Raw genomic sequence first — 57,671 nt, forward strand, 5'->3', positions numbered from 1 at the left:
GTTTTTATGTCGGATGCAATGACCCAAAAACCCGCACGTCAGGCCAGCTGCTTCCCCTATTATATAAAAATAAGTGCAGCAGGATGAGAATTTCTTCTCTGTCTTGCTACACTTATATGGTACTAAATACCCTCCTTACTGGTTGTCCAGTAAAGAGGGTACATATCACACTCAACTCGAGTGTGACGTCTTAATTATTAATGTAATATTTTAGATAACCATTGCCAAAATCCTGTCGACTGCAAAAATAATACAACCATAATGACAGGTGCAATGTATTTAACCATTGCAGAATAAATGGATTTTCTTTTAAAATTTTCTCCATTCAATTCCATCTCATCAATGACTAATTTCGGTTTTACAACCCATCCAATCAACACACAAGATAATAGTGATGTAATTGGCATTAAAACACTATTACTAATATAATCAGCTAAGTCTAATAACTGCCCTACTGCACCATTTGGTAACTTTAATTCAAAATAAAAGATCGTATACCCTAATGTAATAATGACAGTGGCAGCACTATAAATAACAGTTAATACAAGTGTGGTCTTTTTTCTCGAAGAATGAAAAAGTTTCGTGCAGTCTGCAACCAATGTTTCAAGGACAGAAATGCAGGAAGTAAGCGCTGCAAAAGTAACCATAATGAAAAATACAGCTCCAAAAATATTTCCTGCTACTCCCATTGCATTAAATACTTTAGGTAAAGAGACAAAGATTAATGATGGTCCAGAAGCCATTCCCTCCGTTCCTGCAAATACATAAATTGAAGGAATAATCATCAAACCAGCTAAGAAGGCTACAATCGTGTCAAAAATCTCGATCATGTTAATCGAATAATTTAAATCCACGTCTTTTTTTACATAAGAACCGTAAGTGACCATGATCCCCATCGAGACAGACAATGAGAAAAATAATTGACTCATCGCATCTAACGCAATTGATAGAAATTTCCCAAAAGTCATTCCCTTAAAATTGGGAATCATATAAACAGCTAAACCTTGTAAACCTGTTCTTGTTACACCATTTTCTGTATGTTTTAGTGTTAACGAAAAGATTGCAATCGCAAAGATCATGAAAAATAAAATTGGCATGCAAACTTTCGAAAACTTTTCAACACCATTTTGTACTCCCCGGTACACGATAAGTGAAGTAAAAATCATAAAAATAAGACCATACACAATTGGAGCAACCGGCGATGTGATGAATGAAGCGAAATAGCTCGATGAAGCTGCCGCATGTCCTTTTCCCATAAAATAAGTCATTACATATTTGAGAACCCATCCACCGATAACAGCATAATACGTCATAATAATGGCCGGGACTAAAAAAGTAATTTTTCCTAGAAATCCCCATCCAGGTTTAAGCGTTTCATAGGCTTCAATTGGGCTCTTTTGTGTATGTCTCCCGACTGCAATATCACTTGTGAGTAAAGTAAAACCAAAGGTAAGAACTAAAACCAAGTATACAATTAAAAAAACACCACCACCATCCTTAGCTGCCAAATAGGGAAAACGCCAAATGTTTCCTAATCCAACAGCTGAACCTGCTGCAGCCATCACAAAGCCAAGCTGTCCACTAAAGCCATTGCGAGAATGCTTATTTTGCATAGATTACCCCCCTTAAAACTTCTAAAATATTTAAGTATTTTTTAATGATACCATATATATTTATTAGAATAAAGATTTATTTAAACAAAAAAAGATGACAGGCTCTCACCTATCATCTAAAAACACTCTCTTAATTTTCATGCTTTTCCATCACGCTCATGTATGCAGGTCTAATGATCTTGTCTGTACAAATCAATTCTTCCATTCGATGAGCGCTCCAACCAACAATCCTTGCTACAGCAAAAAGAGGCGTGTACAATTCAATTGGAATATTTAACATATTAAAAACAAATCCACTATAAAAGTCGACATTGGCACATACGGGTTTTTTTACTTTACGTTTTTCATTAATAAGCTCTGGCGCTAATTTTTCTATATTTTCGTAAAGTAAAAGATCATTTTCTCTACCCTTTTCTTTTGCCAACTGTTTAACGTATTTCTTAAATATTTTTTCTCTCGGATCAGACAAAGTATAAACTGCGTGGCCCATACCGTAAATCAACCCTTTATGATCCAATACTTCTCCTGATAATATTTTTCTCAAATAATAAGCTATTTCATCTTCATCAGAAAAATCTTTCACATTCTTACGAATGTCGTTCATCATATTCATTACTTTTATGTTGGCTCCGCCATGTTTTGGACCTTTCAAAGATGACATTGCGGCACTAATCGTCGAATAAGTGTCAGAGCCACTTGAAGTAACCACTCGTGTTGTAAATGTCGAATTATTTCCTCCGCCGTGCTCCATATGAAGAATCATAGCGGTGTCTAATGTCTTAGCTTCGACTGTAGAAAAAGATTGGTCTGGTCTAAGCATCATCAGGAAATTTTCAGCGGTTGATAGTTCTGACTTTGGATTATGTACATACATGCTGCCATCTAAATTTGTAAAAACATGGGCATGATAGGCATAAACCGCCAGCATTGGAAATTGGCCAATCAACTGCAAACATTGCCTCAAATTATTTTGAAGAGAAGGATTTTTGGCTTCTGAATCGTAAGATGCCAGAGTCAGAATAGAACGAGACATACTATTCATAATATCTGAACTGGGTGCTTTCATGATGACATCTCGAACAAAATTCGTCGGCAGCTTTCGGTAATGCCGAACTGCAGAAGTAAACGTTTTTTGTTCCTCATCTGATGGCAGCTCTCCCATAAGTAATAGATAGGCAATTTTGCCAAATCCCATCTCATTTTCGCCTAAGCTATTGATTAAAGTTTCAATTCGATAGCCGCGATACCACAACTCTCCCTCACACGGTACACGTTTTCCACTAATAACCTTTGTACCGTTTACCGCAGAGATATTAGTTAATCCAGTTAAGACACCTTTCCCATCCGGATCTCTCAATCCTAAATTGACACCATATTCACTATAAAGGCGAGGCGAGATTTCGTCATTTTCTTTACAAATTGAAATTTGTCTTTCTAGATATTTTGATTGTCCTTGACTCATTATTTCTCCTTTTCCAATTCTGTAGTAATGACTGTATCCAATTGCTTCATTAAGTCAAGTAATTTTATCATATTCTGTTGTCCGTACTTTTCGATAACATGTGAATAAAACTGCTGCGTCATTTGCTGATGCTTTTCAACTAACTTTTTCCCATCATCAGTGATCATGACGTACGTTCCCTGTTCACCGTCACCATCATGTTTCCAAATAATCAGCCCTTTATCTTGAAGTTGTCGAGATAAAGTAGAAACGTAGCGAATTGGACGATGCAGACTTTCAGCTAAATCCGACAAATAGGTTTTACCGCCATAAATCGGATCATTTTTTTCATTTTTTAAAATTAAATTTAATACAATAAACTCGGGAATTGTCATTTCATTGAAGAAATGAGAAATTTCATTGTTATTAATCAACATAAATCGACGATATATTAATTCATTCGATAAATTTAATATATTAAAATTATCACTATGTTTTTGTTCATTATCTGCCATTTTAATACTCCTATCTATGTTAACTATTTTATTCATGCGCTGATACTTTTTTAATAGGTCTGGTCTAAACTTTTCGGTCATTTTTAATGACTGTATATAGCGCCATCTTTTAATTTTTTTATGGTCTCCAGATAACAACACATCGGGAACCTGAAGTCCATCAACTTCCCTAGGGTGCGTATACTGCGGGTATTCCAAAAGCATATGATTAAAAGACTCTTCTTCAAGGCTCGAAGCCTTTAAATTATCTTTCAACTGCCTGAGTATTGAATCTGCCACCACCATTGCTGGCAATTCTCCGCCGGTTAAGATATAATCACCTATTGATAGTTTGAGATCAACATAATTCATTACGCGTTCATCAACACCTTCGTAATGTCCACAGATCATAATAATATCGTTATATGTATGTGCAATTTTACTGGCCATTGACTGATTATAGGTACGTCCGGACGGCGACATTAAAATTGTAAAACTCTTATTTTTCTTAACCGCATTTATTGCCTTCACGATAGGTTCATAACGTAAGATCATTCCGGGTCCACCACCATAAGGTGAGTCATCTATGTTTCGGAAACTTCCTTTTGCAAATTTCTTGATATCAATTATATGTATACTTGCCGTTTGATTTTTCGCCGCTTGTTTAACAATATGAGATGATAAAAACCCTTTAAAATCTTCCGGCATTAAAGTTAATATGTTGATATTTAGCATATTGATTATTTCACTAATGAAGTCATATCCTTATTAAACCATTTTTCTGTCAACTCTGCATACGTTCCATTTTCTATTAAATGCCCTAATGCGTTGTTAATTTTTCTCGTTAACTTCGTATTATCCTTTCGGCAAACTATTGTGTAGTTTTCGCTAGCAATTGGCTGAGATGAGATCTGATATTGATTTGGATATTTTTTGATATAGAAAACTGCTTCCGATTCATCAATCATTAAACGATCAACCGCATTGTTTCCTAATGCTTTAAAAGCATAATTGAGCGTATTGAATTTCTTAATTTTATCGCTATTTAAATGCGCCTTTGCTGTGCCAGCTCCTCCACTATTTACAACAACACCAACCTGTTTATCTTTTAAATCTTTTAATGTTTCATCCGAATTATCAGCCGAACCACTATTGTTTTCGCTTTTTTTTACGAGGACGATATGATTGACAAAGTAACGGTTTGATAGGCTGAAATTATCTTCTCTAGAAGGCGTATCGGTTACAGATGATAGGACACAATCGTACTTTTTTTTATTCATTCGATCAAAAATACTATTCCAAGACGTATTAATCCAATAGGGATTAACTTTTAATTCTTGTGCGATTGCATTTCCTAAATCAATTTCAAATCCAATGACGTTTTGCTTCCCATCGGTAAAAGCCATTGGTTCATGATTTGCGCAAACACCAAATGTAAGCGTCCCATCAGCCAAAGAATCTGAATTTGTTTTTGCTGATTGACTGCACGCGGTCGTTAAAGTAAAAATCATTGCTATGCAACAGATTAGAAAAAAGATTCTCCTTGTTCTTTTCATGGTATACCTCTCTCTTTTGTATTCCATTCAACAAGTAATTGAAAATATTATACACTTTTTGATTAATTAATTAAAGTAATAAAGTCATTTTAAAGAAATAAATAGAAAATCATTCCCGATTAAGGTATAGTATAAATTATCTTTTTATTAAATGTGAGGGAAAAATGAAACAGTTGCAAAGAACAGAATTATTACTCGGTCAAGAAGCTATGGAAACGCTCATGCACTCACATATTGCTGTTTTTGGTCTTGGTGGTGTGGGTGGCTTTGCTGTTGAGGCAATCGCCCGCTGTGGCGTTGGCCATATAGATATTATTGATAAAGATATCGTTGATATTACAAATTTAAATCGCCAAATCATCGCGACAAGATCAACAATTGGACAATCGAAAACAGAAGTCATGAAAAACCGCATCCACGACATCAATCCCAATATCACAGTAAGGACTTTCCCTCTTTTTTTTCTACCAGATACGAAAGATCAATTTGACTTCACACAATATGATTACGTTATTGATGCGGTGGACACTGTCACAGCGAAATTAACACTTATTGAAGAATCATATCGTCATCATGTCCCAATCATTAGTTCAATGGGTGCTGGAAATAAAATTGATCCTACACAATTTAAAGTTGCGGATATCTTTCAAACATCTGTGGATCCACTAGCAAAAGTAATTCGCCGTGAACTTCGCAAACGTCATATTAATCGATTAAAAGTTGTTTATTCCAAAGAAAAACCTCAAAAAATAAAAACCGACAAATTTGAAAAAATTGTCGGTTCTGTCTCTTTTGTGCCTTCTGTTGTGGGATTAATCATGGCTGGAGAAGTGATCAAAGATCTCACTCAGCTTGTTTGAAAATTTCTTTTAAGTATGCACCTGTATACGATTTTGGATTTTGGGCCACTTCTTCCGGTGTCCCCTGAGCTACAATCGTGCCGCCATTTTCTCCGCCTTCTGGGCCTAGATCAATAATATAATCTGCAACTTTGATGACATCGAGATGGTGTTCAATAATCACAACGGTATTTCCTAAATCCACTAGACGATGCATGATTTTTACAAGCTTTGCAACATCGTCAATATGCAATCCTGTTGTCGGTTCATCTAAAATATAAAGGGTTTTTCCAGTATTTTGTCTTGATAACTCAGTTGATAATTTTACTCTTTGTGCTTCTCCCCCAGACAATTGCGTAGAAGGCTGTCCTAATTTGATATAACCCAACCCTACATCGTGAAGTGTTTCCAATTTCCGCTTTATGCGCGGAATATTTTTGAAAAAATCAAGTGCTTCATCAACTGTCATATCTAATACTTCGGCAATATTTTTCCCTTTGTATTTAACATCTAAAGTTTCCCTGTTATATCGTGTCCCTTTACAGACTTCGCATGGCACATACACGTCGGGTAAAAAATGCATCTCTATTTTGATGATCCCATCACCATGGCAGGTTTCACATCTTCCGCCTTTTACATTAAAGCTGAATCGTCCTTTATTATAACCACGGGCCTTCGCCTCATTTGTACTTGCAAACAAATCTCGAATTAAATCAAATAATCCTGTATATGTTGCAGGGTTTGATCTTGGTGTGCGACCAATGGGTGTTTGATCAATCGCAATTATTTTATCAATATTCTGTATACCGGAGATTTGTTTGTGTTTCCCCGGGCGCTTGTAACTTTGATAAAGTTCTCTAGAGATGCCATTATACAAAATGTCGTTGACGAGTGTCGATTTCCCCGATCCCGAGACACCGGTCACTAAAACAAGTTTTCCCAATGGAAACTTAACATCAATTTGTTTTAAATTATGTTCGGCTGCTCCCGTTATTTTAATAAATTTCCCGTTTCCTTCTCTTCTTTTAAAAGGAATCGGAATTTTTTCTTTTCCAGATAAATATTTGCCTGTGATGGATTGTTCTGAACGAATAATGTCATCGACGCTTCCTTCGGCAATAATCTCTCCCCCGTTTACGCCAGCTCTTGGTCCGATATCAACAATCCAATCTGCTTCACGAATGGTTTCTTCATCATGTTCAACGACAATGAGTGAGTTGCCTAAATCGGTTAATTGTCTTAATGAATTTAGTAATTTACGATTATCTCTCTGATGTAATCCAATACTTGGTTCATCGAGCACATACAGAACCCCTGTTAAACCCGTCCCGATCTGTGTCGCAAGCCGAATTCGTTGGCTTTCTCCACCTGAAAGCGTTCCTGCCGAGCGTTCAAGCGTCAAATAATCAAGTCCGACATCTGATAAGAATTGAAGTCGATTTTTAATTTCCGTAATAATTTGACTCGCGATCAGCATTTCATGTTCTGTTAGAGATAGCTGATCTAAAAACTTTAATGCTTCACGAATTGAAAGCTCCGTAAACTCAATGATATTCATATTTGCAATGGTTACAGACAATATTTTAGGATTAAGTCTTTTGCCATGGCAACTTGGACATGGAATATCGGACATATATCGTTCAATAAATCCGCGCATTGTATTTGATTTGGTCTCTCTGAACCGTCTCTCCATGTTGTTGATCAAACCTTCGAAACGCGAAGTGTAAGTTCCTTTGAATTTACCATTATAAGTAACGGTCATTTCATCATCTGAACCGAATAAAATTTCATTCAAACAAGGTTTTGAGATTTTTTTTATGGGCGTATCAAAGTCATAATCATATTTTTCAAGTATGCTTCGCAGCATTGATTGAAGGTGTCTATTATCATGTTTTAGCCCAAAAAATTTAATTGCACCTTCATTAATTGACAAGCTGCGATCTGGTATTAACAAATCCGGATCAACCTCTTTATGAAAACCCAGTCCGTTACAAGTTGGACACATTCCATATGGATTGTTAAAAGAAAAAGAACGAGGCTCTAATTCCTCCATAGAGAAGCCGCAATCAGGACATGATAACTTTTCGCTAAATAAGATGCTTTCTCCATCAATAATTTGACATTTTACCAGACCATCAGACATTTTAAGTGCGATTTCAACAGAATCCGTCAAACGCTCGCGCATATTTTCTCTTTTTTTGAGTCGATCAACGACGACATCGATATGATGCTTGACATTTTTCTTTAATTCAATCTTTTCTGATAAAAGGTGCATTTCATCATCAATCACCACGCGAACGTATCCATCTTTTTTTAAACGAGATAATAATTTTTTCTGTTGTCCTTTTTCACCTCTTACCAAAGGAGATAGAATCATAAATTTTGTTCCATCTGGCAATTCCAAAATACGATCGACAATTTGGTCGATACTTTGAGAAGAAATTTCTTTTCCACAGTAGGGACAATGAGGAATCCCAATTCGGGCATACAATAATCTTAAATAATCATATATTTCCGTAACCGTTCCAACTGTCGATCTTGGATTTCTATTTGTTGTTTTTTGATCAATAGAAACAGCTGGAGAGAGCCCTTCGATTTTTTCAACCCTGGGCTTTCTGCTATTCCCTAAAAACATTCGCGCATATGAAGACAACGATTCAATATATCTGCGCTGCCCTTCGGCGTAAATCGTATCAAAAGCCAGTGTCGACTTGCCTGACCCGGATACACCAGTAAAAACAACCAGTTGATCTCTCGGGATTTTTAGACTAACATCTTTTAAATTATGTTCTTTTGCTCCAATTACTGATATATACTTCATATGACCTTTTGACCTTTAAGTTCTTTTATTAAGTCTCTAATTTTTGCGGCTTTTTCAAAATCAAGCTGAGCAGCTGCTGCTTTCATTTCTTTCTCAAGTTTTTCTAAATCAACAGCTTCCTCATGTTGTTTTGAAGGCTGCTTTTCGTATTTTTCGGGTTCATCTGCGACTTTTGTCACTTCAATAATATCGTGAATATCTTTTTTTACAGTTTGTGGAATAATATGGTGTTCTAAATTGTATTGCTGTTGAATTTTTCTTCTTCGTTTTGTTTCTGTGATCGCATAATCCATCGATTTGGTAATGGTATCTGCATACATGATAACATGACCATCTACGTTTCGAGCTGCTCTACCAATCGTCTGAATCAACGATGTTTCACTTCTTAAATAGCCCTCCTTGTCGGCATCTAGAATTGCAACAAGTCCAACCTCTGGTAAATCTAGCCCCTCACGCAACAGGTTGATGCCTACGAGGACATCAAAACTCCCTAGACGCAGCTCTCTTAATATTTTCATCCTCTCAATTGTATCAATATCAGAATGCAAATAGCGAACCCTGATCCCATTGTCTTTTAAATATTCTGTTAGGTCTTCTGCCATTTTTTTCGTTAACGTCGTGATTAAAACGCGTTCTTTTGTTGAAACGGTTTTTCGTATTTCGCCGATTAAATCATCGATTTGACCTTTAGTCGGTCGAAGTGAAATTTCAGGATCTAACAATCCAGTTGGACGAATCAATTGTTCTACTATCTGCTGACTATGTTCGTCTTCATATTTTCCCGGCGTTGCCGATGTGAAAATAATCTGATGAATCTTCCCCTCAAACTCCTCAAAAGTTAAAGGTCGATTATCATAAGCCGAAGGCAGACGAAAACCGTAATCGACAAGGTTTTTCTTCCGCGCACGATCGCCTGCACTCATACCCCCAATTTGTGGAATGGAAACATGAGATTCATCCGCAAAAATCAAAAAATCGTCAGGAAAATAATCAATTAATGTGTACGGGGGCGCGCCAGGTTTTGAGCCGTTAATATAACGAGTGTAATTTTCAATCCCAGTACAGTAGCCCATTTCCTGAAGCATTTCTAAATCATAATTCGTTCGCTGTAATATTCTTTGCGCTTCAACGAGATAATCATGTTCTTTAAACCAAGTGTATCGTTCGCCAAGTTCCCTTCGTATTCCTTTTATTGCGTTTTCAAGACGATCAGGTGTCGTCGTGTAATGCGAAGCAGGAAAAATGGCGACGTGAGTTAATTCTCCGATTATTTCACCTGTAACTACATTGATTTCCGTAATACGATCAATTTCATCATCAAAAAATTCAATTCTTACTGCTTTATCTGTTGAAGAAGCTGGAAAAATTTCCAGAACATCGCCTCGCACACGAAAATTATTTCTCTCGAAACCAATATTATCGCGAACATATTGAATATCAACCAACTGCCTGATAATTTCGTCTCGATCTTTTTTCATCCCCGGTCTAAGAGAAATCACAAGATTTTCGTAGTCAATTGGGCTTCCTAGACCGTAAATACATGAAACAGACGCAATAATAATAACATCTGTCCGTTCAAACAGTGCAGCTGTAGCTGAATGCCTGAGCTTATCTATTTCATCGTTAATGGAAGCATCTTTTTCGATATAAAGATCTCTTCCAGGAACATAAGCTTCTGGTTGATAATAATCATAATAAGAAACAAAATATTCAACTGCGTTGTTTGGAAAAAAAGTCCTAAATTCATTAGCCAATTGCGCTGCCAATGTTTTATTATGCGCCAACACAAGTGTTGGTTTCTGAACGGCCTCAATAACTTTTGCCATTGTGTATGTTTTTCCTGAGCCGGTTACTCCCAACAACGTTTGATATTTCATTCCATCTTTTATTCCTTTTGAGAGTTTATTAATAGCCTGTTGCTGATCCCCCTTTGGGGTAAAATTCGATACAACTTTAAATGGCTTATTTAGTTTTGTGATTTTTTTCATTTTGAATGTTTACTACTTAATGATCTCTAAAGCCTTCTGAAATTGCTGATCCCTGTCAGTAAGATAATTTTCTGTTAGATTATTTTCATTAATAACAATATCAGGAGTAATACCCTTTTTATTAATACTTCTTCCTTTCGGTGTGTAATATTGAGCTGTCGTAATTTGATATCCAGAACCATCATACATTGGAATAACACTTTGAACAATTCCCTTTCCAAATGTCTGTGTTCCGATAACTGTCGCTTTTTTGTAATCCTGCAATGCGCCAGTCAATATTTCAGACGCACTCGCTGTATGCTGATTGACCAAGATAACCATCGGAAGATCAAGTTGAGCCTTACTCGTGGCACGATAAGTCTCACTGTTTCCATTTCTTCCTTTTGTTGTTACGATTTTTCCTTTATATATCAATTGATCACTGATGTTAACCGCTGTATCGACAATACCTCCGCCATCTTCCCGCAAATCAATGATCAATCCTTGAATCTTCTTTTTTCTAAGTGTAGTCAATTCTGTCTCAAATTCTTCATCTGTATTTTCAGCAAATTCAGAAATATATATATATCCTATTTTCTTTCCGTTTTGTTTAAAAGTTCTTGCTGTTACAGTCGAATTTTTGACTGCGGTACGTTCAACTTTCATTGTCGTGTCTTTTCCATTTCTTTGAATAATTAGCTGAACACTACTCCCTACCTTTCCTCTTACTTTATTTGCAACAGCAGACGAACCCTTCCCTAGATAATTTTTCCCATCGATCGATTTAATGACATCACCAGATTTTAATCCTGCTTTTTCCGCAGGTGTGTTTTTCATAACCGATACAATATAAGCGTTTTTATTATCATCTTCACTTAATACGACACCAATTCCATAATACGATCCAGATATTTCTTGAGTCAATTCACGATATTCCTTTTTGGTGTAATAAATAGAATATTTGTCCTTAATCGCTTTGAACATATTCTTATAGGCAGCTTCTGATAATTTGTCAATATTTACTTTTTTGTAATAATTTTCATCTATTGAGTTTTCAAGTTGCGCAAATTTTTGAGTTGACTTTGCAATTTTAGACGTATTAGCTTTAAATACATAGTATTTATTTAAATGAAAAACGCCAAATGATGTAAGAATAAAGGTCAATATATTCGTTAAAAAGATGATAAAAACAATCACCCAAAGATGCTTTTTTCTCCAATTCATTAATTTTACTCCATTGAAATTGATTCAAATGATATAAATATAAGAAGCCCCCCAATTGCTTATTATTCATGAGTCTGCAAAGACCCAATACAATTGGGGGGGAGATTGTACACAATCAAAATAAATTAAACATCTAAAAACTTTCTTATAGCAACACGGCTCCCGATCGTGCCGATTAATACTCCATACACTAAAAAGAAAATAACAATTTGTCCAATTAATGCAGCTGGAGAAGATAAATTTGCCGTAATTGGCAACAATGCATTACCACTTAGATATCCTAAAATATAAAAATATCCCGTTCGAACAGCTAATGTAGCAGCTAAAGCAGCAATTATACCTAAGAACGCACCCTCCAAAATAAAAGGAGCTCGGATATAACTATCTGTAGCACCGACATATTTCATTATGCCTATTTCTTTTCTTCTAGCAAATACTGTTAATTTAATTGTATTATAAATCAAGAAATAAGAAATGACAGACAATACAATCACAACGAAAATACAAAATAGGTTGATAAAATGGCTAAAATTAGTCAACGCTTTTATATAATCTTTTCCATACTTAATATATTCTATGCCAGCGTTACTATTTTTATTATACTGTGCGATTTGCTTTTTTATTTTTCCAAGATTATTCGCATTTTTCGCCCTGATAATATATGATTCTGGCATAGGATTATTTTTAGCGTTAAATGTTTCTGTCAGATTAGATGAAGAATTCAATTGATTAGAAAAATTCTTTAACGCAGTCTGTTTTGATTCATATTTAACAGACCGAATTAAACTATTTGAGTCTAAATAATCCTTTAAAGCATCCTTTTGTTGTTGCGTACAATTCTGAGCCATAAACACCTGAATTTGCAAATTGCCTTCGACATGTCTGCTAATTTGTCGGATATTCATTGTAATGACTAAGAAGATGCCCAAAATAATTAAAGCTGCAGTCATTGAAATAATAGAGGCCAAACTCATCAATGAGTTACGCCGCAAACTCTGCCCAGCATCGCGAATTGTAGATCTTCGAAGATTAAACATTCACAATCCCACCTTTGCTGCTGTCACCAGTTAATTTACCGTCTTCAAGTGTTAAAACACGTTTATTTAACAATTTGACGATATTCATATCATGTGTTACAACCACTGTCGTTGTGCCATGTCTATTAATTTCAAGCAAAATACGCATAATATCCTTTGATGTTTCCGGGTCCAAATTCCCCGTTGGTTCATCACATATCAATATGCTCGGATTATTGATGATCGCCCGTGCAATAACAACTCGTTGCTGTTCCCCACCAGATAATTCATTTGGGTAATGGTACATTCGATCGGATAAGCCCACCATACTTAAAGCAAGTGGAACCTTTTTTCGGATTTTCTTCTCAGGGCGACCGATAATTTCCATTGCATAGGCGACATTTTCATAGACATTTTTATTTTCCAGCAAACGGAAATCTTGGAAAACAACACCTAACTTTCTCCTTAAATAGGGGATCTGTGCCTTCGACAGCTTTGAAATATCATGTCCTTTAATCCGGACAACTCCCGTTGTTGCATCAATTTCTCTCAATAATAATTTAATAAACGTCGACTTTCCGGCACCACTGCGCCCTACCAAAAAAACAAATTCTCCAGAATCAATGCGCAAATTGATGTCTTTTAGCGCATCTTTTTCGTTTTTTTCATATGTTTTTGTAACATTATCAAATTCTATCATCGTGTACTCTTTCTAATATTAATCTATTTTAAAACTCGCTTTTACAATACGAATGCTTAATTTTTCTAGTTTAGTATAACTCAAGAATTCATAATATACAAATAATTTCAGCGTTCTTTAAAAAAAGAGACACGTCTAATTAACGCGTCTCAGATGTATGTATTAAAGTGCCTGTTTAAAGGTATCGACCAATGTTAACTGTTCCCACGGTAAATTCAAGTCATCTCTACCAAAATGGCCATAAGCAGCAGTTTGTTTATAAATTGGTCTCCGAAGATCTAAATTCTTGATGATTGCGTCTGGTCTTAAGTCGACGTTGTTTTCAATTAATTCGACGATTTTATCATCTGGAACAGTGCCTGTGCCAAAGGTGTCAACAAAAATAGAAACAGGCTTCGCAACCCCAATTGCATAGGCAAGCTGTACTTCACAGCGCTTAGCTAATTTTGCAGCAACGATATTTTTAGCAATCCATCTCGCTGCATACGCTGCGGATCGGTCAACTTTTGTTGGATCTTTACCGGAGAACGCGCCACCGCCATGACGGCCTACGCCACCATAGGTATCAACAATAATTTTTCTTCCTGTTAAACCTGCATCTCCCTGAGGACCACCAATAACAAATCGTCCTGTCGGATTTACAAAAATTTTCGTATCATCATCCATCATATTCGCATCGATAACAGGTTTGATGACGTATTCAATAACATCGTGGCGAATTGTTTTTGAATCAACTTCTGCACTGTGCTGTGTAGAAATAACAACAGTGTCCACTCTAACTGGTTTATTGCCATCGTATTCAACAGTAACTTGCGATTTGCCATCTGGACGTAAGTAATCGAGCTGACCACTTTTTCTTACATTTGCTAATTGTTTTGTTAACTTATGTGCCAGTGAAATTGGCATTGGCATGAGTTCTGGTGTTTCATCGCAAGCGAAACCAAACATCATACCCTGGTCGCCCGCGCCAGTGTTCATGTCGCCACCTTCTTTAGATTCAAGCGATTCATCGACGCCCATCGCGATATCACTAGACTGTTCATCAATTGACGTTAATACAGCACAGGTATCACAGTCAAAGCCATATTTTGCACGATCGTATCCAATTTCTCGAATGGTTTCTCTCGCAATTTTGGGAATATCAATATAGCAATTCGTTGTGATTTCTCCGGTTACCAAAACTAGACCAGTGGCAACTGATGTTTCACAAGCCACACGGCCCATCGGATCTTTTTCCATAATAGCGTCTAAAACTGCGTCTGATATTTGATCACAAATTTTGTCAGGATGTCCTTCTGTTACTGATTCAGAAGTAAATAATCTTTTCATAATATCTCCTTTATTTTATTATATTAAAAAATCCCACTTGAGACGAGTGGGATTCTTTCATCCCATCATTCAGTTTCCTGAAGGTATTAGCACCATACTTTTTGCTGGTTGCCGGGCTTCATCGGGCCTTTCCCTCCACCGCTCTAGATAGGTTGGTTTTCCAATTGCGATGTTCATAATAACGCTCTGTAATTCTTTTGTCAAGATTTCTTTATAAATAATACCCATTTGAGGTAAACGCATTTTCAATATGCCGTACTCTTACATTCTCTCTATTCGTTCCAACAACTTCCACGACATCAAATCGAATTTGAGGATGAGCAACTCTTCGTTTTTGTAAAAATAAAATAGCCGTTCTAATAATGTGTTCCTGTTTTCTATAATTTACTGCTTGTCCTGGCGTACCATGTAGCAAATTCGCCCTATATTTTACTTCTGTAAAAATATACAATTGATCTACTTTTGAAATAATGTCAATCTCACCGGTTTTATCAGAATAATTTCGTGTAACGATTTGATGCTTTTTATAATTTTCCAAATAATAGGCAGCTACATCCTCTGCCCAATGCCCTTTTTTGCGATTATTTTTTTTGTTCATTTATATAAATTTTTTAATAAAAGTTTTTCTATGGATCGAAGTTGCACCAAACTGATGGATAGCATCTATATGTTCCGCTGACCCATATCCCTTATTATTTTCAAATCCATATTGGGGAAACTGTTTTGCGTATGCTTTCATTAATTTATCCCTATAAACTTTCGCAACAATACTTGCAGCGCCAATTGAATAACATCTTCCATCTCCATGTATTATTGCTTTGACAGGAATTGTAGAAGGCAATTGAACTGCATCTATTAATAACAAATCAGGGATTGGCTGGAGCTGTTCGACTGCACGATTCATGGCTAATTTAGTTGCTTCAAGTATATTGATTTGATCGATTACTTTGGGCTCAACCTGTCCAATTCCAATAGCAATCGCTTCTTTTCTTATTTCCAGATCAAATTTCTCTCTTGATTTTTCGGACAGCTTTTTAGAATCATCGATACCTAAAATACACGATTTCCTTGGCATGATAACCGCTGCCGCAACAACTGGTCCAGCCAAAGGACCACGACCAACTTCATCAATCCCTGCAATCAACTGAAAATCTTGAGCGTGCAATTCATTTTCAATTTGCTTTTTCTGACGAATTTTTTCAATACTGGCAATTCGTTTCTGTACTTGCTTTCTTTTTTTTTGTGCGAGCACTTGGACGCCTTTTCTAGGATCATTGTCGAGATGCGATAAAATTTGGGGCAATTCATTATTCGGCAATTGATGGATTAAATGCTCAATTTCTCTAATTGTCAATTTTGAAAGCTGTATTTTATCGAAATTTTGTGTCATGATTTCACTTAATCTCCTGGCATGTCTATTGTTATTTTTCCAAATTTTCCATTTTTTATATCTGTTAAGAGCATATTAGACGCACGGCCATAATCATATTCTCCGCCACGCGCAAGTAATTTCTTTTCTTCACAAATCATATCAAAAATTTCCCAAGGCTTTTTCCCGGAAATATCTCCAAGTCGATAACGATTTCGAAGACGGTCCGGATAATACTGAATCATAAATTTAACAAATTCTCCAGCAAGATTTTCTTTTTCAAAAATCGTATCTTTTATTGCCCCAATCCATGCCAATTCGGTTCCAATACGTTCAGAATCAAATTTTGGCCACAAAATACCTGGTGTATCCAAGAGCATAATTTTTTCTTCAGTTTGAATCCATTGCTGCCCCTTTGTAACACCTGGTTTATTTCCCGTTATGGCTTTCTTTTTATTTGCCAATGTATTGATAATAGCGCTTTTTCCAACATTAGGAATGCCGCAAATCAGGCATTTTTTTGATTGATTTTGTTGCAATATATGGATAAGCTTTGATCGATCACTATGATTATAAGCTGTAAAAGACATGACATACTGAGCTGTAAATTCCTTATTAATTGTACCAATCCATTGCTCAGTTCTATTTGTGTCAGATAAATCAGATTTATTTAATAAAATGATATGAGTTTTTTTTCGCTTCTGGAGTAGCTGGGCAATATCAGGATTACGGCTTGCGATGGGAACTCGTGCGTCCAATATTTCGATAATCGTATCAACTAATTTTAATTTTTCCCGGATTTGTCGGGTCGCTTTCGCCATATGTCCAGGATACCATTGAAGCTGTTTCGATGTTATTTCCATTGTTATTGACCTATTTTACCCCATTCATTGAATGGCCAGAATCTAAAAACCACATGTCCAATCATGTCCTTGCTATCTACAAATCCCAGAGAGGTAAATCGGCTATCTGAACTGTTAGCGCGATTATCGCCCATGACAAAATATTTCCCTTTGGGTACAGTAGTCTTGGGATAATCTCCATATGGCTCTTGACTAATATAAGATTCCCTCAATAGTTTTCCATTACGGTAAACCTTCATGTTCTTTATTTCGATCGTGTCCCCTCCTTTAGCAATGACACGTTTGACATAATCAACGCCAGGAGAAAATCTCAATACGACAATATCACCATAGTCGGGTTCACCTACTCTGTATTCTATTTTATTAATAACAAGACGCTGTCCCTGATGTAATGTTGGCTGCATGGAAGGCCCTTGTACCACTACAAAATCAAAGAAAAATAATTTAATTACCAGTGCAATAGCGACCGCAATCAATATAGAAATAATCCAGTCTTTCAAACTTGCTGATTCTCCCCAGTCTCTTTTCCGTTGTTTTGACATATCCCACTCCTAAAATAGCGCATACAAAACAAGGGCCCGTAAAGGACCCTTGTTATAAAATGCATTAATCTCTGCTCTTAACTCTTGCTGCTTTACCGACGCGATCACGAAGATAATTTAATTTTGCTCTTCTTACCTTTCCGCGACGTACAACATCAATTTGAGCAACCTTTGGTGAATGTACTGGGAAAGTTCTTTCAACGCCAATTCCAGATGACAATTTACGAACGGTGAAAGATTCATTAATTCCGCCGTGTTGTTTTTTCAAAACAACCCCTTCAAACATCTGAATTCTTTCACGTTTTCCTTCAATAACGCGTACATGAACACGAACAGTATCACCAACTTCAAATGGTGTGACTTCTTTTTTCATATTGTCTTCTTGAACTTTTTTTAATAAATCCATAATTCGTCTCCTTGTTTAGAAAATTTGAAGATCATTCGTATATATACCAGAGGATCATCAAGACAGTACTTATCAATTTTAATTGAAATGATCGATAAATGCAAGCTATTTTTCTTTTTTTAGTAAATCAGGCCTTTTTTCTTGGGTGATCTCTAATGATTTTGCTTTTCGCCACTTTTTTATCTGCGCATGGTTTCCTGAAAGCAGCACCTCTGGAACAGACATATCTTCAACTTTCTGGGGTCTAGTGTATTGCGGATATTCGAGTAAATTACTTTCAAAAGACTCCTCTGTTAAACTTCCAGCATTTCCCAATACACCTTGAATATGCCTGATAATGCTGTCAGCCAAAACAAGAGCCGGCAGTTCACCGCCAGTTAAGACATAGTCGCCAATGGAATATTCGTCCGTTACATAACGATCAATAACACGCTGATCAACCCCCTCGTAGTGACCGCATAAAAAGATAATACTTTTACACGCTTTTAATTTTAAGGTTAATTTCTGACATTCTTTCGTATTAAATGTGGTCCCAGATGGTGTTAAAAAAATAATTGGAATTTCTTGATAATGTTCAATACTTTTTATTGCTCTTATGATTGGCGGCGCCTGCATGACCATTCCTGCACCCCCACCATAAGGGTAATCATCTACACGATTGTGTTTATTATTAGCAAAATCACGAATATTAATAGAGTGAATCCGTATAATGTTATCCTCCAGTGCACGTTTCATGATGCTTTCGGAAAAGTATTCATCAATTATAGCTGGAAATAACGTAAGAAAATATAAATTAATCATATGTACTTATAAATCAAAAAAATCTTCAGGGATATCTGCTGCCATCGTTCCTTGATCTAAATCCCATTGATAAAAATAGCATTTTCTAAAAGGAACGTAGATATTTTTCCCGTTTTCAAGCTGGATCTCGAGCGTGTCTATCGCACCTGTATTCGTCAGCACATCCGCGATTTTTCCAATTTTATTGTTGTTTTTGTCGAAAACTTGAATACCAATTAGATCCGCAATATATACTTCATCATGCTCTAACTGATCCTGGCTGCGATCGATTAAAATCTCTGAGTTTATTAATGCTTCCGCATCATTTCTACTCTTAATGCCTTCTAATATTAGCAAAACCATTTTTTTGTGTAACCTGACATTTTGAACATTCTTTTTATGCAGCTTCTTATCCTTGTCTTGAATATAAACTGTTTTAAATGAAAAGAATTGTTCCGCATCGTCAACCATTGGCATAACACGCATTTCTCCGCAAATACCATGTGCCCTTGTAATCTTTCCAACTGTTAATAATCGTTCCATTTTATTTCCCAATATATAAAAAAATGATTCGCTTGCACGAATCATCCTTCGATATTAATTATTAATCTACAATATTCAGCATAACACGTTTGTTTTCTTTACTTCCCATCGCCTTCAAGACAGAGCGAATCGCTTTGGCAATCCTTCCCTGGCGGCCAATAACTCGGCCCATATCATGATCGGCAACGTGAAGTTCGAGAACAATTTCGTTATGCTTTTCGCTTTCAGTCACTTCTACAGCATCGGGATCATCCACGAGTGCCTTAACGATCACCTCAACCAGTTCTTTCATAAAAAGTTGCTCCTGATTAATCGATGATATTTTCTTTTTGTAAAAGCGCCTTGACTGTAGCAGATGGTTTGGCACCATTTGAAATCCATTTTTTTACTGCATCTCCGTTAATTTTAATTACCGGCGGTTCGACAGTTGGATTGTAATAGCCGACTTCTTCGATGAATTTCCCATCTCTTGGTGCTCTGATATCAGCGACAACTAAACGATAAAATGGGCTCTTTTTTTTTCCCATCCGTTTCATTCTGATTTTTACTGCCATTTTTAACTCCTTTCATTTTTGCTATCTTTATGTTCAGTAATAATATATTACATAAACGGCAATTTCATTCTTCCTCTTTTTCTCTTCCCCATGTTACCCATTTGCTTCATCATTTTCCTGCTCTGTTCAAATCCTTTTAACAGACGGTTAACATCAGCAACGCTAGTGCCACTGCCATTTGCAATCCGCTTGCGCCGACTGCCATTGATAATATCTGGCTTTTCTCTTTCTTCTGGTGTCATGGAAAAAATGATTGCTTCAGTTCGTTTCATTTGCTTTTCTGTGGCCGCCATATCTAGACCAGCCAAAGCCTTTTTATTAACACCTGGCATCATTTCGAGCAAGCTCGAAATAGACCCCATCTTTTGAAGTTGATGAAGCTGATCAAGAAAATCATTAAGATCAAAAGAAGCGTTGCGTATCTTTTCTTCCATACGTCTTGCTTCTTCCTCATCGACCATGTTCTGCGCTTTGTCGATCAACGACAATACATCGCCCATTCCTAAAATGCGAGATGCCATTCGATCTGGATAGAACGATTCAATGTCTGATAATTTTTCCCCAGTTCCAATGAAAACAATTGGCTTCTGAGTTGTGTATGCGACAGACAGCGCCGCACCTCCTCTAGTATCACCGTCAAGTTTTGTTAGGACAACACCAGTGATGCCAAGTTTATCGTCAAATGTTTTTGAAACATTTACAGATTCCTGCCCAGTCATGCCATCAACAACCAACAATTTTTCTGTCGGTTGTATGCTTTGATCAATATCAGATAATTCCTGCATCAATGTTTCATCAATTTGCAAACGGCCAGCGGTATCGATAATCACTAAATCATGTCCTTTTTCCGTTGCAATTTCTTTCGCCTTTTTTGCTATTTCAACCGGATTTTGACTTGCATCATCGAAATAAACAGGTATGTTAAGCTCTTTTCCAAGTATTTTTAATTGTTCAATCGCAGCCGGCCTATACACATCAGCCGCAACAAGTAACGGTGATAATGAAGCTTCTTTCCTCAAAAGATTTGCAATTTTTGCAGCGGTAGTTGTTTTTCCCGCTCCTTGAAGACCAATCATCATGAAGATATTCAGCTTATCCTTTGAGATCTCTAGCTTCTGATCTTCTCCGCCAAGCATTTTCACCATTTCTTCATTTACAACCTTAATGTATTGTTGACCTGGTGTTAATGACTTAAGAACTTCTTCGCCTTTCGCTCGTTCACTGACTGATTTTGTGAAGGACTTAACGACTTTAAAGTTGACATCCGCTTCTAGAAGTGCCAATTTGATTTCTCTATTTGCAACCTTAATGTCGGATTCATCGAGCTTCCCTTTTTTTCGCATCCCCGAAAATACATTTTGAAACTTTTCGCTTAACCCTTCAAACATGATTGTTTCCTCTAATACTCATCTTTAAAATCATCAATTTCGCTTGACAATTTCTTTAGCGTCTTCATTGCTGCCGTTGACTTCTTCACATTCCCATCTCTTTGTAGCGCATTTAATTCTTTTTCTATATTAGCAATTAGAATTTTTGTCTTTTCAAACCGCTCTACAAGATGAAGTTTATTTTCGAATTTCTGCAGTTGATTGCGCCCTCTACGAATTGCATCATAGGCACCTTGTCTAGTCATCTGAACTATTTCAGCAATTTCAACAGCTGAATAGTCATCATTATAATAATATGATAATGGCAATTTTAATTTTGACGAAAGCAGTTCCCCGTAAAAATCAAAAAGCAATTGTTCCTGATATTTTTTTTTGATCGATTCTTCTTTTGACATAGACTTCTTTCCTAAGGACTTATATATTTTACAAATCTTTTTGCCGCATGTCAAGTCTTTTTCTTTACAAATTATCATGAATTGATTTCTTCAGTGGCTTGGTACAATACTTCAACAAAATCTTTCGCATTAAATGTAACTAAATCTTCTGCTTTTTCCCCAAGTCCCACATATTCAATCGGAATCTTTAATTCATTTAATATAGGAATTATTACACCGCCTTTAGCCGTTCCATCAAGCTTCGTCATAATGATACCGCTAAGGGGAACCGCATCGTTAAATGTTTTAGCCTGCATTAAAGCATTTTGTCCTGTTGTTGCATCTACAACCAATACATTATGAATGTTATATTCACCCTTTTCTCTTTCACAAATACGATTGAGTTTATTTAATTCGTTCATTAAATTGACTTTGTTATGCAACCGTCCCGCTGTATCGCAGATTAATACATCTGCATTTTTAGCTTGTGCAGAATGAATGGCATCAAAAACAACCGAAGCGGGATCAGCCCCTGGACGGCTGGTGACAATATCAACACCAATCCGGCTTGCCCACGTTTCTAATTGTTCAACAGCAGCTGCACGAAATGTATCTGCTGCAGCAAGCATCACTTTTTTTCCTTCATCTTTATACTTTTGAGCTAACTTTGCTATTGTAGTGGTTTTTCCCACGCCATTCACACCTACGATCAAACTGATCGCCGGAAAGTGAATTGGAGCTTCAGGAATATCGACCATTTGAATCATTATATTTTGAAGTTCCTCAATGACACTTTCAGTTGTTTTTATTTTTTTTGCTTTTATACCATCCTGCAATTCTTCAACAATCATTTCTGCTGTATTAACGCTGATATCTGATAGAATTAAATTTTCTTCCAATTCTTCAAAAAAATCTTCGTCTAATTCTTTGTAATAAAGTAAATGATTGATTTTTTCTGTAAATTTTTTTGTTGTACTGGAAACACGGTCGCGCATTTTTTTAAATACTGAAGCCATTATATTCTCCTTTTTAGGGTATTAAGTATAATCTGATATTTTCACTGAAACAATTTTAGAAATCCCCGTATTTGTCATCGAAATCCCATAAATTGAGTCGCAGATTTTTAACGTATTTTTCCGATGTGTTATTAATATAAATTGTGTTTGATTAAAAATTTTCTTTAAATAAGTCGTAAAACGATAAATGTTTTGATCGTCTAAAGCAGCATCCACTTCATCAACAATACAAAATGGTGATGGATTGAGTTTTAAAAAAGCAAAAAGCAAACATATTGCTGTCATCGCCTTTTCTCCACCTGACATTAAAGATAACTGTTTTAAGTTTTTGCCAGGAGGCTGTGCCTCTAAACCAATACCGCTTTGTAGAATATTTTGCGGATCAATATAAAAAAGATTTGCCTTTCCTCCACCAAACAATTCTCTGAAAACTTGTGAAAAATATGTCTGTAATCTTTTAAACTCACAATCAAATTTCTTAGTCATTTCATGCTGAAGATCTTGGATCAATGTTTCTATTCTTCTTTTCGATTTCAGTAGATCCGCGTACTGATTTTGAACAAACAGATATCTTTGATTGATCTCCTCATATTCTTCAATTGCATTGACATTGACATTGCCAAGCAATTTAATTTTCTGCTCCATCTTTTGTATTGACGACTTGTTAACAAAAATCTCATCCATTTTTTTATTTTTCAGCCAATCATCAATCATAGTTGGATTCATGCTGTAACGACTCATCATTTTATCAATCAGGTTTTGTTTCACTGTTGATATGCGATGCGCTGCAATTTTTAGTTTGTTCAATTCTTCATTTTGCAAAACTTGTTGATGATTGAATGCTCTGATTTTTTTATCAGTATTCTCCATTTGTTCATCAATTTTAGATTCGCTTATTTCGAAGAAACTAGCCTTTTTCTTGCAGTCGTTTTCCTGCTTCTGAAGTAAAAAAATTGATTGTTTGATCGCATTTAGACGTACTTTATCTTTTTGATATGCCAGTTCAAGTTCTTCAGAGCAATTTTTTTTAGCACTCACTTTTTTCATCAACTGATCAATTTGATCCTTTATTATTTCTGATTGTTTCTTTTTTAATTTAATGCCCTCATTATTTTTTGCAATTTCTATATTGTATTTCGAAATAACACGGTCATTTTCTTTTTCCTTTTGATACAACAAGTCAAGTTGATTTTGAATATTCTTTTGATTATCGCTATTATCAATATGTTCGTTTTTTCGTATCAGTTCTATTATATTGTTTTTAGATTTTTTTACCTCACTGTATTGTACATTTAATTGGCAGCATTCCTTTTCTTCTAAATCAATAGTTTTAACTAAATCTGCATTTGATTCCTTTAATATTTTGCATTTATGCTTTTCTTCAAAAATCAGCCGTTTAACGTCTTCGCTTTGAGCCTTTAGTGCTAAATATTGTTCCTGCTGCTGCGTTATCAATTCTTGTACCGCTTCAAGATCCTTCACTTTTTCTGATAGTTGAATGACAATTTCTTTTTCTTGTTTGTCACATGTATTAAGCTCATCTTTTTTATTGTAGAGATAAGCATTTTGTTTTTCTTTTTGTCTCCCACCAACAATTGCACCACCTGCATAAAAGATTTCACCATCCAAAGTCACAATCATATAGTATTTTATAGCGCGACGCATTTGTCTTGCAGCATTAAAATTATCAACTACAATCACACGTCCTAATAAGCTCTGAATAGCCGGTTTAATTTCAATGGAATATTTAATTAAATCAGATGCAATGCCAAGATACCCTTTAAAATTGGCAAATCTATTTTTTTCACTTATAGAAATTTGATTGTTTGCTAAATTGGACAAAGGTAAAAAAGTAACACGACCTGCTTTATTCTTTTTTAGCAACTCGATACAATAGCGGGCTGTTTCAACATCATCAACAATAATATTTTGAGTTTTTCTCCCTAAAGCTGAATCTACTGCATAGATTAAATCATCCGGAACTTCTATCAAATCACCTACGGGTCCTAAAATACTGCGTTTGATTTCCTTAGGCATCGATTCTTTCTGGTTCATGACCCATCTTGTCCCAGGTACATAATCCAAATATTGTCTTTGGACTTTTTTTATATAACTAGCCCGAGTTCTAAGAAGTAATTGATCATTCCGAAGCCGATTTATCTGAGAAGATAGTTTTTTCTCTTTGTCATTTAAACGGTTTAATGATTGCTGTGCTTTTGATAATTTTTTTTGAATATCTACGGCAAATTGCTGATTATGTTCTAGCTTAGTACGCGCGTATTCATAATTTTTTTTATTTTCAAAAATAGTATTTTTTTTATTCTGTATATTCTGTTCTCTATTATTAATTTTTTCTTCAATAACTAATAATTCTGATTCATATTTTGCAATTTTATCTTTATTTTTTTCCCGGTTAGATTGTAAATTTTTATCAAGTCCCTGCGCTTTTGCTAGTTGTTCTTTAATCTTTTCAATAGCTTGTTCATTTTGAATTCCTTGTTTCTGTTGCAGAGACTGTTCACGTCGTAAACGATTATTATCTTTTTGAAGTGATTGAATCTCCACCACCAACCCATTTAATTTTTTTTGATTATCCTCTCTCTGAGACGATAAATCCTTTATACGATCATAGCAGCTGTTAATTTCAAATTTCGTCCTATGAAGTTGCTCTTCAATATGTGCCTTATTTTTTTCACTATTAATATTATTTGTAGATATTTCTTCGAATAATAGGTTGTTTTCTTTTTTAGATTCTAAAATTTTTCTCTTTTGGACGCGTAGACGTTGATATTGCGCATCCGCATCATGTATCGCTATTTTTAGTTTACTTATTTCGCTATTGCATTGATCAAGAGCCTTTTGATTCTCCAATTTTTTAGCTTCAAGTACTTGATAATCCTTTTGAAACGAAATAAAATCGATTTTTCTTAGCTTTTCCTTTAAATCCAGGTAACGCTTCGCTTTTTCTGCTTGTTTCGATAGTGGCGTGCGCTGACGCTCCAATTCAATTATCAAATCCTGAATTCGTTCCATATTGCTCTGGGCAGATTTTAACTCTTTTTGTGCCTCATTCTCGCGAGACTTATAATTAACAATCCCTACCGCTTCTTCAATAATAGACCTTAAAGTATTTGGATCACTGTTAATAATATTTTCTATATTTCCCTGTCCTACTATTGAATAGCCATTTTTTCCAAGACCTGTATCTGCAAACACCGCATGAACTTCCCTTAAACGAACGGATTGGTTATTAATAAGATATGTTGATTCTCCCGTTTTAAATAGTCTTCGCGTAATGGATATTTCATCTGGAAATTCTTTAAAGTATTGATCTGAATTATCCAATAGAATCGTCACTTCTGCATATCCCATCGGATTATGAAAATCCGTACCGGAAAAGATAACATCTTCCATTTGTTTCCCGCGCAAAGATTTACTGCTTTGCTCCCCCAAAACCCACCGAATTGCATCCGTGATATTACTTTTTCCACTTCCATTGGGACCAATGATGGCTGTAATATTCGAATTAAAAGTGAGTTCAACAGCGCGAGCAAAAGATTTAAACCCGACCATTCGTAACGATTTTAAATACATAAATATTCCTTATACCTTTAAGTTTTCATGCGGATCTAATTTATTTTTTCATGCAGTACATTTTTGGCGGCCTGTTGTTCAGCCTCTTTCTTTGTTTTTCCCATTCCTTCACCGCATTTTTCGCCATTAATGAATAAAGAAACATAAAAAATTTTTTCGTGCTCTGGCCCAGTTGTACGATCAAGAACGTATTCAATAACATGATCCCTTTGTTGTTGAATCAGCTCTTGTAAGGCTGTTTTATAATCATTATTTAAATGTCCACTAAGTGCTAGATGAATATTTTCTTTTAGTAAATCATAAACCAGCTTTTTAGTTTGATTGAAATCTGAGTCAAGAAAAATAGCGCCAATTAAGGCTTCAAAAGCATTTTCTAATATTGATCTGCGGTATCTTCCGCCAGATGCAATTTCACCTTTTCCCAGCAACAGAAAATCACCCAAATGAATTTTTGCCGCTGCTCTGGACAATGACTCGGAGCACACAATACTTGCCCGAAGTCGCGTCATTTTTCCCTCAGAAAAATCAAAGTGTTTATATAAGTATTCGGAAATGGATAATTCTAAAACGGCATCTCCAAGATATTCCAAACGTTCGTTGTTTCTGTCGTTTTTTCCATATGAACTGTGTGTCAATGCTTCGATAAGATACTTATTTTCATTGAAATAATAGTTTATTTCATTTTCTAATTGTTTTATTTCCATTTTATTAATCAAAATAATCCTTATATTAACGAAAAAGCTCCCAATAAATGGGAGCTCATCAAATTTCATTTATGCGTCAAGAATTTTAATAATGTCACCAACAGTTTTAATGTTTTCTAATTGATCATCTGGAACTTTAACGCCAAACTCATCTTCAAAAGCCATAACCAGCTCAACAATATCCAAAGAATCTGCGTCAAGATCTTCGACTAAATTGCTATCTTCACTGATTTCGTCTTCAGAAACACCTAATTGCTCTGCAATGATATTTTTTACTTGATCAAGTTTGTCACTCATTTTTGACCCTCCATATATTTATTTAGACTGCATTTCTATATTTATTGTATTTTCAATTTTCGATATGATGTCGCCATCCATATAAGCAATTGCTTGTTTAATTGCATTTTTTATCGCATAAGCATTGGAACTTCCATGTGCTTTAATCAGTCCGCCGCGTATGCCAAGAAACGGTGCACCACCAACTTCGTCAGAACTAAATTCTTTCTTAAAAGACTGGAGATCTTTTTTTATGAGTGCTCCGCCAATTTTACCTCTAGTTGAACTTAAGATAGCTTGTTTTAATCCGTTTAATAAAAAGCTTGAAAGTCCTTCTAACTGTTTTAATAATATATTACCGGTAAATCCATCTGTGACAATGACATCTGCATCACCGTTCATTATATCGCGGGATTCAATATTGCCGATAAAATTAATTGACTTTGTTTCCGACAATAGCTGATACGCTTTTTTTACTAAGCTGCTGCCTTTTTCTTCCTCAGTACCTATATTGAGTAATCCAACTTTTGGAAACGCAACATTAAATACATTTTGATAGTAAATCGATCCTAAAATACCAAACTGTTGCAGGTATTCGGCTTTACAATCTGCGTTAGCTCCTGAATCTAATAACAATGTCACATGATCTTTCGTCGGAAGCGGTGTCGCTAAAGCTGGTCTTTTGATTCCCTTTATACGCCCTAACTTGAAAAGACCGCCAGCTAACAAAGCACCTGTCGAACCGGCTGACACAAGTACACTATCTTCTTCGTCACGATTCACTGCATCTAACCCAATCACAATCGAAGAGTCTTGTTTCTCTCTAATTGCCTTCATAGGTTCTTCATTAAAGCCAATGACCGACTTTGACGGTAGAATATCGATAGCTTCTTTTGGATATTTTACCAAAGATAACTCGTTGATAATTGCAGACTCGCTACCGATAAGCGTTAAGTGAACTTGATACTCATTAACTGCATCGGCACAACCCTTTACAATTTCTCGAGGGGCAAAATCGCCGCCCATTGCATCCACAAAGATATGCATATGTTTTCCCTAATAAATCAGAAAAACAGAGGCAAAGCTCTGTTTTAGTCTTCAGCTAACACTTCTGTGTCTTTATATGTTCCACAATTTCTGCAAACACGATGTGGCAACTTAATTTCACCACATTTCGGGCAAACGCTCATGCCTGGAACAGTCAGCTTGTAATGCGTTCTTCTTTTATCGCGTCGCGCTTTAGATGATCTATGCTTCGGTACTGCCATTGTTACACCTCCCAACATCTATAACTATGATTTAGTAATTATACTACAATAGCCCCATTTATAAAAGTTTTTTTAATGCTTCCATTCTAGGATCGATTCCATCATCGTCATCCGAATGATCACTTTGATGGCACTGACATTCTTCAAAATTTAAATTCACACCGCATCCTGGGCAAATTCCTTTACAATCCGGCTTGCATAAAACCCTAAATGGTTCATTAATATAGAGACATTCTTCTATACAAGGGATGATATCAAGTGCCTCTAACGAGGGATTAATTTCGCTCGATTCGTGATATACATAATCACACTGATAGGGTGTAGGTTGTAAGCATCTGGCACATTCAAAAACCATCGTTCCCGTTATGTGCATGTCCACCATCACCTCATGACGATTGACTAGACTGAGATGTCCTGTAACCTGTAACCCCTCATCAGGAATTCGGCCATTCAGTTCATGATTGTCATCAATCAAATCATCTGAATAAACCCGAAAATCCAGAGGATAATGTACGCCACCACGTAATTCTGAAATTTCTATTTTCATTATAAACTCCAAATGGGCAAGACTCATTATAAATGAGAATTGCCCATTCTGTCAAGAAAAATTCTTGAATTAATATTTAATTCGTTCTTATTTCGCTGCTTCTACTAATTCAACCGTATCTCTAGCAATCATTAATTCTTCATTGGTCGGAATAATCATTACTTTCGTCTTAGAATCATCCGTTGAAATAATTGTTTCTTCTCCGCGAACCTTATTCTTTTCAGGATCAAGTTCGATACCTAAAAATTGTAATCCGTCACAAATTGACGCACGAGCAGTATCTGAGTTTTCACCGAGACCCGCTGTGAAAATAATACCGTCTACACCATTCATCGCTGCAGCGTACGAACCAATGGTTGTTTTAACTCTATACTGGAAGACATCTAACGCTAATTGCGCGCGCTTATTTCCTTCTCCCGCAGCCTGTTCGATATCTCTAAAATCTGAGCTGACGCCGGAAATGCCAAGAACGCCAGATTCCTTATTCATCATGTTGTCAACTTCTTCTGTTGTGTAGCCTCTCTGACGAAGGAAAATAAGAATTTCAGGATCAATATCTCCGCATCTTGTCCCCATTGCCAGGCCAGCTAACGGCGTCAAACCCATCGACGTATCAATAGATTCACCATGGCAGACAGCAGCAATACTTGCGCCATTACCCAAATGACATGAAATCAACTTAAGTTCTGAAAGTGGTTTGCCCATTAACTTTGCAGCCTGCAACGTGACAAATCGATGAGATGTCCCATGAAAGCCGTATTTTCTTATGCCATATTTTTCGTAAAGTTCATACGGCAATGGGTAAATAAATGCTTTTGGCGGCATCGTCTGATGGAAAGCTGTATCAAATACAGCAACCATTGGAACGTTGGGAAGCATTTCCTGGCAAGCACGAATCCCAATCAAATTGGCTGGATTGTGAAGTGGTGCTAAAACAGAATTTTCTTCCATTTTTTCAATCACTTCATCCGAAATGAGCACAGAGGATGCAAAGGCTTCGCCGCCGTGAACGGTTCGATGCCCAACAGCGTCAATTTCGTCTAATGATTTGATTACGCCGTGATTTTCATCAACTAATGCCTTAAAAATAATATCGAGAGCATCTTTGTGTGTATCTAATGGACGTTTAAACTGAACCTTATTTTTGCCAATGGGTTCATGCTTAACAACAGAACCTTCAATACCGATTCTTTCTGCAAGACCTTTCGCCAAAACGGTTTCAGTTGTCATGTCTAATAACTGGTATTTTAAAGAGGAACTTCCAGCGTTGATAACAAGTACTTTCATCTTTTTCACTTTCTCCTTCAAAAAAATATGCTATCTCAAACTTCTAATACTATATCATTTTTTTTATCTTTCGTCCTAAATTATTTTGTAATATAATATGAAAATATCAAAAAAATCCGAGAAAGATCGTAATTGGAGGCATTTATTTTTGAAAGCTCTAGGAATTATCGCCGAATACAATCCTTTTCATAACGGGCACCGTTTCCATATCCATACTTCCCAAAAATGTCTTCATCCTGACACCACCATTATTGTTATGAGTGGTCCCTTTGTTCAACGCGGCACCCCCGCTGTCTTAGACAAGTGGAAGCGCTGCAAAATGGCGCTTTCAAATGGTGCCGACCTTGTCTGTGAATTGCCGTTCCCTTGGGCTTCAGCTGGCGCCGAAAAATTTGCTGAAGGTGCAGTTGCTATTTTAGATGTTTTAAATTGTTGTTACCTCTCTTTTGGTTCTGAATCGGGCGATATCGAATCATTATCTACCGTGGCGCGTCTTTTATCTGAGGAAACACCGTCTTTTCAATCGGAGCTGAAAAAACATCTTGAATGTGGAATTAGTTTTGCCAAATCTAGAGAAGATGCTGTTCGTTCACTTTTGGGAAGAGAAATGGCCGACATGATGACGCATCCTAACAATACGCTTGGCATCGAATACCTTAAAGCAATTAATCGCAGTCGTTCCCATCTTCAGCCGATCACCATAAAAAGACAAGGTGCACTGCACGATCAAGCTGCTCTTAATTCTTTTTCATCCTCTGCCATTCGACAATTAATTAAAACAAATAATGTTGATCGTGCGGCTGATTATCTTCCTTACCCTTCGCATGTATTAAAAAATACACTTTTTTCTTCTTTAGAGATAGATTTTGAAAGATTAACTGCTGCTAAGCTCTTAACAGCCTCACGTTCTCAGCTTCTAGACCTGCCGGACGTGACAGAAGGTTTAGAGTTTGCACTTCAAAATTCAGTTCGGGATTCGCAAGCATTCTCTTATCAACAAATCATCGATCGCGTTTCTTCAAAACGAATACCAAAAAGTCGAATCCGACGCATCCTCTTGTATTTAGCTCTCGATATTTCAAGAGAAGTCTTGTATCAATCCTGGAAAGCTGCACCGCCATATGTTCGTATTCTTGGCATGAACGATCGAGGGCGTGCCTATTTGGCTGAAAATAAAAAGAAAATTCATTGTCCTGTCTTAATTAATGTAAAAAGTAATCAAACGCAATTAGATAACTCGGCAAAAAAAATATTAAGACTTGATATGCAGGCTCAAAATATGTGGAATTACTTACATAGAGACAGGGTGCTGTTTCAGGACTATCGCCATTCGCCAATCCTTGTATTTTAGATATTAAAGAAATGAGGTCTATTATGAATCCATCCCTTACTTTTGAACAGAAAAAAAATAATTTAGCTAAGATTGCTTGTTCTTTAGGCGTCAATATCCAGCCTGAACAAAAACTTCTCATCAATACGCCAGTGGAAAGTGCCGATTTTGCACGCCTTGTTGCTAAAAACGCCTTTGAACTCGGTGCGAAAGATGTATCAATTCGCTACAACGACGAACAATTTTCAAGGCTTAGATACGATCAAGCCGATCTTGAAACCTTAACAACAATTCCAGAATGGCAGCATGATCGTTTAATTGATATTGTTAATCAAAATACAGCCGTAATCTCCATCTATGCAGAAGACCCAGATGTCATGAATGGCGTAGATACAAATAAAGTATTAGCTGCAACACGTGCTGCTCAGGCTTCAGGGAAAAGATATCAAGAGGCTATTATGAACGATCGCATCCGCTGGTGCGTCATCTCTGTCCCAACCTCGGGATGGGCACGTAAAATTTTTCCAAACATTCCTGAGGAGCTTGCTGTTTCCAAGTTGTGGGATGCCATTTTTCATACTACCAGAACGGATTTACCCGATCCTGTCAACGCTTGGAAGATGCACAACCAAAGCTTTGAAAAACGTGTCAATTTCCTAAACCAACACCAATTCACCGAATTTATCTATACTTCTCAATCGTCCGGCACTGATCTTCGCGTCGGCATGCCAAAAAATCATATTTGGGCCGGTGGATCAGAAATCGCTCAAGATGGCGTTTCTTTCTTTCCCAACATCCCAACTGAAGAAATTTTCTCTGCACCAGCTAAAAATCGTGTAAATGGAACACTTGTCAGTACACATCCGCTGGTATATAATGGACAGTTGATCGACCATTTCCGATTTACATTTAAAGATGGTCGCGTTACTGATTTTTCAGCAGCACAAGGATACAATGCTCTAAAATCATTACTTGAGTCCTGTCCTGGCAGCAACCAGCTCGGGGAAATTTCTTTTGTGCCTTTTGACTCTCCGATTCAAAATCTCGGTATTCTTTTTTACAATACACTATTCGATGAAAATGCCAGTTGCCATTTTGCTCTCGGCGCTGCATACCCCACTTGTATTAAAGACGGGCAAAATATGGATGAAACAGAATTAAAGAATGCGGAGTTAAATGTCTCAGATACCCACGTGGATTTTATGGTTGGCTCCTCAGATTTAAATATTACCGGAGTCAAAACTGATGGTTCTAAAACGCCCATTTTTGTCAATGGAAACTGGGCTATCTAAACTCTATTCAAAAAACTGGCTACCCCTTTATTGGGCAGCCAGTTTTTAATTTTACGACAAAATAAATTTTTTAAATACTTTTTTTCCTTTTTTTAGGACAAATCCCTTTGCAAGAAATTCTTTTGTAATTTGCATATTCTGATCTGTTACTTTATCGCCGTCAATCGAAATGCCGTTTTGATTAATGAGTCTTCTCGCTTCAGACTTACTTTTGGCAATTTCGGAAATGGTGAGAAGATCAACAACCCCAATTTGATCATTTTGTAATTGATCTTCTGAAATTTCAACTTTCGGCATATCTGAATCACTTCCTGTTCCTGTGAATAGATTTCGAGAAACCTTTTGCGCTTTATTCGCTTCTTCTTCACCGTGAACTAAAGTTGTCAGTTCGTGTGCCAAAATCTCTTTCTTTTCATTGATTCGGGAATCGTCCCATTTTTCCATTTCATCAATTTCATCGAGTGGAATAAACGTCAACATCCGCAAGCACTTCATGACGTCTGCATCGTCAATATTTCGCCAGTATTGATAAAATTCAAATGGGCTGGTCTTATTAGGATCGAGCCAAACAGCGCCTTTCCCTGTTTTGCCCATTTTTTTACCTTCAGAGTTTAATAACAGCGTAATGGTCATAGCATACGCATCATCGCCAGTTTTCTTGCGAATCAGTTCTGTCCCAGCGAGCATATTGCTCCACTGATCATTTCCGCCAAATTGCATATTAACGCCGTATTCCTGATGCAGATAATAAAAATCATAGGCCTGCATAATCATGTAATTAAATTCAAGAAATGACAGTCCACGCGCCATTCGCTGTTTATAGGCTTCTGCTCTCAGCATATTGTTCACAGAAAAATGAACGCCAACATCTCGCAGCAGTTCGATGTAATTTAAGTTTAAAAGCCAGTCTGCATTATTGACTAATTGTGCCTTATCTTCGCCAAATTCGATGAATCTGGACATTTGTTTTTTGAAGCAATCACAATTGTGCTGGATTTCTTCCGGTGTCATCATTTGTCTCAAATCTGTTCGGCCTGAAGGGTCACCAATATACCCTGTCCCGCCGCCGACTAATGCCACTGGTCGGTTGCATGCCTGCTGCAGTCTTTTCATCAAGCAAAGCGCCATAAAATGCCCTACATGCAATGAATCTGCTGTTGGATCAAAACCGATATAAAATTTTGCGCCGCCTTCATTAATTAATTCTCGGATTTGCGGCTCGTCTGTCACTTGCGCAATCAGTCCACGTGCAACTAACTCGTCATAAATTTCCATTTTCTTACCTCCATATCATAAAAAAGCCCCCTATCTGAAAATTTCAGATAGAGGACGAATAACCGTGGTACCACCTCAATTTAAGTCTTATTGACTCCTCGGTGTATTAATATAATACAAGCTGTATCGGGCAAACCCGTTCAATTCTAATTAATCACCATAAATGATCTTTCAAACTAAAAGCTCCAAAATGTACTTCATCTATTTGCTCTTGTGTTTTTGCACCATCCAAACACTCTCTGAAAAGAAACAAATAGACTAATCTTTTTTTCATCGCCTATTTAAATGAGTTTTTTAGTATTATATCGAATCCTTATTAAGAGTTCAAGTCTAAAATTTTACGATAATGCCAACAACTGCTGCGATAGCAATAAAAATAATTGGGTGTAATTTTTTCACTTTCGGAACCCGATTCGTCATCGTAAAAATAACAACGCCAAAGGCAACGGCTTTCCAGTTAATAAAAGTAATAAAATTCCATATAGATAGATATCGATGGGGTTTAAATAATGCTATTTCACCAACTGAACAGCAAGCTGCCGCAATTAATGCAGTTGAAGCAGGACGCAGTCCATAAAAACCGTCTTGAACATACTGGTTATCTTTAAATGTTTTAAGCGCCATCGCAATTAGCGTAATGATGATCACTGACGGCAGAACTTCACTCAATGTCGAAACAATGGCTCCCAACACACCACCTACTCTAAAGCCCACATATGTCGCCATATTGATGCCAAGTGGGCCGGGTGTCGATTCTGATACAGCGACCATATCTGCAAGTTGAGACTGCGTATACCAATGCATTGTTTGACCAATATCGCTTAGAAAAGGCAATGTCGCCATTCCGCCTCCAATCGCAAAAAGGCCTGTTTTAAAAAATTCCCATAAGAGTCTAAAATATAGCACTATTTTTTACCTCCCTTCCGGATACGCAGAGATTGAATTAAAATTCCAGCTGTAGCGGCAATGAGAACAAACACAACTGGCGAAATATTTGAAACAATGGCCAATATCAAAACACATAAAAAAATGCCAAAGGTGGCTTTATCAACAATTGAACTTTTCCCAATTTTGATGACCGCATTTAAAATGAGAACAACAACCGCGATTCTTATGCCCTTAAAAGCATTGACAACCACTTCAGAATTTTCAAAACGGCTGATAATTTTAGCCAGCGTCATGATGATGAGCAGTGATGGCGATATGACCCCTAGTGTTGCGAAAATCCCCCCAATGACGCCGCGTTTCTTATAGCCGATAAATGTAGCCGTATTGACAGCGATAATACCCGGCGTGCATTGTCCGATCGCATAATAATCAGCGATTTCCTGATCTGAAACCCATTTTTTATTTTCGACAATTTCTCTTTGAAGAATTGGCAGCATTGCATAGCCGCCGCCAAACATCATAGCTCCAATTTTAAAAAAAGTAGCATATAACGTCAAAATCGATACACGCTTTTCCATTATTTTTCTCTATTTAATTCCCATAAAAAAACGTCCAATCATTTAATGATCAGACGTGTATATTCCTTTTGGTCACTTAAATTTGTTCAATGACACCTACCGGGCAGCCATCCATTGCTTCTTCGGCACTTTCAGCTAATTCCGATGTTACGTCAATATCTCTAGCTTCAGCAACGCCTTCATCGTTAATAAAAAAGATTTCCGGGCAAGTTGCTTCACAAGCTCCGCAACCAATGCAACCTTCATTGACCGTATATTTCATAACAATCTCCTCCTTTAATATTAAATATGATTTTAGTATAATACATATAGCAAAATAAAAAAAGAAAAACTTGGAGGCTATCCATGGAAAAAAATGATCATTCGTATAATCAAATAAAAATATTTGATGGCATTATCCCAAACGAATTGGAAGAACTCCTCTATTTTTTAGGTTATCATCTACAGACCATTCAGCGTAAACAATATATTTACCATGTCGGTGATCAAACCGATGAATTTGGCATTATCCTTAATGGCGAAGTTCGTATCGAAAATGTCGACTTTTGGGGAAATACATCGGTCATTGCCCATTTATCAAATGGTGCTATTTTTGCCGAAAGTTATGTATTAGCCAAAAAACCATTGTCTGTCGACGTCATTGCCCAGAAAACCAGTGACATTTTATTTATTTCTACACAAAAACTGTTTCAACCTGTTTCTATGGAACAATCGGTCATTTTGGGGGCAAAGAATACTTTGATACAAAACCTACTTCTCGCCTGCAGTCAAAAGAATTTACATTTGTCACATCGAATTTTTCATACCTCTAGTAAAACCATACGCGGTCGTGTCATTTCTTATTTATCTTTTCTTTCAAAAGAAAAGGAAAGCGCACAATTTGACATTCCTTTTAATCGGCAGCAATTGGCAGATTATTTAAATGTTGATCGTTCCGCGCTTTCCCATGAATTATCAAAAATGCAAAAAGATGGCCTTATTACAATGAACAAAAATCATTTTTTGTTAAATGATAAAGTAATGTGATAAATAGCAAGTAACAATTCGCTTAATTCCAATTCTGATTCGACAATAAAATCAGGCGAATATTCACAATTGCTCGGCTGGGCATGATGGCGTCGATTGAACCATATCGACTTCCAATTTGCATTTTTAGCGCCTACCACGTCGATCGGGTAAGCATCGCCGATATACACGCACTCATCAGATTGATTATGTGTTGCATTTTCCACATATTGAAATATTTCGCGATGCGGTTTTGTATAACCAATTTTTCCAGAGATAAAGATATTTTCTCTTGGAAACCACTTTTCCAGACCCAATGTCTTGATTTTAAACCACTGATGCTGTTCCGGGCCGTTAGAAATAATGCCTAAAAACATCCCTTGATTTGAAAGAAAAGTTAATAGGTTTTGCATTTGCCTTGAAAGACAAATTTTTCCTTGATAAATCTCATAATTATCTTGAAAGGTTAAACAATCTGGTTTCGAAAGGTACAGGCCATTATCTTCAAAAGCCTTTCCAATCCGGTACGCATACATCTCTTCTTTATCGATTTCGCCTCTCGAGACCATATCGAAAACCTCGTCGCTCCTAGCACGGCTGTCAATAAAAATATTCTCGACATTTGATTCTTTGTATCGATTGCCAAAAGTATATTTGAAGGCTTGTCTAAACGGCTCGTATTGATCGTACAACGTATCATCAATATCGAAAAAAAATTTCAAAACTTTATTGTTCATCTTCACTTGTTTCGGACTTTGCATATTTATTCAACAGCAGATTGTTATTAGGATCAATGACATTTGTAATTACAGGTTCATATTTGTCTTTTCCAAATCTTCCCCGTCGGTCCATTAGATGAATGATACCATATGCGCAAAACATAAGAATGAGTCCTCCGAAAAAGCCGGAATAAACTTCATTTAAATGGAACATCGGCGCGATAGCATATCCGATAAATATGCCCAGTAAAAAGCCAATTAACGGAAAGCCATAAGCGACGCCACTTGCCTTCATGAAATTAGCAAATTCCATTTCAAGTGCAACTTTATCCCCTACCTTTGCATTGATATCATTTTTTGCGTCGACTGACATGGTCTTCTTTGAAGTGCCCAATTCACACGCTTTGCAATCTCCGCACATTTCATGTCGTGTAATGATGACCCTTGCCGTGTTGTTTTTCTTTATTCTCTTTACTGTTCCGTATTCGATCATCCTAAATGCCTCTATTTAGAAATACAACTCCCAAAAAATTTGGGAGTTGCATTCTTATTTTAAATAATCTTAAACAATATCTTCGTCGACACTGATGCCCAAATCGATCAATTGATCCAAGCCCGCATCAGCGGGTGCTTCTGTCATTAAATCGCTATGATTCTGCGTTTTCGGGAACGCAATGACATCACGAATATTATCAATATCCATTAGCATCATGATTAATCGATCAAAGCCGAACGCTAAACCACCGTGTGGTGGTGTACCGTATTTGAGCGCTTCCATTAAAAATCCAAACTGTGTTTGAACTGTTTCTTCCGAAAGATTGAGCGCCTTAAACATTTTTTCCTGAATGTCGCCATTGTGAATACGAATGGAACCGCCGCCTAGTTCTACCCCGTTGACAACCATATCGTACGCATCTGAACGAACTTTTTCTGGTGCAGTTTCTAACAACGGAATGTCTTCATCAAGTGGTGCTGTAAAGGGATGATGAACTGCTACATAACGCCCTTGTTCTTCATCGTATTCGAGCAGTGGGAAATCAATAACCCATAAGAATTTGAACTGGTTTGATACATCAATTTTAAGGCGACGCGCTAATTCGAGACGCAGTTGGCCCATAGCCGTGCACGCGATCTGGTCCGTATCGGCAACCATGAAAATATAATCGCCTTCTTCTGCGCCCAATCGATCATAAATCGCCTGTTTTTCTTCTTCTGAGATGAATTTCAAAATTGGTGTTTTCATCTGAGATTCATCATCTTTAACATCAATCCAAGCTAAACCCTTGGCTTTGTAAATCTTTGCATATTTTTCTAAATTCTTAAGGGCTTTCTTAGACAGTTTTCCCTGCGCATCTTTTGCAATGATCGCTCTGACAGAGCCGCCTCGTTTAATCGCATCTGAAAAAACATTAAATGATGAATCTTTGAGGATATCAGAAAGATCGTTTAATTCCAAACCGAAACGCATATCTGGCTTATCAGAACCGAATCGATCCATCGCTTCTCGCCATGTCATTCTCAAAAATGGACGTTCTAATTCAATGCCTCGCACTTCTTTAAATATTTTTGCGATCATTTCTTCCATAATTGGCAGGATGTCATCCTTTGTTACAAAGGACATTTCCATGTCGATCTGTGTGAATTCCGGCTGCCGATCCTGACGTAAATCTTCGTCTCTAAAGCATTTTGCCAATTGGTAATAACGATCCATGCCTGAGATCATCAAGATTTGTTTAAATAGCTGCGGACTCTGAGGTAAACCAAAGAATTTTCCCTTTTGAACTCTTGAGGGAACCAAAAAATCTCGCGCCCCTTCAGGAGTTGTCTTCCCTAAAACAGGCGTTTCAATTTCGCAAAAGCCGTGTTCATTCAAATAATTTCTGACAATGGATGCTACTTTGGCACGGGTCATCAGGATTTTCTGATTTTTCGGCTTGCGTAAATCAAGGTAACGATATTTCAGTCTGACATTTTCACCAGACTTATCATCGTCTTTTACATAAATGGGTGGTGTAGCTGAAGTATCTAAAATGGTAATATGGTTAACCATGACTTCAACCTTTCCGGTTTCCATCTTGGGATTAACTGTTTCAGGCGTTCTTTCTTGAACAACCCCTTCAACATTCAATACATATTCGTCTCTGATTTTTTCGGCAATCGGAAATTCAGAACCAACGATTTTTTCATTGAATACAACTTGAACTTTTCCTGAACGGTCACGAAGATCAACGAAAATAACGCCCCCCAAGTCTCGGCGACTATCGGCCCATCCCGCTAATTTAACGGTCTGCCCGACCTTATTTTCATTGACCTCGCCGCATACGGCAGATCTAAAATGCGTTTCCATCATTTGAAAATCTTCCTCCTAATTCTATTTAAAGCCCTGTCACAGGCATAATTCCATGTTTTTTAATTATATGCATTATTAATTATTCCGTCAAGCACACAAAATTTAGCGTTTTGTAGCGTTAGATCTTCTCTAAATACTGTTGATACGCTTTTATCTTTTTGGCAATAATTTCTTCTGAACGCATATTATATGTTCTGATATCTTTAACCGTGTAGACCTTGTTAATTCGATTCTGCTGTGGTTCATACACTTTCCCTGTAGCGCCAGCACCGATACCAATAATCGTTTGTCGCTCTGCCATCATGAGAATATTATAAATCCCTTCGTTGTCACTTAGACAATAACCAATATTTTCTCCATTTCCCTGCGCATATTTTTGACGATAGAGATAATACGGGTGATACCCTGAACGATTCAGACATTTCGAGATTTCGTCATAAAAATCTTTCGAAAAAATCTGTTCGTATTGACACCCCTCTTCTTCTCTCAATCTTGATCCCTTTTTTATTGCGAGGCTGTGAACGGTCAAATTTTCGGGATGAAGCTGAATAACTTGTTGCAAAGAAGATAAGACCATTTCAGGCGATTCTTCATTGAGTCCGACGATCAAATCCATATTAACACAATCAAATCCAACTGTTCTTATCATACGATAAACATTTCGGATATCCTCGGCAGTGTGTAATCTTCCAACTGCACTAAGCGTTGCGTCATTCATACTTTGGGGATTCAGACAGAGGCGATTGACGTGATACCGTTTCAAAAGTTTTAACTTTTCATATGTTGTCGTTTCTGGTCGCCCTGCTTCAAATGTAAATTCCCGAATACCAGATAAGTCGAATTCACTAGTAACCATTTCCAATAATTTTTCAAGCTGCTCCTCTGAAAAGATTGATGGCGTTCCCCCGCCAATATACAGCGTATCGACTACAAGGTGACGCTCACACAGCAATTGTGCAAATGCCTTAATTTCAATCAATAGCGCTTGTAAATAATCAGCACACAATTGCCCTTTCTTATCTGCGACAGTCGAGACAAAAGAGCAATATGAACACTTGGCCGGACAAATCGGGACCCCTATATAAAGCGAGACCTTTTTTGAATCATTTGGATAAATAATCGTCATTTCGTTTTTTGCAATACTAAGCGCAAGTTTTGCCTTTTCTGTCGAAACAAAATATTGGTCCTGAAAATCCTTAAGTGCTTGATCCGCGTTTTGATGATGATTTAGCAGAAACTCGTGTGCAATTTTTACCGGTTTAATGCCAGTTAAACTTCCCCAAGGGAGCGTGTGCCCTGCTAAACATGAAATAAAACGATAAAAAAACCCCTTGAATTCATTTGAATCAACGGGTTTTCCTGACTTCCAATAAGTTTCTTGCATCAATTCTTGTTGATCGCATCGTGCCGTAATCACTATGTTATCTGATTCATGAGTAACTTGAATGACAAGATCTGCGACGCCTTCGAAGGTAACCTTCACATTTGGGAAAAAAGATTTTGTCAATTCACGTGCACCGTTTCTCCACGACGGGATATCTGGCATGATGACTGCAAGTTGATCAATTTCTTCTATTTTCATAAGCTACTGTGCGTATGGATTATTCATTCTTTCAAATTTTATTGAAGTTTTTTCGCCATGTCCTGGATAAACAACAATTTCATCCGGATACGTCATTAAGCGTTTAACGGATTTGATAATATCCGGATAAGAACCGCCTTGAAAATCAGTTCGTCCGACAGAACCGAAAAACAGAGTATCCCCTGTAAACATGTTTTGATCGGCCAAAAAACAGACCCCTCCTGGGGTATGCCCCGGTGTATGGATAACTGTAAACGAAAGCTCTGGAGAAATTTTAATTTGATCTCCTTCGTGCAATAACTCATCTGCGGCCGGAAAAACTGCGGATTGTCCCATGAGTAGAGAAATATTTTTACCTGGCGAAACTAAACAATCCGCATCATCTCTGTGAATGCAGACATCAGCATGGGTTAATGCACTGGCCTGCGGGAGCCCCGCCATATGATCGTAATGTCCATGGGTCAGCAAAATTTTTTTGATTTGGACCTGATTGTCCGCAATATCTTTTTCGATTTGTTTCGTCCATCCGCCTGGGTCAATAATCACACCCTTATGATCTGAATCAGACCAAATCAGATAGCAATTCGCCATCAGCGGACCAACCATATATCTATTTATTTTGATCATAATCTTATAACTTAAAATAATTTCCTACTATCAAGCAAAAGTGTAACCGGTCCGTCATTATCAATTCTCACTTGCATATCTGCCTGAAATTGACCAAACGCAACGCGAGCGATTTCAGTATTTTTAATTTTTTCTTTAAACATCAAATAATTCTGCCGTGCAATTTGGACGTCACCACTTTTTGAAAAACTCGGTCTTCGCCCTTTTCTGCAATCTCCGTAAAGCGTAAATTGTGATACGACCAAAAGTTCACCATGAATATCCAACAACGATAAATTCATTTTATCATTTTCATCTTCAAAAATACGCAAATTCAACGTTTTATTGATGATATATTCCATGTCCGTTTCTTGATCCGACTGTTCGAAGCCAACAAAAAGGCAAATTCCCTTTCCAATTTCACCAATTACCCGATCATCAACTTGAACGGATGCAGAGGATACCCTTTGAATAACTGCTCTCATAGCCAATCCCTATACACGTTTAACTACTAAAACAGAAGAAATTTTTTTAATGTTTTTTATCACTAAATTTAGTTCTCTTCTGGATTTCACTTCGAAAACAGCTTCAAAATAATCGAACTTCCCTCTGTCATTTCTCGCCGTCAACGCTGTCAAAGGGATATTCATTTCGATAAACACTTTATTGATTTCAATAAGCGTGTGGGGATCTTCATCCGCTTGTACACTGATTTCTGCGCTAAAGCTGCCAGAAACACCAAATCGATTCCATTCGACGTCAACTGTCTTCTCAGCATCAATATGAAGGACATTGGGGCAATCCGTTCGATGTACTGTAATGCCATGTGATTGTGTAATGTGTCCAATAATTTGATCGCCCGGAACTGGACTGCAGCATTTTGCCAAATGCACATCTATATCATTTAACCCTGCAACCAATATATTAGAATTATTTTTTTCCTTTTTGGTCGGTTTCTTGATGGCAATTTCAGGCTCTTGATCTTTGAAAACTTCTGGGAAAAGCAATTTCATTTTTGTAAAAACTGTTCCCATCTTAATGCCGTTATATCCAATTGCCGCGTAAAAATCGTCAACAGTTTTATAATTTAGCTGTTTACATAAAGTTTCCAACTCGGTCGTATTGCCCAGTTTTGAATCCTGTAATCCCTGGCGTTTTAATTCATTTTCAAGTGCTAATTTGCCCTTTTCAATGTTTTCTTCTTTTGTTTCACGCTTAAAATATTGTTTAATCTTATTTCTCGCGTGGGCACTTTTGACAAAATTTAACCAGTCGCGGCTGGGGCCGTTGCTGTGCTTTGAAGTCATGACTTCAACGATGTCACCATTGCTGAGTTCATAGTTAAGTGGAACAATTTTGCCGTTAACCTTCGCGCCAACACAATTATTGCCTATATCACTGTGAACACGATAGGCAAAATCAAGCGGGCATGAGCCAACAGGCAGTTCAAACACGTCCCCTCTTGGTGAAAAAACGTAGACTTCTTCATTTAATAGATCGACTTTAATTGTTTCCAATAAATCGCCAGCGTTGTCGAGCTCCTGCTGCCATTCCATGATCTGTCTAAGCCATGCAATTTTTTTCTCATAATGGGCGTCTTTTGAATTTTTACTGCCGCCTTTACCTTCCTTGTATTTCCAATGAGCAGCAATCCCAAATTCGGCAACACGGTGCATTTCTTTTGTTCGGATTTGAATTTCTACAGGATCCCCGTTCGGACCGATAACCGTCGTGTGAATAGACTGGTACATATTGGGCTTTGGCATCGCGATATAGTCTTTAAATCTTCCTGGAATTGGCTTCCATTCTGTATGGACCATCCCCAAAACCCCATAACATTCTTTTACGGTATTAACGATAACGCGAACTGCGACTAAATCGTATATTTCATCGAATTTTCGGTGCTGCGCCTTCATTTTTCGATAAATCGAATAAAAATGCTTGGATCGACCGTAAACCTTACACGGAATATCAACCTCTGCCAATTTATGCTTTAATATGTCGATTACCTGATTGACGTATTCTTCCCGTGCCTGTTTTTTGGCTTTTACACTTTTCACCAAATTATAATAGCCCTCTGGATCGAGATATTTTAAGGATAAATCTTCAAGTTCCGCTTTAATCGCCTGAATCCCAAGACGATTGGCAATCGGCGCATATATATCAAGAGTCTCCCGCGCTTTTTCTCTCTGCTTTTCCTTTGTCATGTACTCTAATGTCCGCATGTTATGTAGACGGTCAACGAGTTTGATCAAAATGACACGGATATCTTTCGACATAGCCATGACCATTTTTCGAATATATTCCGCTTGACTCTCTTCTTTCGACTGATAATCGATTTTCCCAATCTTAGTAACACCTTCAACCAGATCTGCGACTTTAGGATTAAACATGCTCGCAACATCTTCATGTGTCGTATCTGTATCTTCAATAACATCATGGAGCAGTGCTGCACAGATTGTTTCAGTGTCCATTCTGTATTTAGCCAAAATATAAGCGACCGCAACCGGATGAATGATATAATCTTCTCCTGATTTCCGCTTTTGCCCCGCATGTGCCTGATCCGCTAATTTAAAAGCGCGCATAATCATATCCGGATCGGCATCGGGGTCATTTTTTTCAACGATTTTGATAATATTGTCTATCTTTTTTTTGACTGCATCTGTTGCCATGCGCACCTCCTTTTACTGTAGCTCTGTAACGTTCTATTAAATAGGGAATTGGATCAATGACCGAACGTAATAATCTTTTAACGCTTCTCTCCCCTTGAGATCTGTCAACTCGATCATAAACAAAGCGCCACAAACTTCCCCGCCAAGCAATTCAACCAAGTCAATGGCCGCTTTCATTGTGCCGCCTGTTGCGAGTAAATCATCAATAATTAAAACACGGTCGCCTGTTTTAATGGCGTCCTTCTGAATTTCAACGGTATTTTCGCCATATTCCAGCTTATACGATTTCGCCATAACTTCACCTGGCAATTTTCCGGGTTTGCGAATAGGAACCAAACCAACGCCTAATTTATACGCCAGCGCCGATCCGAAAATATAACCTCTTGCTTCCGGAATACAAACCACATTGACGTCCAGCGCCTTTGCAATTTCATAAAACTGATCCGTTACTTCGTGAAAGGCTTCTCCGTCTTTTATTAAACTATTAATGTCTTTGAAACTAATGCCTGGTTTCGGAAAATCAGGATAAATTGCAATTTTACTTTTTAAATCCATTGTAATCCCCACATTTCTACAAAATATTTCTTTTTAATTTTATCACTAACTCTGCTTTTTTTATATCCTTTTTTTGTTGTTCTGCCGGAATCTTTGAATAAATAACGCCCTTCTTTAATTTTGAATGCACAACATCGATTTCATTAAAAATCTCCAATATCGCAAGTAGCTTAAAACAGTTGAGATGTTTATTTTGATCTATTAAAGAATCAAATTTTACGCCGTTCGCAGCATATTTTTTTAGCATTATATATACCCAGACCGTTTCTTCCCGATTTGGTAAGACATCTCGTGAATCGTGGTGCCAAAGCGGCAATTCTTTAATCATTTCATCCGACCCGTTTTTGATTACCTTTAAAAAATGCCAACACTTCTTATGGTCAAATAACTCTGGAATCTGAATATTTTTAATCATTAGTTCAATTTGGTCGTTTCCCATAAAATGATTAATTTTAGGTACAGCCAAGATATCGATTCCCGCTTCATAATCTCTAAGTAGAGAGGATGCTAGTTTTCCCTTTGAAAAAGCAATACATCGTAAATCCCCGTCTTTAAAACTTAAATGGGCCTGTTCCTTCCCCATTGTTTTAACTTCCTCAGGATGAACATGGCTTAAACGAAAGAGCGGGCTTGGATTTTTAACGCCATAGGGCTCACACATTGAAATACAATCCATCAGTTCCCAATCAATGTCATCTTCCGAGAGAGAGCCGTCGTAATAAACTTTTTTAACTAATTTACTTCTCGCATGATTTTCTTTCGCCCATTTTTTTAGAGATAATTCTAATTTGGGAATATTCTCTTTTTTAATTGAAAATCCAGCTGCCATTTCATGCCCACCGTAGGTTTCGAACAATTCAGAACAGTTTGATAGAGCTTCGAAAATATTAATACCTTCTACACTGCGGCAGCTTCCTCTTGCCATTCCATCTTCATCGATTCCCATGACGATAACCGGATGGTACCAAATCTCTTGAATTTTACTGGCAACAATACCAATTACACCAGAATGCCAATTTTGGCCTGATGCGCAAATGAAAACTTCCCGATATCTTTTATCTTTTTTTATCGCTTGGATCGCTTCCTCATAAATCTGCCCTTCGATTTCTTGGCGTTTTTCGTTTTCGTTTTTTAAAAACGTGGCGACTTGCTCGACCTGAGCAATATTATTTTTCGTATATAAATCAACGACACAATCCGCTTCGCCCAACCTACCTGCAGCATTAATTTTAGGTGCTAACACAAAGCCAATATTTCCTGACGTGACTTCTTGAACATTTGAAACTTGAGCCAAGGCCTGAATCCCTAGATTTTTACAATCAGCATTAATCGACTCAATACCCATTTTTACAATCAAACGATTTTCATTTTGAAGTGGCACAATATCTGCCACTGTTGCGATTGCCGCACATTCCAGATAATTTCTTAAATCACGTGTCTGGTTTTGCGCTTCTTCCAGCGCCTGCACACATTTAAATGCAATTCCTGCTCCACAAAGTTCTGAAAATGGGTACTGAGAGTCATCCCGTTTCGCGTCTACCACAGCAACTGCCTTTGGCAATTCTCCTTGGCACTCATGATGATCTGTAACAATAACATCTATCCCCTTTTCCGCAGCATACGCAACTTCATCCTTCGCAGCAATGCCATTGTCAACTGTTACGATTAGTTTAACCCCTTGATCGGCCAGTTTATTAATCGCGTTAATATTCATGCCATATCCCTCAATTAATCGATTGGGAATTTTATAGATGACCGTCATTTCGAGAGATTTTAAATAATCGACCAGAATCGAAACTGCTGTTGTTCCATCAACATCATAATCGCCATAAATACAAACTTTCTCATTATTTTCTTTTGCTGATAATATCCGATCAACAGCCTGCCGCATATCCGGCAAATCCCAGGGATTGTTAAAGTCTTCCACATTAGGTTCCAAATATGCCATGGCCTCCATACTATTCCGACATCCACGTGCTACAGCTATTTTCGCGACGGGCTTGGGAATATTGCATTCTTCTGCAATTTCATCAATTATGACGGTTAATTCAGATTGACCGGAATCAATCCGTTCACACCATACCTCTTGCAATGTTTTTTCTCCTTCTTGTACAGATAACAAAAGGCCGAACGATTACGTTCGACCTTGTAATTTCACCATTAAACTTCAATTTTTTCAGCTTTTCGACGATTCCTTTGACCGCGGCGCGAATTCCTCTGAATTTTTGCATTAAATTTAGATTTAGATGATTTTTTCTGAAAAATCACCCACAACGGACTAGCGACAAAAATTGAAGAGTAACATCCGCAAGCTATACCAACGATCAACGGGAGCGCAAAATCACGAATTGCATCAACAGCAAAAATATACAGCGCTATGATCGCCACTAAAGTTGTCGCAACAGTATTGATGCTTCGTCTCATGGTTTGCGTAACACTGACATCAACTAAATGGGTTAATTCCTGTTCATTACTCATGCCGATAAGGCCTTCATTTTCTCTAATGCGATCAAACACGACAATGGTATCGTTGATGGAATAACCTAATATTGTTAAAATGGCTGCTATAAACGGTGAATTGACTTGAATTTGGAAAAGCGCATATACACCAATGACAATGACGATATCGTGAACTAACGCCAACACTGCAGACAATCCAAAATAAAATTCAAACCGAATTGTCACATAAACGAGCATTAAAACAACTGCAACAATGGAGGCAATAATCGTATTCCGTGTCGTTTCCGCACCGACACTAGCCGTGATATTATCGACAGAAACCAAGTCCTTGTTCTTCAAATTGTATTTTTTCTTAAATGAAGCAAATAGTTTTTTTTGCTGGCTATTTGATAAACTTTCTTTTGTACTAATCACAACCTCATGTTTTTGATTCCCCGAATAAGTGATATCAGCCGATTTATCATAAGCATCTGTAATCGACTTGATATCCTTGGTATCAAAAGTCTGGTGCAGATCAATTGTAATAATTGTTCCCCCTACAAAATCAATGCCGTAATTAAGGCCTCGAATCAATATTGAGCCAACAGCAACTGCGATTAAAATCAATGAAATAGAGAGCCAGATTTTTGTCTTTTCAATAATTGGAAGTTTTTTCTCAAAGTTCATATCCAACCTCCATTAAATACCGTAAAATTTCGGATTTTGAATCAAATTGGTGTTTAAGAACAATTTAACCAGCTGACGGGTAACAAGGACAGCTGTAAACATGGACAGAATAATCCCGACAATCAAAGTTAGTGCAAATCCCTGCGCTGAACCTGTTCCCATAAAGAAGAGAACAAAGCCAGCAATTAGCGTTGTCACATTTGAATCAATAATCGAGCGCATAGCGTTTTTAAAGCCTGCGTTAACTGAGCTGGCTAAGGATTGCCCCATATTTCTCGATTCTTCTTTGATTCGTTCAAAAATGATTACGTTAGCGTCAACTGCCATCCCAATGGTCAGGATCATACCGGCGATTCCAGGCAAAGTCAATGTCACGTTCATTAAAGACATCACAACCAAATCAAGCATGACAAAAACCAATAATGCTAAATCGGCAATAATACCAAGTCCTCTGTAAAAGACAAGCATAAATACGAGAACGGCCGCAACGCCAATTGCACCGGCGAAAATACTTTGATCAAGTGAATTAGCCCCTAGAGTCGGCCCAACTGTCGATGCCTGCACAGTAGTTAATTTAACTGGCAAAGCGCCGCCTCGAATCAGTGAAGCCAAATTTCCAGCTTCATCCATATCGGAGCTACCTTCAATTACAGCTTCACCATCCGTAATAGCTTGATTGACCGTTGGAGAGGAAATGACCTCATCATCTAATTTAATGGTAATCTGTTGTCCGATATATTTTTGCGTTGCTTCAGCAAAAGCCTTTTTCCCTTGGCTGTCAAATTTCAGCGTAACAACCGGCTGTTCAACACCGCTGCTTGTTTTTTGTGTTACCGCTTTAGAATCTGTAACATGCACACCGGTTAAAATGGTCTTATTATCTGGTCCTACAAATTTCAATTGAGCAGTCCGACCAATCAAATCGAGTGCTTCCTGCTGATTTTGGATGGAAGGAATTTGGACTCGAATACGGTTGCTGCCCTGACGTATGACCGTCGCTTCAGATACCCCAAGAGAATCGACACGATTTTTCAGTGCCGAAACTGTTCCTTCCATTTTTGAATCTGTCAGTTTTTTTCCTTTGGTCGGTTTCGCTTGGAGTACAACGTTGACGCCGCCTGTCAAATCTAGGCCGTAGTGCATATTTTCTTTGATGTTGCCAATATCATACACACCAACAGAAATGCCGTGAAAAAGAACGTACGCACAAAAAATGAGTATTGCAACAAAAGCGAAAAATCCGACCGTGCTTTTCGTGTTGATCTTCTTTTTCACTTATTTTTCCTCTTTCAATTGTCCCATGTAATGATGAAGCCGATTCAAACAAACATCTTTGCCTAAAACATCCATGATTAAAGCAAGATCAGGCCCATGCATACTTCCAGTTAATATTAAACGAATGGGCATGTACAGTGCTTTTCCTTTTATTTTTTCTTGTTTGTGCTCTTTTTGAATGGCTTTGATAATATCTTTTTGGATAATTTCCGCGTTCCACTGATTCGCCGAAGTTATCTTTTCATCTAATGCATGGCAGAGAATCGGCACTGTTTCAGCGTGCAGAATGTCCTGAGCTTCGTCTGACGCATCAATTTGATAATCATCGTCTAAAATTTTTGTGAGCTGCTCAGGCGCTTGTGCAAAGTAATCAATACGATCTCTCAACAGCTCTGCGACTTTCCCTAACCAAACTGTTTTTTCTGATTCTGTCTGTACCATTCCAGCTTTTTCTAAGAAAGGCTGAATACCTTGAGCAATCGTTTCAGAAGAAGCCTTTTTGATATACTGCCCATTCATCCAGTTCAGTTTTTCTCTGTCAAAGACAGCCCCAGAATTGCTGATCCGATGAATATCGAAGGCGTCTTCCAATTCTTGTAGTGAGAAAATTTCCTGATCATCTTCTGGGCTCCAACCGAGAAGTGCGAGGAAATTAACCAAAGCTTCCGGAAGATAACCCTTAGCTAAGAAATCGCCGACTGCGACATCGCCCTGACGCTTACTTAATTTTTTGTGATCTTCATTGAGAATATTGGATAAATGAACAAAAGTCGGTGGCTGCCATCCAAAACACTGGTAAAGATAGACATGTTTTGGTGTAGACGGAAGCCACTCTTCTCCTCTAATCACGTGTGTGATTTTCATCAGGTGATCATCAATAACCACCGCAAAATGGTAAGTCGGGAAACCATCTTCCTTGATCAAAACTTGATCGTCCATTTCTTTCGTATTAATAGTGATTTTCCCTCGAACAACGTCATCAAAGGTAATGTCCGTATTTTCAGGAAGCTTTAATCGAATCACGTAGGGATCGCCATTGTCAATTCTCTTCTGAACTTCTTCAGGGGATAAATTTCTGCAATGACCATCGTAGCGCGGTGTTTCACCAGCTGCTTTCTGTTTTTCTCGTAATTGAGTCAACCGTTCCTTACTGCAAAAACAGTAATAGGCTTTTCCCTCATCGATCAGCTGTTGAATATATTTCTTGTATATCTCCAGTCTTTCCGATTGAATGTACGGACCGTATTCGCCGTTTTCAACCGGTACACCATCGACCAATTGCAATCCTTCGTCGGGTACAACGCCTGTTGTATAAAGCGCGTTTAAAAGATTTTCAACCGAACCTTCTTGATACCGCGTTCGGTCTGTATCCTCTAGCCGCAATACAAAAGTACCGTCATTTTGTTTTGCAAATAAATAATTGTATAATGCAGTCCGCAAACTTCCGACATGAACGTTTCCTGTCGGGCTCGGTGCAAAACGAACTCTAACCATTAATATCTTCTCCTTAGCGTTAATGTTGTTTGTTATTATATCATTAAATGAAGTCTTCGAACGGTTTTTTAATATTCCCGCATTCCTACGAAGAACCGAGGCCGGAAGCCATGAAAGTGCGCGATTAGCAAATTTGCTTTTGATTTCCTCCTCCGACATGCGAAGAATTTCATCAAATCTCACACGGCTGTCTAACTCCAGATTTTCTCTTCCTCGTTTATTGAAAGGGCACACCCATTGACAGATGTCACATCCATACAAAAAATATTGAATTCTTTCTTCTTCTGATTCTGTTAAATTCTTTTTCTGTGTCAGATATGAGATACACCGCTCATAAAAAAGTTGATGCCCTCGTTCACCTAAAGCGTGCCCGGGACAAGCCTTTATACACCTTTGACATTGTCCGCATTGATTTTCGATAGGTGGGTGCTCTTCATGAGTGATTTCTTTATTTACTAAAATCTGTCCAATATTCCACGCTGACCCAAATTGTGGATGAATTAACAAATTATTTTTGCCAAAAAAGCCCAATCCTGCCTTCCAAGCAGACGCCTTATCCATTAAACGGCTGTTGTCCACGAATTTTTTATATTGAACATCCGCAGATAATTCAAATTGGATCCGCTTGCACAATTCGTCCATTTTTGCCATGACAACCTGATGATAATCCATTCCGCAAGTGACCGATGAAAAATATCCATAGATCGTCTTATCATCGATTTTCTTTGAAAATAAAGGATAAGGTATTCCGATCACAATAACTGATTTGACTTCTGGCATAACCGTTTTAAAATCAATCCGACGTTCAGGCTTTGTGCGAACAAAGGGAATCATCCCATGGTTTTCTTTGCGTCTTTGCTTCTCATAGGGCAACATTTCCAGAATGGGATCTGCGTTAATAATGCCGAGTAGTGGAATATTGATTTGATCTGCAATCTCTCGAATAGCGTTTTCCGTCAGCGGTTCAGGATTCCGAATCATCAGCTATTTTACTCTGGATAATCTGCCAACAAGTTTCAGATCCTTCTTTTGAAACCGAAGAAAAAGGAATAACTGTATCCGCTTCAACATTTAGTATTTCCAATAACTGCCTTACAGACTTTTTCTTTTTTGATGCAGATAATTTATCGAACTTTGTTAAGATAACGTGTGTTGGCAAATGATAATACTTCAACCAATTATACATGAGTTCATCATCCTCTGTCGGGTCGTGGCGGCTGTCGATCAATAAAAACACGCCTTTAAGATTCTCGCGATTCAGGAGATAATTCTCTATCATCTGTCCCCATTTTTGCTGTTCTTTCCGCGACACTTTAGCATATCCGTATCCAGGCATATCGACAAAACGGAAAATATCGTTGATTTGGTAAAAATTCATCGTCTGAGTTTTACCTGGTTTGGAACTGGTCCGAGCTAGATGCTGACGGTTAATTAATGTATTAATCAACGAAGACTTTCCCACGTTTGAACGGCCAAGTAAGACAATTTCCGGTAAAGCATCATTTGGGTACTGCTTTTCCGAAACCGCACTGATCACAATCTCTGCTTTATTTACTTTCATCGAACTTACCAAATACAAATTGAATCACTTCATTCATCTTTTCAACTGGATGAATTTCCAATCGACTCAATACACTTTCAGGAATCTCATCTAAATCTTTTTGATTTTCCTTAGGTATTAAGACACGGGTAATAGATGCGCGGCTAGCCGCCGTCAATTTTTCTCGTAATCCGCCAATTGGCAAAACACGGCCCAATAACGTAATTTCACCAGTCATCGCAATATTCTGGGGAACCGGACGGCCCGTTAACGCAGAAATCAGTGCCGTGGCCATGGTAATGCCGGCAGACGGTCCATCCTTTGGGACAGCCCCTTCCGGAACGTGAATGTGGATGTCTTTATTTGAAATGAAATCTGGATCAATGGCCAATTGGTCAGAAACGGAACGAATATAGCCAATGGCCGCTTTAATAGATTCTTGCATGACATCGCCCAATTTCCCAGTGATGAAAGTTTTTCCGCTGCCATTAACTGCGAGTGCCTCTATTTCGAGCGTAACACCGCCCACTGCAGTCCAAGCTAAGCCATTAACAAGCCCAACCACACTGCCACTTTGAACTTTTTCAAAAGTAAATTTCTTTTTCCCTAAATATTTTTCAAGATTTCTGACATTGACCTGATTTTTTCCTTTTACGCCGCTAACAACATTTTTCGCCGAAATTCGGCAAACTTTCGCAATTTCTCGTTCCAGCTCGCGCACGCCAGATTCTCTCGTGTAGTATTCGATTGTGCTTCGAATGGCCCTGTCGCTAATGGTAATTTGCTCCTTGGTGAGGCCGTTTTCTTTAATTTGTTTGGGAATAAGATATCTCTTGGCAATAACCTCTTTTTCATCTTCAATATAACCATTCACTTCGATGATTTCCATTCGGTCAAGTAATGGTCTAGGGATTGTTGACAAGCTATTGGCCGTCGCAATAAACAAGACGTGAGACAAATCAAACGGAAGCTCCAAATAATTGTCCGTAAAAGTACTGTTTTGCTCTGGATCCAAAACTTCGAGTAGAGCGGAAGCTGGATCCCCTCTGAAATTCTGGCTAATCTTATCAATTTCATCCAACAAAAACAGCGGATTAGCACTGCCAGCCTGCCGAATATGATAAATGATACGACCAGGAATCGCGCCGATATAGGTTCGCCGATGCCCTCTGATTTCTGCCTCATCGCTTAATCCACCCAGGGACATGCGAACGTATTTACGATTGAGTGCCTTTGCAATAGATTTTGCAATTGATGTTTTCCCGACGCCCGGCGGACCAACAAGACAAAGAATCGGTGCTTTTAATGACTGTGTCAGCTGAAGCACAGAAATGTATTCCAAAATTCGCTCTTTCACCTTATCCAAGGCGTAATGATCGCGGTTTAGAATTTTTCGTGCCTGATTAACGTCAATAATTTCTTCTGTCGATTCATCCCACGGCAGAGACAGAATCCACTCTAAATAATCCTGAATAACCCCAGCCTCTGGCATACCCGGCTGCGTTTTAGATAAACGCTTCAGTTCATTTTCAGCCTTGCTTTTAACAGTTGAGCTTAAATTCTTTTCGTCAATTTTTTTCTGGTACGCATCAATGGTGCTTTCTTCGCCTGTTTCGCGATTCAACTCATTTTGTAATACTTTAATTTGTTCACGCAGAACATATTCGCGTTGATTTTTTTCAATTTCAGAACGCACCTTTTCACTAATGTTCTGTTTGATCTTATAAGTTGAAAGCTCCTTCACCATTTCCTGATAGACCAGCATTAAGCGATGATCACCATCAAATTCCTGAAGAATTTCCTGGGCCTTTTCGTGGGATAAAGAAATATTTGCACAAACCAGATCGATCAAGTGATCTGGTTCATCTAGCATTTCCAAAGTATCCTGTATGTTTTCGGATGCGTTCTTCGTTTGATGGATGTAACTCACAAAGGTCTCCTCAACAAGCTTCAGGAGCGTTTGGTTTTCCGAGTTCTGAGTAAAAATGGACTCCTTAGGCAGGACAGAAACCATGAAAAAGGGATCATCCTGAATCCAATATTCAATTACACCTCGCCGAAGAACCTCCACCAGCACACGTGCATAATCATTAGGCAATTTTAATACTTGTTTTACTTTGGCAATACATCCGACAGAATATATATCATTCCGAAAGGGCTCATGAATACCGATATCCTTTTGCTCAGATAAAAATGCCAACTGGTCCGCTTGCATGCAGTATTCAAGTGCTTTAAGGGACTTGGCTCCATTTAAATCGAAATGCAAAATCATCCCAGGAAACAAATTCATAGACTTAACAGGAATAAGTGGTAGATCTTTTGAAAGCTCTGCCTGGCTATTGTTCAATGGATCATTTTTGTTTTCTTGATTTGTATTTATTCCTTTATTCTCATTTTCCATACACAATCTCCTTTTATTCTATGTTAAAAAAGGCAATCTTCATAAAGATTGCCTTGAATTTCTATGGATTATTATGAAGCAGTTTCTTTCTCATCATCAGCTTTTTTCTTTTGCGTGTTTCGATATATTTTAGCCTTGCCTTTTCCAAGAACCATTTGTTTAGTAATGACGACCTTCGTCACATCTGGATCTGAAGGAAGTGCGTACATCAAATCACGCATTAATGTTTCAATAATACCGCGCAATCCTCGTGCGCCTGTCTTGTTTTCTAATGATTGAACTGCTATTTCTTCAATTGCACCCTTTTCAAACTGGAGATCGACATTTTCCAGTCTGAATAATTTTTGATACTGCTTCACGAGCGCATCTTTGGGCTCTGTCAGTATGTTGATCAGAGCTTTCTTATCTAAATGGTCGAGTGTTGCGATTACTGGTACACGGCCGATAAATTCAGGGATCAATCCAAATCGAAGTAAATCGTGAGGCATGATCTGCTTCATCAATTTATCTGATTCAATTTCAGAACTGCTTTGAATAATTGCGCCAAAGCCAATTGAACCTTTTTCCATTCGCTTTGCAATAATCTTTTCGATACCATCGAATGCGCCCCCACAAATGAATAGGATATTCTTCGTGTCGATTTGAATAAATTCCTGCTGCGGATGCTTGCGGCCCCCTTGTGGCGGGACATTGGCAACTGTACCTTCCAATATTTTCAGCAGCGCCTGCTGAACACCTTCACCGCTGACATCCCGCGTAATCGAAGGGTTTTCATTTTTACGTGAAATTTTATCAATTTCATCAATATAAATAATCCCCTTCTCCGCCTTTTCAATATTCATGTCTGCAGCCTGAAGCAGCTTCAGCAAAATATTTTCAACATCTTCGCCGACGTATCCCGCTTCCGTCAATGTAGTCGCATCCGCAATTGCAAACGGAACATTCAACATCTTGGCTAAGGTTTGTGCCAGTAACGTTTTGCCAGAACCGGTCGGACCAACTAAAAGAATATTACTTTTCTGGATTTCAACTCCGTCGTCATCTTCGCTGAGCGAATTAATCCGTTTATAGTGATTATAGACTGCAACAGCTAGCTGCTTTTTTGCTTCATCCTGCCCAATGACATAATCATCAAGATATTGTTTAATTTCCTGAGGTTTGGGTATTTCTGAGTAAGTTACCGTTTCCTCTTCTTCTTCACTGTCAATAATTTCCTGGCAAAGTGATACACACTCGTCACAAATATAAACGCCCGGACCGGCAACCATTCTTTTTACTTGTGACTGCGTTTTACCACAAAATGAGCATCTCACTTGATTGATTCCATCTGTATAATCAAATTCTGACATTCGTTATCTCCCTCTGTGGATCAAAAGTCATAAAAATTATTCACGAGAAGTAATCACTTGATCGATTAAACCGTAAGCTTTCGCTTCTTCGGCTGTCATGAAATGATCACGGTCTGTATCCTTCTTAATTGTTTTTAATGGCTGACCCGTATTTTCACTCAGTATACGATTTAATTTTTCCTTTGTTTGCATCAAGTGCTTCGCATGAATTTCAACGTCGGAGCTCTGTCCTTGAGCTCCTCCTAATGGCTGATGAATCATAATTTCGGAATTCGGAAGCGCCTGACGTTTTCCTTTAGCACCTGCTGCAAGTAAAAATGCCCCCATAGATGCGGCCATTCCATAGCAAAGTGTGCAGACATCGCACTTGATGAAATTCATGGTATCCATAATTGCAAAGCCTGCGGATACGGATCCACCCGGACTATTGATATACATATATATATCTTGGTCCGGGTCTTCGCCTTCGAGAAAAATTAATTGTGCCACCAATAATCCCGCTGATTCGTCTGTGATTTCGCCATCTAAAAAAACGATACGTTCTTTTAACAGACGAGAATAGATGTCAAACGAGCGTTCACCTAATCCCGTCTGCTCGACAACCATCGGAACTAAATTCATTTTAGTCTTCCTTTTCTTCTGCCGTGTCTGCTTTTTCTTCTGATTCTTTCTGTTTTGCTTCGAAATCATCAATCTGATTTGCAGCATCGACCAATAAATCTAAAGCCTTGCGTCGTTTAAGGGTATCCGTGATGTATTCCATCATCTGATCGTCAAGAGATTCCTTGTATTTTTCAAATTCCTGGTTAAACGCATGTGCATATTCTTTAATTTCATCATCGATTTCTTCTTCAGATGGTTTGATTTCTTCTGCTTTGCCAATGGCTTCAAGCACTAAATCCGCTTTGATATTTCTTTCGGCATCCGGTGCCATAGATTCTCTGAAGACTTCTTTGCTCTGGCCAGTGAATTTGAAGTAATTTTCCATCGATAGACCCTGACCCGACATCTGGCGCTGGAGATTTTCATAATCGCGGTCGACTTCTTCGTCGATCATCATTTCCGGAATATCCATTTCTGCATTCTGTACTGCATAATCGAGCGCAGCCTGTCTTGCTGTGTT

54 protein-coding genes, 1 riboswitch and 1 other annotated feature (1 of these 56 running past the window's edge) are annotated in these 57,671 nt (G+C 37.7%); of the genes, 4 read left to right on the forward strand and 50 right to left on the reverse strand.

The genetic code is table 11. The features are described 5' to 3' along the window. Positions 1-197: 197 nt before the first annotated feature. The 4 genes from FYJ52_RS07615 to FYJ52_RS07635 form a co-directional block, all read right to left on the reverse strand. A complete protein-coding gene (locus FYJ52_RS07615; protein ID WP_154576631.1) occupies positions 198-1,613 on the reverse strand; it encodes a sodium-dependent transporter in 1,416 nt (471 codons plus the stop codon). Between the two features lie 130 nt (positions 1,614-1,743). After that, positions 1,744-3,075 carry a citrate/2-methylcitrate synthase gene (locus tag FYJ52_RS07620; RefSeq protein ID WP_154576632.1) on the reverse strand — a complete coding sequence of 444 codons (1,332 nt, stop codon included), beginning with the start codon at positions 3,073-3,075 and terminating at the stop codon, positions 1,744-1,746. Next, positions 3,075-4,283, reverse strand: a complete 1,209-nt coding sequence (trmD, locus tag FYJ52_RS10160) for a tRNA (guanosine(37)-N1)-methyltransferase TrmD (RefSeq protein WP_235901572.1) — start codon at positions 4,281-4,283, stop codon at positions 3,075-3,077. The genes FYJ52_RS07620 and trmD (FYJ52_RS10160) overlap by 1 nt, the downstream gene beginning before the upstream one ends. A gap of 5 nt (positions 4,284-4,288) precedes the next feature. Next, positions 4,289-5,104, reverse strand: coding sequence for a substrate-binding periplasmic protein (locus FYJ52_RS07635; protein ID WP_205960807.1), 816 nt, complete (start codon positions 5,102-5,104; stop codon positions 4,289-4,291). 164 nt (positions 5,105-5,268) lie between these two features. Between FYJ52_RS07635 and FYJ52_RS07640 the strand changes: the two genes are divergently transcribed. Then, on the forward strand, positions 5,269-5,964 hold the full coding sequence (locus tag FYJ52_RS07640; RefSeq protein ID WP_154576634.1) for a tRNA threonylcarbamoyladenosine dehydratase: 696 nt from the start codon (positions 5,269-5,271) through the stop codon (positions 5,962-5,964). Here the strand turns inward: FYJ52_RS07640 and uvrA are convergent. From uvrA to FYJ52_RS07765, 25 genes are all read right to left on the reverse strand, one after another. After that, positions 5,948-8,764, reverse strand: coding sequence for an excinuclease ABC subunit UvrA (uvrA, locus tag FYJ52_RS07645; protein ID WP_154576635.1), 2,817 nt, complete (start codon positions 8,762-8,764; stop codon positions 5,948-5,950). The genes FYJ52_RS07640 and uvrA overlap by 17 nt on opposite strands. Then, complete coding sequence (gene uvrB / locus FYJ52_RS07650; protein ID WP_154576636.1) at positions 8,761-10,752, reverse strand: excinuclease ABC subunit UvrB; 1,992 nt, start codon at positions 10,750-10,752, stop codon at positions 8,761-8,763. The genes uvrA and uvrB overlap by 4 nt, the downstream gene beginning before the upstream one ends. 12 nt (positions 10,753-10,764) lie before the next feature. After that, positions 10,765-11,955 (reverse strand): S41 family peptidase, encoded by a 1,191-nt coding sequence (locus FYJ52_RS07655; RefSeq protein ID WP_154576637.1) that lies wholly within the window; start codon positions 11,953-11,955, stop codon positions 10,765-10,767. 125 nt (positions 11,956-12,080) lie between these two features. Continuing rightward, entirely contained in the window at positions 12,081-12,992 is a 912-nt protein-coding gene (gene ftsX, locus FYJ52_RS07660; protein ID WP_154576638.1) for a permease-like cell division protein FtsX, read from the reverse strand. Further along, positions 12,985-13,671, reverse strand: a complete 687-nt coding sequence (gene ftsE / locus FYJ52_RS07665; RefSeq protein ID WP_154576639.1) for a cell division ATP-binding protein FtsE — start codon at positions 13,669-13,671, stop codon at positions 12,985-12,987. Before ftsE ends, ftsX begins: the two co-directional genes overlap by 8 nt. A gap of 162 nt (positions 13,672-13,833) precedes the next feature. Next, positions 13,834-15,003, reverse strand: coding sequence for a methionine adenosyltransferase (gene metK / locus FYJ52_RS07670; protein WP_328598786.1), 1,170 nt, complete (start codon positions 15,001-15,003; stop codon positions 13,834-13,836). A gap of 56 nt (positions 15,004-15,059) precedes the next feature. Continuing rightward, positions 15,060-15,154, reverse strand: a riboswitch (SAM riboswitch). Between the two features lie 57 nt (positions 15,155-15,211). Beyond that, positions 15,212-15,598 carry a YraN family protein gene (locus tag FYJ52_RS07675; RefSeq protein WP_154576641.1) on the reverse strand — a complete coding sequence of 129 codons (387 nt, stop codon included), beginning with the start codon at positions 15,596-15,598 and terminating at the stop codon, positions 15,212-15,214. Next, positions 15,599-16,390, reverse strand: coding sequence for a ribonuclease HII (locus FYJ52_RS07680; protein WP_154576642.1), 792 nt, complete (start codon positions 16,388-16,390; stop codon positions 15,599-15,601). It abuts the gene before it with no gap. 8 nt (positions 16,391-16,398) lie between these two features. Then, on the reverse strand, positions 16,399-17,232 hold the full coding sequence (ylqF, locus tag FYJ52_RS07685; RefSeq protein WP_154576643.1) for a ribosome biogenesis GTPase YlqF: 834 nt from the start codon (positions 17,230-17,232) through the stop codon (positions 16,399-16,401). 2 nt (positions 17,233-17,234) lie between these two features. Further along, the gene (gene lepB / locus FYJ52_RS07690; RefSeq protein WP_154576644.1) at positions 17,235-17,774 is read right to left on the reverse strand and encodes a signal peptidase I; all 540 of its coding nucleotides are present in this window, start codon (positions 17,772-17,774) and stop codon (positions 17,235-17,237) included. A 64-nt stretch (positions 17,775-17,838) separates the two neighbouring features. After that, positions 17,839-18,180: a 50S ribosomal protein L19 gene (rplS, locus tag FYJ52_RS07695; RefSeq protein WP_154576645.1), complete on the reverse strand. Its 342-nt coding sequence runs from the start codon at positions 18,178-18,180 to the stop codon at positions 17,839-17,841. A 105-nt stretch (positions 18,181-18,285) separates the two neighbouring features. Beyond that, positions 18,286-18,978 (reverse strand): tRNA (guanosine(37)-N1)-methyltransferase TrmD, encoded by a 693-nt coding sequence (gene trmD, locus FYJ52_RS07700; protein ID WP_328598788.1) that lies wholly within the window; start codon positions 18,976-18,978, stop codon positions 18,286-18,288. 9 nt (positions 18,979-18,987) lie between these two features. Continuing rightward, positions 18,988-19,503, reverse strand: a complete 516-nt coding sequence (rimM, locus tag FYJ52_RS07705; RefSeq protein ID WP_205960808.1) for a ribosome maturation factor RimM — start codon at positions 19,501-19,503, stop codon at positions 18,988-18,990. 61 nt (positions 19,504-19,564) lie between these two features. Beyond that, the gene (locus FYJ52_RS07710; RefSeq protein ID WP_154576648.1) at positions 19,565-19,795 is read right to left on the reverse strand and encodes a KH domain-containing protein; all 231 of its coding nucleotides are present in this window, start codon (positions 19,793-19,795) and stop codon (positions 19,565-19,567) included. 16 nt (positions 19,796-19,811) lie between these two features. Continuing rightward, entirely contained in the window at positions 19,812-20,057 is a 246-nt protein-coding gene (gene rpsP / locus FYJ52_RS07715; protein ID WP_154576649.1) for a 30S ribosomal protein S16, read from the reverse strand. A 47-nt stretch (positions 20,058-20,104) separates the two neighbouring features. Continuing rightward, on the reverse strand, positions 20,105-21,448 hold the full coding sequence (gene ffh / locus FYJ52_RS07720; RefSeq protein WP_328598789.1) for a signal recognition particle protein: 1,344 nt from the start codon (positions 21,446-21,448) through the stop codon (positions 20,105-20,107). 8 nt (positions 21,449-21,456) lie between these two features. After that, positions 21,457-21,840, reverse strand: coding sequence for a helix-turn-helix domain-containing protein (locus tag FYJ52_RS07725; protein WP_205960809.1), 384 nt, complete (start codon positions 21,838-21,840; stop codon positions 21,457-21,459). A 74-nt stretch (positions 21,841-21,914) separates the two neighbouring features. Then, positions 21,915-22,838, reverse strand: a complete 924-nt coding sequence (gene ftsY / locus FYJ52_RS07730) for a signal recognition particle-docking protein FtsY (protein WP_408003710.1) — start codon at positions 22,836-22,838, stop codon at positions 21,915-21,917. Between the two features lie 18 nt (positions 22,839-22,856). After that, complete coding sequence (gene smc / locus FYJ52_RS07735) at positions 22,857-26,429, reverse strand: chromosome segregation protein SMC (protein WP_154576653.1); 3,573 nt, start codon at positions 26,427-26,429, stop codon at positions 22,857-22,859. A 35-nt stretch (positions 26,430-26,464) separates the two neighbouring features. After that, the gene (gene rnc / locus FYJ52_RS07740; protein WP_235901573.1) at positions 26,465-27,202 is read right to left on the reverse strand and encodes a ribonuclease III; all 738 of its coding nucleotides are present in this window, start codon (positions 27,200-27,202) and stop codon (positions 26,465-26,467) included. Next, positions 27,203-27,430, reverse strand: a complete 228-nt coding sequence (locus FYJ52_RS07745; RefSeq protein ID WP_154576654.1) for an acyl carrier protein — start codon at positions 27,428-27,430, stop codon at positions 27,203-27,205. A gap of 18 nt (positions 27,431-27,448) precedes the next feature. Beyond that, positions 27,449-28,456 carry a phosphate acyltransferase PlsX gene (plsX, locus tag FYJ52_RS07750; RefSeq protein WP_154576655.1) on the reverse strand — a complete coding sequence of 336 codons (1,008 nt, stop codon included), beginning with the start codon at positions 28,454-28,456 and terminating at the stop codon, positions 27,449-27,451. A 44-nt stretch (positions 28,457-28,500) separates the two neighbouring features. After that, on the reverse strand, positions 28,501-28,677 hold the full coding sequence (gene rpmF, locus FYJ52_RS07755; protein ID WP_154576656.1) for a 50S ribosomal protein L32: 177 nt from the start codon (positions 28,675-28,677) through the stop codon (positions 28,501-28,503). A gap of 58 nt (positions 28,678-28,735) precedes the next feature. Continuing rightward, on the reverse strand, positions 28,736-29,224 hold the full coding sequence (locus FYJ52_RS07760; RefSeq protein ID WP_235901574.1) for a YceD family protein: 489 nt from the start codon (positions 29,222-29,224) through the stop codon (positions 28,736-28,738). 87 nt (positions 29,225-29,311) lie between these two features. Next, the gene (locus FYJ52_RS07765; RefSeq protein ID WP_154576658.1) at positions 29,312-30,511 is read right to left on the reverse strand and encodes an acetate/propionate family kinase; all 1,200 of its coding nucleotides are present in this window, start codon (positions 30,509-30,511) and stop codon (positions 29,312-29,314) included. A gap of 148 nt (positions 30,512-30,659) precedes the next feature. Between FYJ52_RS07765 and FYJ52_RS07770 the strand changes: the two genes are divergently transcribed. Then, positions 30,660-31,862, forward strand: coding sequence for a nucleotidyltransferase (locus FYJ52_RS07770; protein ID WP_205960810.1), 1,203 nt, complete (start codon positions 30,660-30,662; stop codon positions 31,860-31,862). A gap of 23 nt (positions 31,863-31,885) precedes the next feature. Next, positions 31,886-33,133, forward strand: a complete 1,248-nt coding sequence (locus FYJ52_RS07775; RefSeq protein ID WP_154576660.1) for an aminopeptidase — start codon at positions 31,886-31,888, stop codon at positions 33,131-33,133. 51 nt (positions 33,134-33,184) lie between these two features. Here the strand turns inward: FYJ52_RS07775 and tyrS are convergent, their stop codons facing one another. The 4 genes from tyrS to FYJ52_RS07795 all read right to left on the reverse strand — a co-directional run bounded on the left by tyrS (position 33,185) and on the right by FYJ52_RS07795 (position 36,136). After that, entirely contained in the window at positions 33,185-34,408 is a 1,224-nt protein-coding gene (gene tyrS, locus FYJ52_RS07780) for a tyrosine--tRNA ligase (RefSeq protein ID WP_154576661.1), read from the reverse strand. Between the two features lie 47 nt (positions 34,409-34,455). Then, positions 34,456-34,691: a binding site (T-box leader), on the reverse strand. Between the two features lie 47 nt (positions 34,692-34,738). Continuing rightward, a complete protein-coding gene (locus FYJ52_RS07785) occupies positions 34,739-35,314 on the reverse strand; it encodes a chromate transporter (RefSeq protein WP_328598784.1) in 576 nt (191 codons plus the stop codon). Continuing rightward, positions 35,314-35,874 (reverse strand): chromate transporter, encoded by a 561-nt coding sequence (locus tag FYJ52_RS07790; RefSeq protein ID WP_154576662.1) that lies wholly within the window; start codon positions 35,872-35,874, stop codon positions 35,314-35,316. The genes FYJ52_RS07785 and FYJ52_RS07790 overlap by 1 nt, the downstream gene beginning before the upstream one ends. A 76-nt stretch (positions 35,875-35,950) precedes the next feature. Further along, positions 35,951-36,136: a ferredoxin gene (locus FYJ52_RS07795; protein ID WP_154576663.1), complete on the reverse strand. Its 186-nt coding sequence runs from the start codon at positions 36,134-36,136 to the stop codon at positions 35,951-35,953. Positions 36,137-36,219: 83 nt separating this feature from the next. Here FYJ52_RS07795 and FYJ52_RS07800 point away from each other — a divergent pair, with 83 nt between their 5' ends. Continuing rightward, entirely contained in the window at positions 36,220-36,900 is a 681-nt protein-coding gene (locus FYJ52_RS07800; RefSeq protein ID WP_154576664.1) for a Crp/Fnr family transcriptional regulator, read from the forward strand. Here FYJ52_RS07800 and FYJ52_RS07805 read toward each other — a convergent pair. From FYJ52_RS07805 to tig, 17 genes are all read right to left on the reverse strand, one after another. Further along, positions 36,870-37,640 (reverse strand): HAD family hydrolase, encoded by a 771-nt coding sequence (locus FYJ52_RS07805; protein ID WP_154576665.1) that lies wholly within the window; start codon positions 37,638-37,640, stop codon positions 36,870-36,872. The two genes, FYJ52_RS07800 and FYJ52_RS07805, sit on opposite strands and share 31 nt — an antisense overlap. Then, positions 37,606-38,091, reverse strand: a complete 486-nt coding sequence (locus FYJ52_RS07810) for a SoxR reducing system RseC family protein (protein ID WP_154576666.1) — start codon at positions 38,089-38,091, stop codon at positions 37,606-37,608. Before FYJ52_RS07810 ends, FYJ52_RS07805 begins: the two co-directional genes overlap by 35 nt. A 69-nt stretch (positions 38,092-38,160) precedes the next feature. Continuing rightward, complete coding sequence (gene aspS, locus FYJ52_RS07815; RefSeq protein WP_154576667.1) at positions 38,161-39,948, reverse strand: aspartate--tRNA ligase; 1,788 nt, start codon at positions 39,946-39,948, stop codon at positions 38,161-38,163. A gap of 118 nt (positions 39,949-40,066) precedes the next feature. Further along, positions 40,067-41,530 carry a coproporphyrinogen dehydrogenase HemZ gene (gene hemZ / locus FYJ52_RS07820; RefSeq protein WP_235901576.1) on the reverse strand — a complete coding sequence of 488 codons (1,464 nt, stop codon included), beginning with the start codon at positions 41,528-41,530 and terminating at the stop codon, positions 40,067-40,069. 3 nt (positions 41,531-41,533) lie between these two features. Further along, the gene (locus FYJ52_RS07825; protein ID WP_154576668.1) at positions 41,534-42,157 is read right to left on the reverse strand and encodes an MBL fold metallo-hydrolase; all 624 of its coding nucleotides are present in this window, start codon (positions 42,155-42,157) and stop codon (positions 41,534-41,536) included. An 11-nt stretch (positions 42,158-42,168) separates the two neighbouring features. After that, positions 42,169-42,621, reverse strand: a complete 453-nt coding sequence (dtd, locus tag FYJ52_RS07830) for a D-aminoacyl-tRNA deacylase (RefSeq protein ID WP_154576669.1) — start codon at positions 42,619-42,621, stop codon at positions 42,169-42,171. 9 nt (positions 42,622-42,630) lie between these two features. Continuing rightward, positions 42,631-44,808, reverse strand: coding sequence for a RelA/SpoT family protein (locus FYJ52_RS07835; protein ID WP_154576670.1), 2,178 nt, complete (start codon positions 44,806-44,808; stop codon positions 42,631-42,633). Positions 44,809-44,844: 36 nt separating this feature from the next. Further along, positions 44,845-45,363: an adenine phosphoribosyltransferase gene (locus FYJ52_RS07840; protein WP_154576671.1), complete on the reverse strand. Its 519-nt coding sequence runs from the start codon at positions 45,361-45,363 to the stop codon at positions 44,845-44,847. A 16-nt stretch (positions 45,364-45,379) separates the two neighbouring features. Further along, on the reverse strand, positions 45,380-47,455 hold the full coding sequence (gene recJ, locus FYJ52_RS07845; RefSeq protein WP_154576672.1) for a single-stranded-DNA-specific exonuclease RecJ: 2,076 nt from the start codon (positions 47,453-47,455) through the stop codon (positions 45,380-45,382). Positions 47,456-47,523: 68 nt separating this feature from the next. Further along, positions 47,524-48,489, reverse strand: coding sequence for a protein translocase subunit SecF (gene secF, locus FYJ52_RS07850; RefSeq protein ID WP_154576673.1), 966 nt, complete (start codon positions 48,487-48,489; stop codon positions 47,524-47,526). Positions 48,490-48,501: 12 nt separating this feature from the next. After that, positions 48,502-49,764, reverse strand: a complete 1,263-nt coding sequence (secD, locus tag FYJ52_RS07855; protein ID WP_328598785.1) for a protein translocase subunit SecD — start codon at positions 49,762-49,764, stop codon at positions 48,502-48,504. Beyond that, on the reverse strand, positions 49,765-52,239 hold the full coding sequence (gene gltX / locus FYJ52_RS10250; protein ID WP_154576674.1) for a glutamate--tRNA ligase: 2,475 nt from the start codon (positions 52,237-52,239) through the stop codon (positions 49,765-49,767). After that, a complete protein-coding gene (gene yihA, locus FYJ52_RS07865) occupies positions 52,223-52,819 on the reverse strand; it encodes a ribosome biogenesis GTP-binding protein YihA/YsxC (RefSeq protein WP_154576675.1) in 597 nt (198 codons plus the stop codon). The genes gltX and yihA overlap by 17 nt, the downstream gene beginning before the upstream one ends. Next, on the reverse strand, positions 52,806-55,199 hold the full coding sequence (lon, locus tag FYJ52_RS07870; RefSeq protein WP_154576676.1) for an endopeptidase La: 2,394 nt from the start codon (positions 55,197-55,199) through the stop codon (positions 52,806-52,808). The genes yihA and lon overlap by 14 nt, the downstream gene beginning before the upstream one ends. 71 nt (positions 55,200-55,270) lie before the next feature. After that, on the reverse strand, positions 55,271-56,548 hold the full coding sequence (gene clpX, locus FYJ52_RS07875; protein WP_154576677.1) for an ATP-dependent protease ATP-binding subunit ClpX: 1,278 nt from the start codon (positions 56,546-56,548) through the stop codon (positions 55,271-55,273). A gap of 36 nt (positions 56,549-56,584) precedes the next feature. After that, a complete protein-coding gene (clpP, locus tag FYJ52_RS07880; RefSeq protein ID WP_235901577.1) occupies positions 56,585-57,169 on the reverse strand; it encodes an ATP-dependent Clp endopeptidase proteolytic subunit ClpP in 585 nt (194 codons plus the stop codon). A gap of 1 nt (position 57,170) precedes the next feature. Then, a protein-coding gene (tig, locus tag FYJ52_RS07885; protein WP_154576679.1) for a trigger factor crosses the window boundary here: on the reverse strand, positions 57,171-57,671 show its 3' portion. The gene runs 852 nt beyond the window's last position; the window shows 501 of its 1,353 coding nt (coding positions 853-1,353); its start codon lies beyond the right edge, outside the window; the stop codon is at positions 57,171-57,173.

The sequence above is a fragment of the Pseudoramibacter porci genome (assembly GCF_009696145.1).
Lineage (GTDB): Bacteria > Bacillota > Clostridia > Eubacteriales > Eubacteriaceae > Pseudoramibacter > Pseudoramibacter porci.

Coding starts and splice junctions, on each gene's coding strand:
- FYJ52_RS07615 (WP_154576631.1), bottom strand. CDS start 1,613: ATGCAAAATAAGCATTCTCGCAATGGCTTTAGTGGACAGCTTGGCTTT.
- FYJ52_RS07620 (WP_154576632.1), bottom strand. CDS start 3,075: ATGAGTCAAGGACAATCAAAATATCTAGAAAGACAAATTTCAATTTGT.
- trmD (WP_235901572.1), bottom strand. CDS start 4,283: ATGCTAAATATCAACATATTAACTTTAATGCCGGAAGATTTTAAAGGG.
- FYJ52_RS07635 (WP_205960807.1), bottom strand. CDS start 5,104: ATGAAAAGAACAAGGAGAATCTTTTTTCTAATCTGTTGCATAGCAATG.
- FYJ52_RS07640 (WP_154576634.1), top strand. CDS start 5,269: ATGAAACAGTTGCAAAGAACAGAATTATTACTCGGTCAAGAAGCTATG.
- uvrA (WP_154576635.1), bottom strand. CDS start 8,764: ATGAAGTATATATCAGTAATTGGAGCAAAAGAACATAATTTAAAAGAT.
- uvrB (WP_154576636.1), bottom strand. CDS start 10,752: ATGAAAAAAATCACAAAACTAAATAAGCCATTTAAAGTTGTATCGAAT.
- FYJ52_RS07655 (WP_154576637.1), bottom strand. CDS start 11,955: ATGAATTGGAGAAAAAAGCATCTTTGGGTGATTGTTTTTATCATCTTT.
- ftsX (WP_154576638.1), bottom strand. CDS start 12,992: ATGTTTAATCTTCGAAGATCTACAATTCGCGATGCTGGGCAGAGTTTG.
- ftsE (WP_154576639.1), bottom strand. CDS start 13,671: ATGATAGAATTTGATAATGTTACAAAAACATATGAAAAAAACGAAAAA.
- FYJ52_RS07675 (WP_154576641.1), bottom strand. CDS start 15,598: ATGAACAAAAAAAATAATCGCAAAAAAGGGCATTGGGCAGAGGATGTA.
- FYJ52_RS07680 (WP_154576642.1), bottom strand. CDS start 16,390: ATGACACAAAATTTCGATAAAATACAGCTTTCAAAATTGACAATTAGA.
- ylqF (WP_154576643.1), bottom strand. CDS start 17,232: ATGGAAATAACATCGAAACAGCTTCAATGGTATCCTGGACATATGGCG.
- lepB (WP_154576644.1), bottom strand. CDS start 17,774: ATGTCAAAACAACGGAAAAGAGACTGGGGAGAATCAGCAAGTTTGAAA.
- rplS (WP_154576645.1), bottom strand. CDS start 18,180: ATGGATTTATTAAAAAAAGTTCAAGAAGACAATATGAAAAAAGAAGTC.
- rimM (WP_205960808.1), bottom strand. CDS start 19,503: ATGGAACGATTATTAACAGTTGGAAAGATTACAAGGGCACATGGTATT.
- FYJ52_RS07710 (WP_154576648.1), bottom strand. CDS start 19,795: ATGAAAGAACTGGTTGAGGTGATCGTTAAGGCACTCGTGGATGATCCC.
- rpsP (WP_154576649.1), bottom strand. CDS start 20,057: ATGGCAGTAAAAATCAGAATGAAACGGATGGGAAAAAAAAAGAGCCCA.
- FYJ52_RS07725 (WP_205960809.1), bottom strand. CDS start 21,840: ATGTCAAAAGAAGAATCGATCAAAAAAAAATATCAGGAACAATTGCTT.
- smc (WP_154576653.1), bottom strand. CDS start 26,429: ATGTATTTAAAATCGTTACGAATGGTCGGGTTTAAATCTTTTGCTCGC.
- rnc (WP_235901573.1), bottom strand. CDS start 27,202: ATGAAATTTGATGAGCTCCCATTTATTGGGAGCTTTTTCGTTAATATA.
- FYJ52_RS07745 (WP_154576654.1), bottom strand. CDS start 27,430: ATGAGTGACAAACTTGATCAAGTAAAAAATATCATTGCAGAGCAATTA.
- plsX (WP_154576655.1), bottom strand. CDS start 28,456: ATGCATATCTTTGTGGATGCAATGGGCGGCGATTTTGCCCCTCGAGAA.
- rpmF (WP_154576656.1), bottom strand. CDS start 28,677: ATGGCAGTACCGAAGCATAGATCATCTAAAGCGCGACGCGATAAAAGA.
- FYJ52_RS07760 (WP_235901574.1), bottom strand. CDS start 29,224: ATGAAAATAGAAATTTCAGAATTACGTGGTGGCGTACATTATCCTCTG.
- FYJ52_RS07765 (WP_154576658.1), bottom strand. CDS start 30,511: ATGAAAGTACTTGTTATCAACGCTGGAAGTTCCTCTTTAAAATACCAG.
- FYJ52_RS07775 (WP_154576660.1), top strand. CDS start 31,886: ATGAATCCATCCCTTACTTTTGAACAGAAAAAAAATAATTTAGCTAAG.
- tyrS (WP_154576661.1), bottom strand. CDS start 34,408: ATGGAAATTTATGACGAGTTAGTTGCACGTGGACTGATTGCGCAAGTG.
- FYJ52_RS07790 (WP_154576662.1), bottom strand. CDS start 35,874: ATGGAAAAGCGTGTATCGATTTTGACGTTATATGCTACTTTTTTTAAA.
- FYJ52_RS07795 (WP_154576663.1), bottom strand. CDS start 36,136: ATGAAATATACGGTCAATGAAGGTTGCATTGGTTGCGGAGCTTGTGAA.
- FYJ52_RS07800 (WP_154576664.1), top strand. CDS start 36,220: ATGGAAAAAAATGATCATTCGTATAATCAAATAAAAATATTTGATGGC.
- FYJ52_RS07805 (WP_154576665.1), bottom strand. CDS start 37,640: ATGCAAAGTCCGAAACAAGTGAAGATGAACAATAAAGTTTTGAAATTT.
- FYJ52_RS07810 (WP_154576666.1), bottom strand. CDS start 38,091: ATGATCGAATACGGAACAGTAAAGAGAATAAAGAAAAACAACACGGCA.
- aspS (WP_154576667.1), bottom strand. CDS start 39,948: ATGATGGAAACGCATTTTAGATCTGCCGTATGCGGCGAGGTCAATGAA.
- hemZ (WP_235901576.1), bottom strand. CDS start 41,530: ATGAAAATAGAAGAAATTGATCAACTTGCAGTCATCATGCCAGATATC.
- FYJ52_RS07825 (WP_154576668.1), bottom strand. CDS start 42,157: ATGATCAAAATAAATAGATATATGGTTGGTCCGCTGATGGCGAATTGC.
- dtd (WP_154576669.1), bottom strand. CDS start 42,621: ATGAGAGCAGTTATTCAAAGGGTATCCTCTGCATCCGTTCAAGTTGAT.
- FYJ52_RS07835 (WP_154576670.1), bottom strand. CDS start 44,808: ATGGCAACAGATGCAGTCAAAAAAAAGATAGACAATATTATCAAAATC.
- FYJ52_RS07840 (WP_154576671.1), bottom strand. CDS start 45,363: ATGGATTTAAAAAGTAAAATTGCAATTTATCCTGATTTTCCGAAACCA.
- secF (WP_154576673.1), bottom strand. CDS start 48,489: ATGAACTTTGAGAAAAAACTTCCAATTATTGAAAAGACAAAAATCTGG.
- gltX (WP_154576674.1), bottom strand. CDS start 52,239: ATGATTCGGAATCCTGAACCGCTGACGGAAAACGCTATTCGAGAGATT.
- yihA (WP_154576675.1), bottom strand. CDS start 52,819: ATGAAAGTAAATAAAGCAGAGATTGTGATCAGTGCGGTTTCGGAAAAG.
- lon (WP_154576676.1), bottom strand. CDS start 55,199: ATGGAAAATGAGAATAAAGGAATAAATACAAATCAAGAAAACAAAAAT.
- clpX (WP_154576677.1), bottom strand. CDS start 56,548: ATGTCAGAATTTGATTATACAGATGGAATCAATCAAGTGAGATGCTCA.
- clpP (WP_235901577.1), bottom strand. CDS start 57,169: ATGAATTTAGTTCCGATGGTTGTCGAGCAGACGGGATTAGGTGAACGC.